The organism is Streptomyces luteireticuli, from assembly GCF_041519305.1.
GTDB lineage: Bacteria > Actinomycetota > Actinomycetes > Streptomycetales > Streptomycetaceae > Streptomyces > Streptomyces luteireticuli.
Window position 1 is genome coordinate 5,282,020 of record NZ_CP167927.1, and the last position, 57,671, is coordinate 5,339,690.

General features: G+C 69.1%; 43 protein-coding genes and 1 pseudogene (2 of these 44 only partly in view). 22 read left to right on the forward strand and 22 right to left on the reverse strand.

Annotated features, from left to right (window positions below):
- Nucleotides 1-518, reverse strand: a pseudogene (locus AB8735_RS23800) (SPFH domain-containing protein); it reaches 409 nt to the left of the window's first position.
- 220 nt (nt 519-738) lie between these two features.
- On the opposite strand from AB8735_RS23800, the gene AB8735_RS23805 reads away from it, so the two are divergent.
- The 9 genes from AB8735_RS23805 (at nt 739) to AB8735_RS23845 (ending at nt 16,106) form a co-directional block, all read left to right on the forward strand.
- Nucleotides 739-3,054 (forward strand): transglycosylase domain-containing protein, encoded by a 2,316-nt coding sequence (locus AB8735_RS23805; protein WP_372409235.1) that lies wholly within the window; start codon nt 739-741, stop codon nt 3,052-3,054.
- A gap of 1,190 nt (nt 3,055-4,244) precedes the next feature.
- The gene (locus tag AB8735_RS23810; protein ID WP_372409237.1) at nt 4,245-4,787 is read left to right on the forward strand and encodes a hypothetical protein; all 543 of its coding nucleotides are present in this window, start codon (nt 4,245-4,247) and stop codon (nt 4,785-4,787) included.
- A gap of 206 nt (nt 4,788-4,993) precedes the next feature.
- On the forward strand, nt 4,994-5,539 hold the full coding sequence (locus AB8735_RS23815) for a hypothetical protein (RefSeq protein ID WP_372409238.1): 546 nt from the start codon (nt 4,994-4,996) through the stop codon (nt 5,537-5,539).
- Between the two features lie 386 nt (nt 5,540-5,925).
- Nucleotides 5,926-8,124, forward strand: coding sequence for a glycoside hydrolase domain-containing protein (locus AB8735_RS23820; protein ID WP_372409240.1), 2,199 nt, complete (start codon nt 5,926-5,928; stop codon nt 8,122-8,124).
- Nucleotides 8,125-8,186: 62 nt separating this feature from the next.
- Complete coding sequence (locus AB8735_RS23825) at nt 8,187-8,477, forward strand: hypothetical protein (protein ID WP_372409241.1); 291 nt, start codon at nt 8,187-8,189, stop codon at nt 8,475-8,477.
- 46 nt (nt 8,478-8,523) lie between these two features.
- Complete coding sequence (locus tag AB8735_RS23830; protein WP_372409242.1) at nt 8,524-9,186, forward strand: hypothetical protein; 663 nt, start codon at nt 8,524-8,526, stop codon at nt 9,184-9,186.
- 954 nt (nt 9,187-10,140) lie between these two features.
- Nucleotides 10,141-10,455 (forward strand): hypothetical protein, encoded by a 315-nt coding sequence (locus tag AB8735_RS23835; RefSeq protein WP_372409244.1) that lies wholly within the window; start codon nt 10,141-10,143, stop codon nt 10,453-10,455.
- A gap of 380 nt (nt 10,456-10,835) precedes the next feature.
- Entirely contained in the window at nt 10,836-15,203 is a 4,368-nt protein-coding gene (locus tag AB8735_RS23840) for a hypothetical protein (protein ID WP_372409245.1), read from the forward strand.
- A gap of 444 nt (nt 15,204-15,647) precedes the next feature.
- On the forward strand, nt 15,648-16,106 hold the full coding sequence (locus AB8735_RS23845; RefSeq protein WP_372409247.1) for a DUF2690 domain-containing protein: 459 nt from the start codon (nt 15,648-15,650) through the stop codon (nt 16,104-16,106).
- Between the two features lie 71 nt (nt 16,107-16,177).
- Here AB8735_RS23845 and AB8735_RS23850 read toward each other — a convergent pair whose 3' ends face one another.
- The 8 genes from AB8735_RS23850 to AB8735_RS23885 all read right to left on the reverse strand — a co-directional run bounded on the left by AB8735_RS23850 (nt 16,178) and on the right by AB8735_RS23885 (nt 28,443).
- Entirely contained in the window at nt 16,178-16,492 is a 315-nt protein-coding gene (locus AB8735_RS23850) for a hypothetical protein (RefSeq protein ID WP_372409249.1), read from the reverse strand.
- A gap of 90 nt (nt 16,493-16,582) precedes the next feature.
- Nucleotides 16,583-20,644 (reverse strand): SGNH/GDSL hydrolase family protein, encoded by a 4,062-nt coding sequence (locus AB8735_RS23855; protein ID WP_372409252.1) that lies wholly within the window; start codon nt 20,642-20,644, stop codon nt 16,583-16,585.
- 250 nt (nt 20,645-20,894) lie between these two features.
- Nucleotides 20,895-21,458: a hypothetical protein gene (locus AB8735_RS23860; protein WP_344020336.1), complete on the reverse strand. Its 564-nt coding sequence runs from the start codon at nt 21,456-21,458 to the stop codon at nt 20,895-20,897.
- 171 nt (nt 21,459-21,629) lie between these two features.
- Nucleotides 21,630-23,090 carry a catalase gene (locus AB8735_RS23865; RefSeq protein ID WP_372409255.1) on the reverse strand — a complete coding sequence of 487 codons (1,461 nt, stop codon included), beginning with the start codon at nt 23,088-23,090 and terminating at the stop codon, nt 21,630-21,632.
- 148 nt (nt 23,091-23,238) lie between these two features.
- Nucleotides 23,239-25,257, reverse strand: coding sequence for a SpoIIE family protein phosphatase (locus tag AB8735_RS23870; RefSeq protein WP_372409258.1), 2,019 nt, complete (start codon nt 25,255-25,257; stop codon nt 23,239-23,241).
- A 64-nt stretch (nt 25,258-25,321) separates the two neighbouring features.
- Nucleotides 25,322-26,002 (reverse strand): methyltransferase domain-containing protein, encoded by a 681-nt coding sequence (locus tag AB8735_RS23875; protein ID WP_344020330.1) that lies wholly within the window; start codon nt 26,000-26,002, stop codon nt 25,322-25,324.
- Nucleotides 26,003-26,225: 223 nt separating this feature from the next.
- Nucleotides 26,226-26,918: a DUF402 domain-containing protein gene (locus AB8735_RS23880; protein ID WP_344020328.1), complete on the reverse strand. Its 693-nt coding sequence runs from the start codon at nt 26,916-26,918 to the stop codon at nt 26,226-26,228.
- Nucleotides 26,919-27,045: 127 nt separating this feature from the next.
- Nucleotides 27,046-28,443 carry a class II fumarate hydratase gene (locus AB8735_RS23885; protein ID WP_372409261.1) on the reverse strand — a complete coding sequence of 466 codons (1,398 nt, stop codon included), beginning with the start codon at nt 28,441-28,443 and terminating at the stop codon, nt 27,046-27,048.
- Between the two features lie 174 nt (nt 28,444-28,617).
- On the opposite strand from AB8735_RS23885, the gene AB8735_RS23890 reads away from it, so the two are divergent.
- A complete protein-coding gene (locus tag AB8735_RS23890) occupies nt 28,618-30,066 on the forward strand; it encodes a ricin-type beta-trefoil lectin domain protein (protein ID WP_372409264.1) in 1,449 nt (482 codons plus the stop codon).
- 482 nt (nt 30,067-30,548) lie between these two features.
- Here AB8735_RS23890 and AB8735_RS23895 read toward each other — a convergent pair whose 3' ends face one another.
- Nucleotides 30,549-32,213 (reverse strand): fumarate hydratase, encoded by a 1,665-nt coding sequence (locus tag AB8735_RS23895; protein ID WP_344020322.1) that lies wholly within the window; start codon nt 32,211-32,213, stop codon nt 30,549-30,551.
- Nucleotides 32,214-32,354: 141 nt separating this feature from the next.
- On the opposite strand from AB8735_RS23895, the gene AB8735_RS23900 reads away from it, so the two are divergent.
- Together AB8735_RS23900 and AB8735_RS23905 are read left to right on the forward strand one after the other, a co-directional pair.
- Nucleotides 32,355-33,014, forward strand: coding sequence for a DUF1707 domain-containing protein (locus tag AB8735_RS23900; protein WP_372409267.1), 660 nt, complete (start codon nt 32,355-32,357; stop codon nt 33,012-33,014).
- 239 nt (nt 33,015-33,253) lie between these two features.
- The gene (locus AB8735_RS23905) at nt 33,254-33,559 is read left to right on the forward strand and encodes a WhiB family transcriptional regulator (protein WP_198535530.1); all 306 of its coding nucleotides are present in this window, start codon (nt 33,254-33,256) and stop codon (nt 33,557-33,559) included.
- Between the two features lie 139 nt (nt 33,560-33,698).
- Here the strand turns inward: AB8735_RS23905 and glpX are convergent, their stop codons facing one another.
- Complete coding sequence (glpX, locus tag AB8735_RS23910; RefSeq protein WP_344020320.1) at nt 33,699-34,730, reverse strand: class II fructose-bisphosphatase; 1,032 nt, start codon at nt 34,728-34,730, stop codon at nt 33,699-33,701.
- Between the two features lie 242 nt (nt 34,731-34,972).
- Between glpX and AB8735_RS23915 the strand changes: the two genes are divergently transcribed.
- The gene (locus AB8735_RS23915; protein ID WP_344020317.1) at nt 34,973-35,482 is read left to right on the forward strand and encodes a DUF4245 domain-containing protein; all 510 of its coding nucleotides are present in this window, start codon (nt 34,973-34,975) and stop codon (nt 35,480-35,482) included.
- A gap of 37 nt (nt 35,483-35,519) precedes the next feature.
- Here AB8735_RS23915 and AB8735_RS23920 read toward each other — a convergent pair whose 3' ends face one another.
- The 4 genes from AB8735_RS23920 to AB8735_RS23935 form a co-directional block, all read right to left on the reverse strand.
- Nucleotides 35,520-36,113, reverse strand: coding sequence for a malonic semialdehyde reductase (locus AB8735_RS23920; protein WP_372409271.1), 594 nt, complete (start codon nt 36,111-36,113; stop codon nt 35,520-35,522).
- A gap of 142 nt (nt 36,114-36,255) precedes the next feature.
- Nucleotides 36,256-36,483 carry an exodeoxyribonuclease VII small subunit gene (locus AB8735_RS23925; RefSeq protein WP_344020313.1) on the reverse strand — a complete coding sequence of 76 codons (228 nt, stop codon included), beginning with the start codon at nt 36,481-36,483 and terminating at the stop codon, nt 36,256-36,258.
- Between the two features lie 22 nt (nt 36,484-36,505).
- Nucleotides 36,506-37,744 carry an exodeoxyribonuclease VII large subunit gene (gene xseA, locus AB8735_RS23930; RefSeq protein ID WP_372409274.1) on the reverse strand — a complete coding sequence of 413 codons (1,239 nt, stop codon included), beginning with the start codon at nt 37,742-37,744 and terminating at the stop codon, nt 36,506-36,508.
- A gap of 29 nt (nt 37,745-37,773) precedes the next feature.
- Nucleotides 37,774-39,129, reverse strand: coding sequence for an APC family permease (locus AB8735_RS23935; RefSeq protein WP_372409276.1), 1,356 nt, complete (start codon nt 39,127-39,129; stop codon nt 37,774-37,776).
- Between the two features lie 108 nt (nt 39,130-39,237).
- Here AB8735_RS23935 and AB8735_RS23940 point away from each other — a divergent pair, with 108 nt between their 5' ends.
- Complete coding sequence (locus tag AB8735_RS23940) at nt 39,238-40,236, forward strand: 4-hydroxy-3-methylbut-2-enyl diphosphate reductase (protein WP_344020307.1); 999 nt, start codon at nt 39,238-39,240, stop codon at nt 40,234-40,236.
- Nucleotides 40,237-40,286: 50 nt separating this feature from the next.
- Nucleotides 40,287-41,051 carry a polyphosphate--glucose phosphotransferase gene (gene ppgK / locus AB8735_RS23945; protein WP_344020304.1) on the forward strand — a complete coding sequence of 255 codons (765 nt, stop codon included), beginning with the start codon at nt 40,287-40,289 and terminating at the stop codon, nt 41,049-41,051.
- On the opposite strand, the gene AB8735_RS23950 is transcribed toward ppgK, so the two are convergent.
- Nucleotides 40,948-41,562 carry a DUF6542 domain-containing protein gene (locus AB8735_RS23950; protein WP_344020302.1) on the reverse strand — a complete coding sequence of 205 codons (615 nt, stop codon included), beginning with the start codon at nt 41,560-41,562 and terminating at the stop codon, nt 40,948-40,950. The two genes, ppgK and AB8735_RS23950, sit on opposite strands and share 104 nt — an antisense overlap.
- Nucleotides 41,563-41,713: 151 nt before the next feature.
- Between AB8735_RS23950 and ychF the strand changes: the two genes are divergently transcribed.
- The gene (gene ychF, locus AB8735_RS23955; RefSeq protein WP_372409282.1) at nt 41,714-42,802 is read left to right on the forward strand and encodes a redox-regulated ATPase YchF; all 1,089 of its coding nucleotides are present in this window, start codon (nt 41,714-41,716) and stop codon (nt 42,800-42,802) included.
- Between the two features lie 133 nt (nt 42,803-42,935).
- Here ychF and AB8735_RS23960 read toward each other — a convergent pair whose 3' ends face one another.
- Together AB8735_RS23960 and AB8735_RS23965 are read right to left on the reverse strand one after the other, a co-directional pair.
- Complete coding sequence (locus AB8735_RS23960; RefSeq protein WP_171153185.1) at nt 42,936-43,199, reverse strand: type II toxin-antitoxin system RelE/ParE family toxin; 264 nt, start codon at nt 43,197-43,199, stop codon at nt 42,936-42,938.
- Nucleotides 43,192-43,461, reverse strand: coding sequence for a type II toxin-antitoxin system Phd/YefM family antitoxin (locus AB8735_RS23965; RefSeq protein WP_007266282.1), 270 nt, complete (start codon nt 43,459-43,461; stop codon nt 43,192-43,194). The genes AB8735_RS23960 and AB8735_RS23965 overlap by 8 nt, the downstream gene beginning before the upstream one ends.
- Nucleotides 43,462-44,169: 708 nt before the next feature.
- On the opposite strand from AB8735_RS23965, the gene AB8735_RS23970 reads away from it, so the two are divergent.
- Nucleotides 44,170-45,165: a helix-turn-helix domain-containing protein gene (locus AB8735_RS23970; RefSeq protein ID WP_372409285.1), complete on the forward strand. Its 996-nt coding sequence runs from the start codon at nt 44,170-44,172 to the stop codon at nt 45,163-45,165.
- A gap of 227 nt (nt 45,166-45,392) precedes the next feature.
- Here the strand turns inward: AB8735_RS23970 and AB8735_RS23975 are convergent, their stop codons facing one another.
- Entirely contained in the window at nt 45,393-46,796 is a 1,404-nt protein-coding gene (locus AB8735_RS23975) for a M1 family metallopeptidase (protein WP_372409288.1), read from the reverse strand.
- 225 nt (nt 46,797-47,021) lie between these two features.
- Here AB8735_RS23975 and AB8735_RS23980 point away from each other — a divergent pair, with 225 nt between their 5' ends.
- From AB8735_RS23980 to AB8735_RS24000, 5 genes are all read left to right on the forward strand, one after another.
- A complete protein-coding gene (locus AB8735_RS23980) occupies nt 47,022-47,774 on the forward strand; it encodes a GntR family transcriptional regulator (RefSeq protein WP_372409290.1) in 753 nt (250 codons plus the stop codon).
- A 280-nt stretch (nt 47,775-48,054) separates the two neighbouring features.
- On the forward strand, nt 48,055-49,692 hold the full coding sequence (locus AB8735_RS23985) for an APC family permease (RefSeq protein ID WP_344020294.1): 1,638 nt from the start codon (nt 48,055-48,057) through the stop codon (nt 49,690-49,692).
- A 131-nt stretch (nt 49,693-49,823) separates the two neighbouring features.
- Complete coding sequence (locus AB8735_RS23990) at nt 49,824-50,000, forward strand: SPOR domain-containing protein (protein WP_344020292.1); 177 nt, start codon at nt 49,824-49,826, stop codon at nt 49,998-50,000.
- A 138-nt stretch (nt 50,001-50,138) separates the two neighbouring features.
- Entirely contained in the window at nt 50,139-50,573 is a 435-nt protein-coding gene (locus tag AB8735_RS23995) for an ATP-binding protein (protein WP_372409293.1), read from the forward strand.
- Nucleotides 50,574-50,743: 170 nt separating this feature from the next.
- Entirely contained in the window at nt 50,744-53,239 is a 2,496-nt protein-coding gene (locus AB8735_RS24000; RefSeq protein WP_372411904.1) for a SpoIIE family protein phosphatase, read from the forward strand.
- 119 nt (nt 53,240-53,358) lie between these two features.
- Here the strand turns inward: AB8735_RS24000 and AB8735_RS24005 are convergent, their stop codons facing one another.
- The 3 genes in view from AB8735_RS24005 to AB8735_RS24015 are tightly spaced (at most 54 nt apart) and all read right to left on the reverse strand, a layout consistent with a single transcriptional unit that may run on beyond the window.
- The gene (locus AB8735_RS24005; protein ID WP_372409295.1) at nt 53,359-55,329 is read right to left on the reverse strand and encodes a TPM domain-containing protein; all 1,971 of its coding nucleotides are present in this window, start codon (nt 55,327-55,329) and stop codon (nt 53,359-53,361) included.
- Nucleotides 55,330-55,383: 54 nt separating this feature from the next.
- Nucleotides 55,384-56,175, reverse strand: a complete 792-nt coding sequence (locus tag AB8735_RS24010) for a succinate dehydrogenase/fumarate reductase iron-sulfur subunit (protein WP_344020286.1) — start codon at nt 56,173-56,175, stop codon at nt 55,384-55,386.
- A protein-coding gene (locus AB8735_RS24015) for a fumarate reductase/succinate dehydrogenase flavoprotein subunit (protein ID WP_372409297.1) crosses the window boundary here: on the reverse strand, nt 56,172-57,671 show its 3' portion. Its footprint extends 438 nt past the window's final position; the window shows 1,500 of its 1,938 coding nt (coding positions 439-1,938); its start codon lies off the right edge, out of view; its stop codon occupies nt 56,172-56,174. Before AB8735_RS24015 ends, AB8735_RS24010 begins: the two co-directional genes overlap by 4 nt.

Sequence of the window (57,671 nt, forward strand, 5' to 3'; positions counted from 1 at the left end):
ACGGCCGCCTCGGTCTGGACGGCGACGAACTCCTGGAAGTCCTCCACCGCGAACACCGCCTGCGCCGTGTCGTCGACCTGCCAGACGACGACCGCGGCCAGCTCGATCGGGTTGCCGTAGGCGTCGTTCACCTTCATCACGGCCGTCTCGTGGTTGCGCACCCGGGTGGAGACGCCCTTGCGGCTGGTGAACGGGTTGACCCAGCGCAGCCCTTCGGTGCGGATCGTGCCGCGGTAGCGGCCGAAGAGCTGGACGACCTTGGCCTCGCCGGGCGAGATGGTGTTCAGCCCCGACATCGCGATGACGGAGGCGAGGCCGACGAGGACACCACCGGCGATGAGCGCGGCGGCGGCCCCGGGCTGCCCGCTCTTGGCGCACCGGATGCCGAACGCGACGAGCCCGATGCCGATCAGCAGCCCTATGAGCCCCAGCAGTAGCGCCAGCCCGCCGCCGATGTCCTTCGCGGGAACCTCGCGGATGGGTGGCTTGCGGGTCGTGTTGTCGGACGTCGCGGTCATGGGCTCCCCCTGGGTTGATGATCAAGGAAGGTGGTCTATCAAACTGCTATCACTTTACCGCCCTGTACGGTTTCCCGCATCGCGCCGCACCCGGGTTCCGCCCCCCGGGGGTGCTATATGTCACGTGCGCCAAACCCTTGATCGATGGGCCTTTGGTCACACTTGCGGTGTTAGCTTCGTGAGCTGGGTTGGGGGCGGACAGACTGGAGCTACGGGAGAGATGGGCCGAGCGGAAGAACGACGGGCGCAGAAGAGGGGCGGCAGTGCCCCCCGCAGCGCCAGAGGCAAGAAGCCCAAGAAGGCCGGTATACGTCGGTTCTTCACCTGGAAGAAGCTGCTCGCCTACTTCTTCGGGCTCATAGCGCTGGGTGTTGGAGCCTTCGTAGCGCTGTACATGTACGTGGACGTCCCCAAGGACGGGAAGTACGCGGCCAGGGCGCAAGCCACCGTCTACAAGCTCGATGACGGCACGGTCATCAAGCGGGACGGCGCCTTCAACCGCGAAGAAGTTCCGTTCCAGAAGATCCCGAAGACCGTCCAGAACGCGGTCGTCGCGGCCGAGAACAAGGACTTCTGGGACGACTCCGGCGTCGACCTCCAGGGCACCGCGCGAGGCATCCTCAACACGGTGATGGGCCGGGGCAAACAGGGTGGTTCGACGATCACCCAGCAGTACGTGAAGAACTACTACCTGGACCAGCGCCAGACCGTCAGCCGCAAGGTGACGGAGCTGATCATCTCGCTGAAGCTCAAGAACGAGAAGTCCAAGGAAGACATCCTCGCGGGCTACCTCAACACCAGCTACTTCGGCCGCAACGCCTATGGCATCCAGGCCGCTTCGCACGCGTACTTCAACAAGGACGTCGACAAGCTGTCGACCCAGGAAGCCGCCTACCTCGCCGCGCTGCTCCAGGCGCCCAGCCAGTACGACGTGGTGACGGGCACGGACACCGGCAAGCGGATGGCGAAGGAGCGTTGGGCCTACGTCCTCGACAAGGAGGTCGAGAAGGGCTGGCTGACCAAGGCCGAGCGCACCAAGATGAGCTTCCCCAAGGTGGGCAAGGTCAAGCCCGATACGTCGTTCAAGAAGCAGTACGGCTACTTCTACGATCTGGCCAAGGTCCAGGCGGAGGAGGCCATCAAGCAGTCCGGTGGCAACATCGGTGCCGGTGGCTACACCATCACCCTCAGCATCGACGCCAAGCGTCAGGCCGCTCTGGAGAAGGCGGTTGACGACCAGCTGTGGAGCAAGCTCGACCCGAGCGTCCGCAAGATCGACAAGGCCGTCCAGCCAGGTGCCGTCTCGGTGGACCCGAAGACCGGCAAGATCGTTGCCATGTACGGCGGCAAGAAGTATCTGGAGCACCAGATCAACAACGCCAGCCGGGAGGACTACACACCGGGCTCGACGTTCAAGCCGTTCATCTACGCGTCCGCCCTGGCGAACGGGGCGAAGACCCAGGACGGCAAGCCGATCAACGCCAACACCATCTACAACGGTGACAACGAGCATGTGATCCAGGGCCCGGGGGCCGACGGTTACGCCCCTGAGAACGAGGACCAGCACAGCTACGGGCCGGTCACCGTCGAGGTCGGCATGGAGAAGTCGATCAACCCCGTCTTCGCGCAGATGGCAGTGGACGTCGGGCTGGAGAAGGTCAAGGACACCGCCGTCGGGCTCGGAATGAACCCCAAGGTGAAGGACTTCGTCACCAAGCCGGCGATGGCGCTCGGCGCCATGGGGCAGAGCCCGCTGCACATGGCCGGCGCCTACGCCACGTTGAACAACCACGGCCAGAAGGTCGAACCCAGCATCATCAAGTCCATCAGCCGGGGTGGCAGCGACATCAGCCTGCCGAAGTCGTCCGGCGGCGAGAAGGTCATCAGCCGGGACGCCGCGGACGGTGTGACCGCCGTTCTCAAGAGCGTCGTCGAGAGCGACGACGGTACGGCCAACAAGTTCCGGAGTGACCGCTACCAGGTTGCCGGTAAGACCGGTACGGCCGAGAAGGACCGTGCGGCCTGGTTCACCGCCTACACGCCGGACCTCACGACGGTGGTCGCGGTGTACGGCGAAGGGGACGGCGGCAAGCAGGAGCCGTTGTACGGCGCCGGTGGCCTGCCCCGCGTCAACGGCAGTGGCTACCCGGCCGAGATCTGGGCCGCGTACACCGACGCCGCCCTCGGCGACGACGCCACCGCCAAGTTCGACCTGGAGACGGACAACGGCGCTGCCACGCAGGCCCCGCCGCCGCCCACCACCACGGCGCCCCCGGTGACCCAGGCCCCGACGACGCCGCCGGCGACCCCCTCCAAGCCGCCGACGACGCCCCCGGCGACCACCAAGCCGCCGACGACCAAGGCACCGGAGACGACGCCTCCGACGCATCACACGAAGCCGCCCAAGCCCCCGAAGCCGCCGACGGACCCGCCCACCGGCAACACGGGCAAGCCCAACCCGCCGGGCGACAACGGCGGTCCGGGCGGGGACGACGGACTCCACCTCAACGGGCTGAGTCCGAGCCCGTCGTCATAGCGGGACGCAGAGGAACGAAGCGGCCGCCGCACTCCACGAGGAGTGCGGCGGCCGCTTGCATGCCCACAGTTCAGCGTCGTGCTTCTGTGCCGGGGCCCATCGCGCAATGCGCGAAACGATCGAGGACGCACCGCTTCGCCCAGCAGCCCAACTGCTTGGTCATTGCCAGGGCGGTTGGGGCGTTGTGGACTGCGTCGGAGCAGCGCTTCCTCCCGCGCCAATGGGACCACGATGCTGTCAGTTACCGGTTCGCCGCCCGGAGTCGACGGCCAACTCTGCTGCTCCGATATGGTGTTGGGATTTGGCGAGGCAGGAAACGCCCTTTTCGACCGGGTGTTGTGCGTGCGTGGGCCACGGACGGCGAATACCTCGACCTCGCCGAACTGCCCAGCGAACGGCCTTCACCTCCTATCCCGAGTTGGCCGGACAGCTGCTCGCCCGTGCAGGCCTGGACTGCCATGCTCGCTGGGCCGCTGTTGACGAAGTCTGCAGCTGCACTGCCGCACGCCGCGTCCGCCGGCACCGCAGCACTGGCGAACTGCCTTACTGCCACTGTCGGTCTGCTCGGCCCGTGATCGTGACTGCCCCGGTGGCTGACCACCCATCAGTGCATTGAAGAGAGTTCCCGGACCGCCCCAAAGGCGTCGCCGACCTCGAGCCGGTGCAGGTCACCTGCTGGAAGGCCTGCATGTGCTGGAGTCCGGTCGTCTGCACTCTCCTCGCGGTCACCACAGCCACTATCGGCATCCCCGACCCACTACAACGCGCCGTCGGTCTCACTGACCTCCGTGAAACCCTCTGCTTACTGGGGCGCACCGTTGTCCTCCCTGTGCACCCACTCCGTCCACCTGCTTCACCTGACGACGCCACTGTCGACACCGCGTCCTACGGACGTCGGCAATGGAACAACGCCACCGCAGAGGTTGTGACGTGACCGCATCTCAATCGCGAACTGCAGCTGTCGGGCCTGCATCACGTTGACAAACCTGCGTAAGGGAATGGTAAATTCCGTGCAACGCAGAAACGATCAAGAGACCGCGATGCGTGCTTGTTCCGGGGGGCTGGTGCAATTGCCAGGCGACGCTTGATCATTGTCTGTGGTCATGCGTCAGGTCGTTGGGGCGACCTGTCTTCACTCCACTGTGAAACCGGACAGCATTCGTCCGTCGTGAGCATCAGGGGATAGTGGAATGTTGAAGTTTTCCAGGCTTTCCGCCGTGGGGGCTGCAGTTGCGTTCGGCCTGCTCGGTGTTGTCGCCCCGCAGGCACAAGCGGCCGACTTGAAAGGTGAGTTGAGCGGAAAAATCAGCAGCCGGGCCGACAAGGTCACCCGTGACATCGCGGCGAAGAGCCCGGCCGCAGTGGCGGCTGGGGCTAATCTGTGCGGTGCGAACTACAAGTTGAACCATGCCGAGCGGCTTCCCGATGCCAGCCGCCTGGGCACGCTTTTCACCTACCAGGCTCCGCTCCCGAAGGGAGGTCGCTACAACGACATTCCCACCTGTGCGATCTTTGATAACAACTCGGGTACGGCCATGTATATGAAGCTCAAGCTGTGCTCGAACTACACCGCCGTGCCGTGCTCTGTGGATGAGGGGACTTTCACCAAGTACGCTGGCCCAGTTTATCAGAAGAAGGGGGGGTGCGGCTACGTTTACGCCATCATGAAGCGGTCCGCAAGTGCTTCAACGGCGATTATTGACCGCAAGCTCTCGGCCACTGCATGCGATTAGTTCTCCTACCCGGCGGAGTCTCGTCCCAAGGGGTGGCCGCAGTGGGTTGACGTGAGCCGGCTCTTGATCTGCAGGGATTTCTTGGTTGGGTGTCGCTGTCCAAACCGGACATGTGACTTACCTGACCGTCAATTTGATCGTCGCCGTCGCAGATCTTCTTTTATGGGGAGAATCGTCGGCATTGTTATGAGTTTGGGGTGGAATTCATGGCGCGTATGAGCCGTGCCTGTGCTGTCGTGCTCGCAGGGATTGGGCTCACGGGCGGGATGCTGACGGCGTCCCCGGCTGTGGCGGCCGAGACGGTGAAGTGTGCTGATGGTGGGGTGAATTCCAAGGAGTTCACACTTCCGGGAAAGAAGCCGGCCACCGCAGTACATGCCGGGGTATGTACCAAGGTTGCGGCCGGCAAGGTTCGTGCCAGTGTCGGACTCACCTGGCAGATCCTGGATGACCAGGTCCTGGACAAGGGCAAGAGATGGGATTCCTTTACGGTCCAGGTCCGCCTCAAGGCGCGTCCCGCGAAGAATGGTGCGGACACGGTCGTGGTGCAGAAGTCCTGTGATTTGACCGCGAAGTTGAATGCAAACTGGACGAATGCCGTTGAGGAAGATGCGACCTGCGAGGTTCCCGCACAGGCGATGAAGTCTGGGCAGTGGTACTCCGCGGACGCGACGGTCATTTTCGACGTCACCGGGGACGCGAAGGGCCCTGCTAAGTGGGAGATGGTCGGCTCGCCGTTCACCGCCGTGTGAGCTGAGACGTTTTGAGGTCCATACGCGGTCCTGAGTCCGAGGACTGCTTGGCGGGCCGCAGCAGAAGAAGCTGGGAGTCGGCAGGGCAGTCGGGGGCAGCGGACTGAGGAGATACAGCGTCTGCTGAACTGCTGCCATCGCACCGCTGTCATCTGCTTGGCCGGCACGGTCTTCGCCGGGATGCAGAACGGATGAATGGCACTCAGGCCGGCTGCCGTACGGGCTGCTGACTCCCCACCAAAGCCGTCCTCCACCTTATTGAGCCAGGAACGACGTCCCCGTCGTCTCCACCGAACTCGGCAGCATGATCTCAGTAGTAGATCACCGGGTGGTCGTTGGTGTGCCACTCCAGTGGGCGCACACATATTCTTGCAGGAAGGTCTCGTATGTCTGGTGACGAGCTGGTTCGTAGAGCCCAGCGGTTCATCAACAGCACCTATAACAATGGCGCAAGTCTTGGTATATCCAAGCTGGAGGAGAACGGCCGAACCGGCTGGACCACGATGTACGCCCTGACTCGTGCGCTCCAGTACGAGATGGGCATCAAATCCCTGTCGAACTCCTTCGGTCCGACCACGCTCTCAGCGCTTCAGTCGAAGTACGCCAAGCTGGATGAGTCGAACGCTCCGTCGGCGATCTTCTGCCGTATCCTTCAGTCCGCCCTGTACTGCAAGGGGTATGACGGTGGCGATATCGACGGCAAGTACAACTCTCGCGTCAAGGCCGCTGTCGAGAAGCTGAAGCGGGATATGGGCGTTGACGGGGTTTACCCCGGCAGCTCTCTTGAACCGAAGGTTGTCAAAGGCCTGTTCAACATGGACGCCTATGTCACCGTCAACGGCGGTTCGGACGCGATTCGTTCGATCCAGCAGTGGCTGAACGGCCGGTACATCAAACGCCAGGACTTCTTCGTCATCCCCTGCGACGGTCACCATTCCCGTGATGTGGCGAAGTCGATGCTGTTCGCGATCCAGTACGAACTGGGCATGGCCGATGGCAGCGCAAACGGCATATTCGGGCCCGGCACACAGTCCGGACTGAAGTCCCACCCGGTTGCAGTCGGCACCACCGGAACGTGGCCGCTGCTGTTCACGGCAGCGATGATCCTCAACAAGCGGAACGTTCCTTTCGGGAACTTCACTGCCACGGTGAAGAGCGCCGTGGAGACGTTCCAGTCGTTCATGAAGCTTCCGGTCACCGGGATCGGTGACTTCCAGACCTGGTCTTCGCTGCTCGTCTCCTACGGAGACCAGTCCCGCAAGGGCACGGCGTGCGACGGGGTCACCAAGATCACGCCGGAACGTGCCCAGACGCTGAAGAGCGCCGGCTACAAGTACATCGGTCGGTATCTGTACAGCCCGCCCAACACAAGCCCGGAGGAGAAGCAGATCCAGCCCGGCGAGCTTGCCACCATCAAGGAGTACGGGCTGCGCTGCTTTCCGATCTACCAGACGTGGAGCCGGTCAGCAGATTATTTCAGCTACGGGCAGGGGTCCCTTGACGCGTTCAAAGCGATCGAGTGGGCCAAATACCACGGATTCAAGTCCGGGACGATCATCTACTTCGCGGTCGACTACGATGCGATGGACGGCGAGGTCACGGAGTATATTGTCCCGCACTTCCGCGGGATCATGCGTACGGTCGGGGAGAACTCCGGCTATGGAGTCGGCATTTACGGACCACGCAACGTGTGCCAGCGTGTCGCGGACGCCGGGTATGCAGCGACGAGTTTTGTTTCCGACATGTCGAGCGGCTTCTCGGGCAACCTCGGTTATCCGATGCCGACGAACTGGGCGTTCGACCAGATAGTCACGATCAAGATTGGCTCGGGTGCCGGGGCGATCGAGATCGACAACAACATTGCCTCGGGCCGTGACACCGGTCAGGGCGACTTCGATGCCGGGTCCTACACCAATGACCTGGACGTGGAGTTGGACAAGTTCAAGCACCGTAACGCGATGCTGAAGGATGTCCAGAACTATCTGACGTCGATCGGGGTTCCGGAAACCGGTGGTGATGGCTGGACGGACGACGACTGGGCCACTGTGGGCGGTATCTCCACCACCAAGGCATTCGACCAGGTCCTGAGCATGGACTGGCTGTTCACGTCGCTGGCGCGGCAGCTCAAACTCCGGAAGGCCCTGATCCAGGCTCCGGTCCTCTGGGAGCTGCGAAAGTGGAACGTGTTGGATTTCGTCGCCGACAAGGAGGTCAAGAGGGGGGCAAGGGATGACAGCAGCACCGGATGGGGCCAGATCTTTGCATGGGTGACCATCGAGGCCCGCAATTACTGCATCAGTCAGGGCATCATCAACGGAACGCCTCTGACCAAGAGTGACCTGCGGGACGTGTGGAACAACCTTCAGGACCCGAACTACAACATCCGGTCGGTCGCCTGCCTGACGGTTTACAACGCGCATCAGCTCGGGATCGCCAAACCGAGCCTGACCACCAGCCCGGCCGATACGCAGGCTCTGCTGGCCCGGTACAACGGGACCGGAAAGGATGCGCAGCAGTACGGGCGTGAGCTGATCGGCTTGTACAACGTGCTCGAGAACTACAACAAGCTCTCGCGCAGCAAGTGACACCACCGGGTGTGAGCGTGAACAACGGGCACAGGCGGAAGTGGTTTCCGATCGCCGTAGGCGTGAACGTGCTGCTGGGGATCCCCGGGATCGTGCCGGTCTGGCTGCTGTGGTATTTCGCCAAGAACTGGCCGCTCGCGGCCATCGGCTGGACCGGGCACGAGCCGACGGAGAATGACGGCTGGGAGCCCTGGCTGCTGGTCGGGGTGCCGCCGCTGGTGTTGTTCGTCTGGGTGTGGTGGCTTGCCAACCGTCCCCTGCAGCGCAGAACAGCACTGGCCCCTCGGCTGTACTGGCCGCTGAGCGCGCTGGTGACCCTTGTTCCCTGGCTCACGCTCGTAATCGGTCTATGAGAAACGGATTGAAGGCGTGCAAAGCCAGATAACAAGGCGAGCCGTGGTGAGGAGCGCCACCGCGATCGGTATCGCGGCCACGGTGGGGTCCCTGATGCCGGGCACGGCCTCGGCTGCATCGAAAAAGGCACCGAAGAAGGCACCGAAGAAGCTTCCGACGTCCGCCAACGGATGGCCGATCGAGAAGAAAACAAACGATGTCTCGACGGTGTGGACGCGTCCTGTTGCCGGTACGGGACTCATGGTGGATGTTCGGATCGGTGATGTCGAGGCAATCCTCGTCCATGTGATCCGCCGCTTCCACTACGAGATCGAGGAAATCCAGCGGGTCGACCTGGCCGGCTGGCGTGAGATCGGCAAGCTCCATAAGAGCTTGCCCGAGTCGAACCTTGCTTCCGGAACTGCAGTGCAGATCCGGCCGGGCGCCAGTGCGAAGGGCGGTCTCTTTCCGCCGCAGGAGCTGGTGTTGCGAGACGTCCTTGCTGACTGTGGGGGCGTCGTGCGCTGGGGAGGGGACGACAGCAACGTCAATGAGTCGCTGTTCTACATCAGTACTGGCCCGGACGACGAGCGGGTGAGGCAGGTCGCCGACAAGATTCGGGGATGGGACGCGACACCTGGTGAAGGCGCCGGTGCGGAGGTAAATGTTCTGTCCCCGTCCCGTCGTAGTCGTGCGGACAGCCTGGCCCGCATCCAGCGTTCGGCCTGACCGACGGAAAGCCGACTGAGGTCTTCGGGGGAAGCCCGGGTTGGATGATGGTCCTCGCCCCAGGAGTGAGAGGAAGAGGGCCATCATCTGTTTCCGGGGGGAGGAAGAGATGACGCCGAACCCGGTCGAGGTTCTCGTGCAGTTCCTGTGCTCAAGACTGCCTCCAGGGTGGCCGTCGTCTCGGCTGCCGCTGTAGTCCTCGGCTTGATTCCGCTCGCCGGTACGTCCTACGCGGCCGGCTGCTCCAATGCCGGCTGCGACAACCTGGGCCCCAAGGCGACCGGTTGTGAGGCGGATGCCGTCGGTCACGGTACCGTGGACAACAACGACCGTATTGCAGAGCTCCGTTGGTCGCACAAACGCCAGGCCGTCTGGGTTCGCGTGACGAGTAAGCTCCGTGATCCTGCTTGGTACGGCTCGTATGCGACGATCGAGAAGTACGACAACAAGAGCGGGAAGCTGGTTCGCGCGCTGAGGGTCAACGTTCCGAAGAGATCGGGTCAGTCGGACTGGTCCAACATGCTCGGTGGCGACTACCCCTACCGTGTGTGTGAAGATCGACTCCGAGAACCCTGCCTATGCGATGAAGTACACCAATAAGTGGTAACGGATCAGCGTTTCTGCGGAACTGTATGAAGTAGGCCCCTGTTCCCGTGCGGGAACAGGGGCTTTGTGCCTTCCAAGGGGTGTGGAGAGCGCAGGCCACCGATCCGCGTGACCCGACAGGCCGAAGTGCCCGAAGATGCCTGCGAATCCGTCAGCAACGCACACACGGAAGTCCGATCTGCCGGGTGGCCATGGCGGTCCGGAGGGGAGCGGCGGGCTCCACCTCGATGGCGTAGCAGTCCTTTCGTTCACGAGGAAGGGACGATAGGGCGGGAGGGGCCTTTTCTGATGAGATTTGTTCCGGCCTAGGTGCTTTGGGCCCCTGGACAGGGTCCTTACCTGGCCTCTATGTTGATCGACATCGCCGAGTGGCTTCGTTTCCAGGGAGCCCCGTCGGCGATTTTTCGAGTTCAGGGGTGGGGATCCATGGCGGGCTTGATTCGTGTTGGTGTTGTCGTGTCCGGGGGGACCGGGCTTGTGGGTGGGATGCCGGCGGCGTCCCCGGCCGTGACGGGTGAAACGGTGAAGTGCGCCGATGTGCGTGTGAACTCCGGGGAGTTCACGCTTCCGGCCGAGAAGCCGCCCACCGCGATGCGTGGCGAGGTACGTACCCGTATGTCCGGCCGAAAGGCCCGGACGGCGGTCTCCTTCGCCGGCGTCTGACCGGACTTCTTTTCCTGCCGTCTTCGTGACGGTCCTGCGGTGTGAGCAACAGGCTGTAGAACGCGCCTTGTTGTCGCTTCGGTGACCCTTTTTCGCGCCGTGCTTCTTTGCGTTGTGCATTCCAACTCCCGCCTTGCGCAGCCCCCTTATCTGCTGCTTACGATGAGCAAGATCATTTCAAGGGCGCCTCATGGCGCGCTCATCATCCGCACAGACGTCACAGGGGGGCGCGGTTCACCGCGCGACGTTCAGCGCCATCCCTCTCTGTCGCCTGCCAATGCACAGAGAAAGAAAAAGAGTTGAAACCGTTCAGACCGGCCCGTGCCGGGATCGCGGGCCTTGCGGCTGCCGCTGTCCTGGCGGGGCTGATACAGGGCAGTGTGGCGTATGCCGTACCGGATGCCCCGCAGGTCAATCCCAAGTCGACCGACATACCCGCCGGTTCGGGGCGCGTCGCCGATCCCGACAAGCATCTCGGGAAGGGCTGGGACGCCTCGAAGGACCGGGCCGTCACCGCCGCCGCCGACTCCGCCGGACTGCGTATCCTCGCCGCGGAGTCGGGGCAGGCCTATGCGTGGAAGACGGCCGCCGTTCTCAACGAGCCGGGAATGCCTGCCGATTCGTGGATCGGTAATCAGTGCGTCATGGATGATTCCCATGTCGCCGCCGTGTACGCCCCGCGTGCGTTCACGAACAAGCCCGATCTGATGCAGGGCGGCGCGTTCACGGCGATCGTGAACACCACGACGGGTGAGGTGACGAAGCTGCCGTTCACCGGCACGCTCGCCTACTTCGACCCCACCTGCAACACCACCACGCACACCGCCGCCTTCACCCAGTACCGCGACATGAACGACGCGTCGCAGGTGAAGACGCAGGTGATCACCGTGGACACAGCCGGTAGAACGGTCGTGAAGACGGGGGAGCTGCGCGGGCAGGTGTCGGCGGCGGCGCCGGTGAAGGGCGGTGTGGTCGCCGGGCTCGGCCGTGATCTCGTCCGGATCGACGGGGAGGGGAGGACGCGCCGGCTCGCCAAGGGGGACAGCATTCCCTTCGACATCCGTCCCATGGACGGCGACCGGGTCGGCTTCGTGGACCGCAAGGGTGCGAAGACGGCGCAGGCGAAGGTGTACAGCGGTCACGGTGAGCCGCGCACGGTGGCCACCGGACGCCTCGGTGACCTCGGCCTCGTGTCCGGTGCGCAGGGCCGTGTCTTCCTCACCGGCCGCCCCAAGGACGTGAAGGTGGAGGGGAGCGGGATCACGAAGGTCGACGCGCCGGCCGACACCGACGTATCGTCCCTCGGCCGTCTCGCCGTCGACCCCGTGCTCACTCCTGGTGTCCGCGCCGGGCTGACCCGCATCAAGGGCGGCGGGAAGGGCTTCGACAAGGCGAACGAGCCCGAGGCGGGCGTGCGTTCCCGCTCCGGGAAGGCGCCGGGGGTGGCGGACGGCGACACCACGCTGACCGTCACCTCGACCGCCACGCCGACGGGGGACAAGGTCGAGCAGCGGGTGACCTCGCCGCAGCCGCGCCTGAAGCAGGGGCTCTCGCCCGCGCTGACCGGTGGCACCCAGCCGCGTACGCTGGCCCGCGCGTCCGCGAAGGCGTCCGGGCCCGTCGACGCGCCCGACTCCCACGACCCCATCGACACCGACCGCTGGTGTTCCGTCTCCCGCAACGACATGGGCGTCCAGGCGTTGCAGCCGACGCCGAACCAGGTCGAGTGGGCGGTGGACATGGCCGTCCGCGGTGAGCTGCGCGGCAAGTGGCTCCGCCAGGGCGGCTACCGCGACCAGGCCGGGCTGGGTGCGATCGATCCGCAGGGGATGTTCCCCCTCCCGTCGCTGAACGGGGGCGGCCGGATCCCCGCCAACGTGCTCCTGGGCATCCTGGCCCAGGAGTCCAACCTGTGGCAGGCCGAATCCGGCTCGATCCCCGGCCAGATGGGCAACCCGCTGGCCGCCGTGGACGGTTACTACGGGCACAGCGCCAAGGACACCCTCCTCGGCTACTGGCGCATCAAGTGGGACAAGTCCGACTGCGGCTACGGCGTGGGCCAGGTCACGGACGGCATGCGCCTGGCGGGGCACGAGAAGACGGACAAGACGACGGGGCAGAAGACCGAGACGAGTCTCGACCCGAAGCTGCAGAAGATCATCGCGATCGACTACGCCACCAACATCGCCGCCTCCATGAAGATCCTCGCCGACAAGTGGAACGAGGTCCACACGGACGGGCAGCGGATCACGGTCAACAACGACGACTCGTCCCGCGTGGAGAACTGGTTCACCGCCGTCTGGAACTACAACCTCGGCTTCAACCCCAGGTCGGAGGCCGGGAAGAACGGCGGCCACTGGGGTCTGGGCTGGTACAACAACCCGGCGAACCCGATGTACAAGAAGGGCGCCTGGGACCACCCGTTCATGGACACGTCCCTCAGCAGGGAAAACATCGTCGACGCGGCCCATCCGCAGAACTGGCCGTACGAGGAGAAGGTGATGGGCTGGGCCGCCTGGTCCATCGACACCGGCTTCTCCTACGACACGGACGGCAAGCAGGGCTGGAAGGGCGAGTCCGGGTACTCCACCGCGGGCTTCCAGCCCGCCTGGTGGCTCAGTGCCGAGAGCCGTTCCCGCGTCAGCCCCCCGCTGGACACCTTCTGTAACAAGAACAACGGCTGTAACGCGGGCAGCCCGATCGACTGCCCCGACGAGGCGTGCTACCGGCAGTTCTGGTGGACCCAGGAGAACGCCACCTGGAAGTCGGACTGCAAGGACTCGTGCGGCAACGAGAAGATCAAGTACGCCACCCTGCGCGCCGAGCCCGGCCGTGGGTACCGGCTGAAGAACGGTGAGCCGGTGTGCGGTGGCGCCCCGGACGGCTCCGACGTCGTCGCCTCGATCCCGGCCGGTACGGAGACGTGGTCGAGCTGCGGGAAGGCGTCGTCGACGGGCAAGTTCGAGTTCACCTTCCATCCCGACTGGGACAAGCAGTACGAGGCCAAGGCCGATCTGCATTCGATCGGCGGCGGCCATGGCGGCCACTTCTGGTACACCCACACCCGGAACGACGACCACCTCGGCGGCGACGGCAACCGGATGACCATCGAGGGCGAGTGGACGGCGGGCAAGTCGTACGACCTCGCCGCCGTCTACGCGTTCGTCCCCGACACCGGGGCCCAGACCAGGCACGCCAAGTACGTCATCGACGGCGCGGTCGGCGGCCCGTACGAGCGGGTCGTGGACCAGAACGCGAACAACGGCAAGTGGGTGCCGCTGGGCGCCTACAAGTTCACCTCCACGCCCAAGGTGAAGCTGACGAACTACACGAAGGACGGCAACGCCGACCAGGACGTCGCCTGGAACTCCGTGGCGTTCAAGCCGATCAAGGGCAAGTTCGTCCAGCGCTCCCTGACCGCCGCCGCGATCTTCGACCCGAACCAGGAGCTGAACTCCAACTCCCCGGTGACGTCGCTCGAGACGCCCGTGCGGTCGATGAAGTCGCTCTACGAGTGGGGCCTGGGACTCGCCGAGCGGGCCCCGCTGTGGAACAACAACGGCAACGGGGTCGAGGCCCACGGTCTGACCTACGAGGCGCGCTGCAAGGACGCGAAGGCCGTGGGCGAGTGCACGGGCCAGAAGACGTATGACGAGGCCGAGAAGTGGGCCAAGGACATCAAGGCCGGCGGCATGACGCCGCGCGCCGACGGCTCCGCCCCGGACATGTCGATCCCGGTGTGGATGGCCATGGCCAACCGGCGCCCCGACCCGTCCAAGCCCGCCTCCGAGGCGTACAAGGACCCGAACAGCTACAAGATCAAGTCCGATGTGAGCGTGACCTTCGTGGTCGGCGAGGACGGGAAGATCGTCGACGGCAGCGTGGCGTCGGACTACCGCGCCCGGGTCGGCAACGCCCACCTGCCCTACTTCGTCACGAAGATCATGAAGGCGATCGAGGCGGACTACGGCATCCCCGCGCCGGACATCGACTACACCACGCAGGACGCGCTGGAGTACGGCGACTTCAAGATCTCCCACCCCTACGAGGACGGGGACACCCCGGGTCAGGCGTACTTCCCGCACTTCCGCGCCGCACGTATCGACGACTCCAAGCAGTGCGTGGACTTCCGCGCCATCGGTGGCGGCGTGCACGGCTACCGTGCCATGGTCGCCCACAAGTCGATCAACGACAACGTCAAGAAGTGGGTCGACGCGATCAACTCCAACACGGAGACCAACTACGCGGTGAAGAACTTCGCCGGGGACGTCTACTCGCTGTTCTTCAAGAACAGCGGTTCGTGGAACAACAACATGTGGGGTTCCATGATCGGTAACGCGCCTCCGATCTGGCAGGACATCTCCGCGGCCTTCTGCGCCGACGGGTCCGTCAAGCCGACGCACTACCTGAAGAACGACGACGCGCACCCGTCCAACGGCATCGTCTACCAGTCGTACATGCCCGACCTCTACCTGTACGTCGACGACCGCATGACCGACAATCTGGGTCGCTCGTCCAACCAGCGGATCAGTGGCGGTGACTGGAGGAACTTCTCCAACTTCCCCGCCACCGCGCCCAATGGCAATGCGTACGCCTGGTGCGGCGTGGGCTCGCGGGGCAACGGAGGCAACCCGTGGGGCGTGGACGCCCCGGTTCCGGTCTTCGGTGACGAGCCCGGGAACCGGCCCGGCAAGGTGGTGCACTGCGACGAGCCGGAAAAGGAGTTCGACGTCAACCTCACCCAGTAACCGGGAGAATCGACGGGTGATGTGACATCGCCCCGGGGGAGGGGGGCCGAGGCGTACCTGCCGGCCCTCCTCCCCTCTTTATGCGTCAAGGGAGAATCCCCTCATGGGTTTCCTTTATGTAGCCTTTCTCGCTTTCTTCCTCTACCTGGCGTTCGCGACTCTGTTGTGCAGGAAGGTCGCGCGCAGGACCACGGCGAGGATGGGCTGGGTCATGGCCTTCCTGCTCATCGTCCTTCCCGTTGCCCTGCTGGTCATCGGGGGGATGATCGATGCCGGGCGGGCCGGGTCCTGAGTGGCGCCGCCATGGGCGCGAGGTGGTGGGGCCTTTTCCGGTGGAGACGGTTCCGTATTTCTGGACAAGTGGCTTACCAGCCCCATATGTTGATCGACATCGTCGGTCGCATTTATGCCGCACTTCACCGAGAATGTACGTAAGGAATTTCCATGCTCAAGATTGCTTCTCGCGTCGCCGCTGTTTCGGCCGCGACCGTCGTGATGGGGCTGATCCCGCTCGCCGGCACGTCCTACGCGGCGGGCTGCCTCGGCACCAGCTGCGACAACCAGGGCCCCAAGGGCACCGGTTGCGAGGGTGACGCGGTCGGTCGCGGCTCCGTCGACAACAACGGCCGGGTCGCGGAGCTGCGTTGGTCGCCCAAGTGCCAGGCCGCCTGGGTGCGCACGACGCAGAAGGCCACCCCTTCCTGGTACAGCTCCTACGCGACGATCGAGAAGTACGAAGGCAACAAGCTGGTGCGCTCGCTCAGCGTCAACACCCCCCAGACCTACAACTCCTCGGACTGGTCGAACATGCTCGGCGGCAACATCTACACCTACCGGGCGTGTGTGGGCTTCACCAAGGACAGCGGTGCGCCGTACGGCGTGCAGTGCACCAACAAGTGGTGAGCGGCGCGCTGTCGTAGCGGTCGGATGATCCGGTGCCCCTGTTCCCGGGAGGGAATAGGGGCACCGGTGCGTCAGGCGCCGCCCCGGGTCGCCCCGTAGAGCGCCCAGCACCACAGGGCGCCGGCGCACAGGAGTTGCACCGAACCGCTGACGGCGAACCGGGCGCGCCGCAGCGGCCAGGCCGACAGCGCGGCGAGGGCGCCCAGAACGACGAGTGTGATCACCGGGACCGCGTTGTCGACGTGGTTGTCCTCGGCGCTCGTGAAGACGTCGTATCCGGCTTCGGTCATCACCGTCAGCAGGGTGAAGAGCGTGACGATCGCGTCCAGGACGATCAGGCCGACCGCTGTGGCGGCGTCGGCGGCCGGTTCGCGTCTGCGGTCCACTGGTTCTCCTCGAGGATGGGTGAAAAGGGCGCGGGGCCCCGGGCATCCGTGCCCAGGGCCCCGCGCTCGGGTGGTGATTGTCCTCTGCGGTTACTTCTTGCCGGAGAGGGTGGCCTCCAGGGAGTCCGCGTAGAGGCGGGCGCCGGCCGGCTTGGGGTGGAAGGACTGCATCGACGGGGCGGTCCCGCCGAGCCACCAGGGGCCTTCGTTGTCGGCCTGGGCGTGTCCGCTCAGCACGATGCCGTGCACCGACTCGGGATCTCCGCAGATCGCCTTTCCGGCGAACTTGTCGCGCGGGTCGGAGAAGACGGCGTTCGCCCGGTACTGGGAGTTGGCGTCGTCCACGGCACCCTGCATCTCGGACGCGAGGGTGTTCGCCAGCTCATTGAGCCAAGTGCCCTCGACCTCCTCCATGTTCATGACGCACGAGCCCTTGTTCTCCAGGAGCCTGGGGTAGCCCATGAGAACGATCCTGGCGTTCGGCGCCCTGTCGTGGATCATCTTGAGGGCGGCGGCGATCCGCGGCCGGATCTGGTCGTGGAGCCACTTCGGCGCCCACTGGTTCAGCGGTCCCGTGCTGCCGCCGGGGTCCGCGCCGCCGTCCGGGTCGATGTTGTCGAGGTCGTTCGCCTGGCAGTTGAGCAGCGTCGGCATCACGCACTTCTTGACGATGTCCGTGAACCGGGCGTCGTTGCCGCCGATCGACATGGTCACCAGGGTGGTGTTCTGGTCCAGGTAGCCCTGCTTGAGCTGGGCCAGTTCGCTGTTCTGGTTCCTGCTCACGATGTTGAAGAGGCGGGCGCCGGAGCAGGCCGTGAAGTGGTAGTCCATGTTCGGGTCCCACGCGTCGGCGAGTTCACCGGTGGACTTGCTGTTGCCCGGCAGGGTCGCCTGACGCGACCAGGCGAGCTTGGAGCGGTGGCAGGCGTCCTTCGCCGACTTCTGCTGCTTGTCGTAGAAGTCGGACTCGGGGTAGTAGTCCTTGCCGCCGGGCGCGGTCGCGCCCTCGCCGGAGGAGTACGAGTCGCCCATCGCGACGACCATGTCCTTCGGCTTGCCCGGGAGCGGCTGGAAGGCCACGGAGTCCCAGGCGATGTCCTCGTCGCCGGTGCCGTCCTCGGTGTCGTTGTCGAGGCTGACGGTCGGCGTGCCGGTGAAGTTGAACACGCCCAGGTCGAGCCACTTGTTCTCCATCACCCGCTGCGGGTGCACCCGGGTCGGGCTCTTGGAGTCCGTACCGCCGACCGCGTAGGCGGCCTGACGGGTGTGGGCGCCGTGGTCCGGGATGTGCGTGAAGACGCGCATCCAGCCGCGCTTGGACGAGTTCAGGGTCCAGGTGCCCTTGAGGTAGGTCTTGGCCCCGTCCGCGGTGTTGATCTTCGAGCGGGTGTGGGCGAACCAGAAGTGGTTGCCGTTGCCCGCGCCGATCTGGTGCAGGTCCATCTTCGACGACTCGCTCGCGAAGTCGAAGCCGAAGGTGCCCTGCGAGGAGACGCCTCCGGGGCACCGGCCGGACGAGCCCGCCGGCGTCATGCCGTTGGGCAGGTCGTCGACGATCATCGAGCCGGCCGGGAGACCGGTGTTGCAGCGCGGCGGGTAGGACTCCGCGTCCGGCTGCTCAGGGTAGGTGTCGTCGAAGCGGTGGACCGGGTTGCCGCAGACCTTGTTGCCGCAGTCCTTCCACTTCGCGGGCTTGGTGTACCAGCACTTGAGGTACAGCGGGTTCTTGGAGTCCGGGTCGCCGGGCAGGGTGCAGGGACCCTTGCCGGTCTCGTTGGACATGCCCGAGGAGATCTTCGACGGGTCGCAGTCGTTGGACCCGTCGCAGAAGAGCGAGAACGGAGGCTTGGACTTGGTCCGCTCCATCGGGTTCGTCCACCAGGCGGCCCGGTAGCCGGGCTGGAAGTCGCCGGGCTTGAACATCGCGGAGATCGGACGGGCGGCCCAGCCGATCACCTTCTCCTCGTACGGCCAGTCCTGCGGGTGCGAGGCCTGGGAGTAGTCGTCACCACCGGTCGCGGACTCCAGGAACATCCCGCGGTTGATCTTCCACAGCGGGTTGGCCGGGTTGTTGGTCCAGCCCACGCCCCACTTGCCGGAGTTCTGGCCGGCCGTGTTCTGCGGGTGGTAGCCGGTGTTGTACGTCCAGAGGGCGTAGAACCAGTTCTCGATGGACTTCGGGTTCCCGTCGTTGATGACCATCCCGTCCTTGCGGGTCAGGTTCCACTTATCGACGAGGATGTTGACGCCGGCGGCGATGTTGGCCGCGTAGTCCAGGGCCACGGCCTCCTGCTGCACCGGGGACTTGGGCTGCTCGATCTTGTTGCCGTGGTCGTCCGTGCGCTCCTTGCCGGCGAGCCGCATGCCGTCGGTGACCTGGGTGACACCGTAACCGCAGTCGGACTCCTTCCAGTTGATCGCCCACGGGTCGCCCTGCTTCCCGTTGGAGGCGTACTTGACGCCGTAGAAGCTGCCGATCAGCGGATTGCCGGTGACGCCCGGGACGACGGTGCGGGCGGCCTGCCACATGTTGGACTCCTGCGCGGTGACGCCGAGCATCACCTGCGCGGGGACGTGCCAGTCCTCGCCCGAGCCGCCGTCCAGCGAGGTGAGGGGGAACAGGGACTGGGGCGAGTACGCCGCCATGCCCATGTTCTTCCAGTTCGCCGGGCGGCTGGCGCCCTTGTTGAGCTTGCCGACGACCGCCTGGTCGACGGCCCACTCGATCTGCCGCGGAGTGGGCTGGAACGCCTGCTTCCTGGCGTCGCCGCGGGGCACGGCGCAGTAGCGGTCGTCGGAGACGCCGTCGGCCACGGCGGACCGGCGGGCGGGGCCCGCGGCCGCCTTCAGCACGGGGCTGATCGCGTGGCCGGCCCGGGCGTTGCGGTCGCCGCCGATCCGGTCGCCGCCGGGCTGGGCGTCCAGAGTGACTGTCTTCCGGGTGCCGAGCGCGGTCAGCGTGGTGCGCGTGGTGCGCTCGGTGAGCGCCTCCTCGGGGCGGATCCGGGTGTCCTTGCCGTCCGCCCAGCGGGAGGTGAGCGCGGCCCGGCCGTGGGTCGAGACCCGTGCGTCCTTGTCGAGGCCGCCGGGGTTGTGCAGCACCTTGGCGGCGCCGGCCTCGGTGGTGGCCTTGCCGGTCACATAGACCTGGCCGCCCGCGGTGGCGGTGAGGTCGAACGCGGAGAGCCTGCCCCGGGCCAGGTCGGCGGGCTTGCGCCGGGCGTCCGGCCGGTCCAGGTCGCCCGCGCCGACGCGGGAGACCCTGGCGGTGTCCCCGGGGGAGCCCGCCGTGGCGGCGGCCGTCCTGCGGGGCTGCATGTCGGGCTGGATGAAGGTCACGCCGCCGTCGGCGTCCGCGCGGAGCTGGAACGGCAGGGACTTCGTCGTCGCGACCGGACGGACCGTGCCGCCCTCGACCTTGACGATCTGGTTGGCGCGTGCGGCCGCGATGCCGCCCTTGACCGGGACGGCCGAAGTGAGCTGTCCCGCCAGGGTGTTGTCGGTGGAGACCTTGCCGTCGACCGCATTGACGGAGACCAGGCGGGTCCGCGCGACCTTGGACTTCTCGTCGCTCAGCGCGGTGAAGACGGCGTTGTCGCCCTTGCCGCAGCCGGGGGAGAAGTAGCCGAGCGTGGCCTGGAACGGGAGCTTGGTGACCTTCCCGTCGGCCAGGCTGACGACCGCGGTGAAGGCACCGTGGGTCATCAGGTCCGGCTTGTTGGTGAAGGTGCGCGGGGCGTAGGCGACGGCCGCGTACTTCCCGGACTCGGTCAGACAGGCGTTGCCGATCCAGGTGTCGGTGTCGAACCCGGTCTCGGACAGCGACGCGGCGGTCTTCCAGGCGTAGCCGTTCTTCTCGTCGGCGACGAGGAGGTGGAAGCCGGTGCCGTCACCGGAGGTGGTGAAGGCCCGGTCGGCGGAGGACTTGTAGTCCTTGCCGAGGACCTCGGTGCGCTGCTTGGCGGGGACGGCGGACGGCTTGTCGCCGTCCTTGCCCGTGCCCGGTCCGACGGGTGCGGACCAGCCGTCGGCACTGCCCGGCGGCGGTGCCGTCAGGGCCAGTGCCTGGGTCGTGCCGATGCCGGCGGACAGGGCCATGGTCACGGCCGCTGTCACCGGTATGCGCGCACTCCACAGGAGATTGCGTTTCAACAGGGTGTTCCTTTATGCGGGTTGAGCTCATGCCGAATCGTTCCGGCATGCAGACCGCCCCCGCTGCCACGCGAAAGGGCGCGCCAGCGGGGGCGGAGACTGGGGTGGAGGAAGCCGGGGAGCGCCTGAGCGCTCCGCTGGACATTCCGTGACGGGTCGTCGATCGGCTGCGGCGCCGTCGTGGCCGGTCGCGCAGTTCCTCGCGCCCCTCCGGGCGCTGCCGAACCGCAGCGGACCTTGCCCGATCCGCTTAGTTGCAGGAACCCACGCCACGGACGGCGTCGATGACCACGCGGCCGCCCATCTTCATGTAGGAGTACACCGTGCCGCAGTAGCCGCGGTTCTGGTAGACCGGGCCGGCGTAGGTGCCGAAGGTGCCGAAGTCCTCGCGGGCCGCGTCGTCGGTGTAGTTGGACTTGAGGCGGATGCCCATCGACTGCTTGGCGCCCGTCTCGTTGGCCAGGACGGCGCAGATCGGCTTGTCGTCGTAGCTCGGGCCGGTGCTCTGGCCGTTGGTCCAGAGGTAGAGCGTGGCGTAGCGCTGGTTGGGGTTGGGCATGCGCTCCGCGTAGACGGAGACGTTGTAGCCCGCGCCGCACACGTTCGCGCCGGCCGCGGCGGCCTTCAGGTTGGCCTTGACCAGGGACTTCGTCTTCGCGGTCGCCTTGGCGGAGAAGTGGATGTCACCGGCCGACACGGAGGCGGGCTTCGGGGCCGGGTTGCTGGTTCCGGCGAGGGCGGTCTGCGGCGCGGCCAGGCCGAAGACGGTCAGTGCGGCGGCGACGGCGGCAACCCGGAACGACTTTTTGGACATGGTGAAACAATCCCCCGTTGATCAGTGCATGTCAGCGGAGAACATGATCGTTTCCGCTGGTCGGCAGGAACTTACCAGGGGTTTATGCCGCCGTTCCTGTGGATTGGGTCACAAGCGCCTGCCCCCTGTTTCCCGTCGGGAAAAGGGGGCAGGAGCAGGCGTCGTCCCGGCTCAGCCGCCGTTCACCCGCGTCGCGATCCGGTCCCCGGTCTCCTTGTCGATGTTGCGCCAGTACTGCAGGGCCCGGTCGAGGACCGGGCGGCTGACGCCGTTGAGGAGGTGGCCGGAGACGTTGGAGACGAGGCGGTCGCGGGCGGCGTCGTCGAGGACCTTGCGGACCATCGTGCCCGCCTGGCCCCAGTCGTCGTCCTCGCGGTGCAGCCTCGACGCCTCGCGGACCATGTCACCGGAGGCGGACCAGCCGGCGATGTCGCCGAACTGGGGGGAAGCGGCGGGGCCGCCGTAGGAGTTGGGGGCGTACGGGCGGGCCGTGTTGGCCGGCTCGTAGCGCATCGGGCCGTCCTTGGCATAGGAGTTGACCACCGAGTGCGGCCGATTGGGCGGCAGCTGGGTGTAGTTGGGGCCGATGCGGTAGCGGTGGGTGTCCGGGTAGGAGAAGAGACGGCCGATGAGCATCTTGTCCGGGGACGGGCCGATGCCGGGAACCAGGTTCGACGGCTCGAAGGCGGCCTGCTCGATGTGGACGAAGAAGTCCTCGGGGTTGCGGTCGAGGGTCATCTTCCCGACCTCGTGCAGCGGGTAGTCGGCGTGCGGCCAGACCTTCGTCAGGTCGAAGGGGTTGAAGCGGTAGTCGGCCGCGTCGGTGAAGGGCATGATCTGGACCTTGAGGGTCCACGACGGGGCGTTGCCGCTGTCGATGGCCTGCCAGAGGTCCTTGCGGTGGACGTCCGGGTCCTCGCCGGCCAGGCGGTCCGCGTCCTCCTGGGTGAGGAAGTCGATGCCCTGGTCGGTGATGAAGTGGTACTTCACCCAGAACCTCTCGCCACCCGCGTTGACCCACATGAACGTGTGCGAGCTGTAGCCGTTCATGTTGCGCCAGGTCTTCGGGATGCCGCGGTCGCCCATCAGCCAGGTGACCATGTGGGCGGACTCGGGGGACAGTGTCCAGAAGTCCCACTGCATGTCGTTGTCGCGCAGGCCGTTGTCCGGGCGGCGCTTCTGGGAGCGGATGAAGTCCTGGAACTTCTGCGGGTCGCGGACGAAGAAGACCGGGGTGTTGTTGCCGACGAGGTCGTAATTACCGTGTTCCGTATAGAACTTGACGGCGAAGCCCCGCGGGTCGCGCCAGGTGTCCGGGGAGCCCTGCTCGCCGGCCACCGTGGAGAAGCGGACGAGCACCTCGGTGCTCTTCCCCGGCTGGAAGAGCGCCGCCTTCGTGAACTGGCTGACGTCGTTGGTCACCCGGAAGGTGCCGTACGCGCCGCCGCCCTTGGCGTGCACCACCCGCTCCGGGACCCGCTCCCGGTTGAACTGGGCCATCTTCTCGATGAGGTAGTGGTCCTGGAGGAGGATGGGGCCGCTGTCGCCGATGGTGAGCGAGTGCTCGTCGCTCTCCACGGGGATGCCCACGTTGTCGGTGGTGTACGGAGTCTGCTGCGCCGAGTCGGTCATGGGACGCCTCCCGGGAACGGGTGATGGTGAGGGCGTCGTCCGAGCCGCCCTCCACATCGGCCAAGTGAACTCCGTCGACAGCGCGTCGGCAACAGGGCCTTGGACTCCGTCCAGGATTTCACCCGGTACCGCCGAACGGGGCGATCCGTCACCCCGAGTGACCGCGCGGGGGCAGGGCGAGCTCGAACCACACCACCTTTCCCGTGCTCAGCCGGGTGGCGCCCCACCGCCGGGCCAGCTTGTTGACCAGGTACAACCCACGGCCGCCCTCGTCCGAGGGCCGCGCCTGGCGCAGCCGGGGAAGCTGGGGGACATCGTCGCCGACCTCGCAGCGCAGCACGTTCGTCCGCAGGAGACGGAGCGTGATCGGGCGCTCCGCGTACCGCACCGCGTTGGTGATCACCTCGCTGACCAGCAGTTCGACGGCGTCGCTCAGCTCGCCCAGCTCCCAGCGGTCCAGCGCGCGCCGGGCCAGCCGGCGGGCCTGCCGGGCCGTCTGGGGGCGCGGATCCAGGAACCAGTACGCGACGTCGCTCGGCGCTATGCCCTCGAAGCGCGCGGCGAGCAGCGCGATGTCGTCGTCCCGGTCGCCCGGGCCCAGCATGCCCAGCACCTCGTCGCACAGCGGCTCCAGCGGCGGCGGGTTGGGGCCGGTGAGGCGCGCGGTGTCGATCAGCCGCTCGCGCAGCTGCTCTATCCCGGTCCACACGTCCCGGATCCGCGACTCGACGAGGCCGTCCGTGTAGAGGAGCAGCGTCGCACCGGCCGGTGCGTCCAGCTCCACGGCCTCGAAGTCCACCCCGCCCACGCCGATCGGCGCCCCGGGCGGCACCCGGAGCACCTCGGCGCGGCCGCCGCGGTGCAGCATGATCGGCGGCGGATGGCCGGCGTTGGCGATCACGATGCGGTGCGAGACCGGGTCGTAGACCGCGTAGAGGCAGGTCGCCATCCGGTCCGAGCCCAGCCGCTGCGCCTGCTCGTCCAGATGGTGCAGGACCTCCTGCGGCGGCAGGTCCAGCCCGGCCAGGGTCTGCGCGGTCGTGCGCAGCTGGCCCATGATCGCGGCGGACGTCATGGAGTGGCCCATCACGTCGCCGACGACCAGCGCGATGCGGTTGCCGGGCAGCGGGATCGCGTCGTACCAGTCGCCGCCGACCCGGGCGGTCTCGGCGGCCGGCAGATAGCGGCTGGCCAGCCGGACGCCGGTGGGCTGGGGGAGCGAGTCGGGGAGCATGGTGCGCTGGAGCTCGTCGGCGATGTAGACCTCGCGGCCGTAGAGGACCGCCTTGTCCACGCCGAGCGCGGTGTGCGTCGCCAGCTGCGCCGCGACCAGCAGGTCGTCGCCCTCGAAGGCCGGCCGGTCGGGCCGGCGTATGAACACCGCGGCGCCGATGACCCGGCGCCGGCCGCGCAGCGGGGCGAGGATCGTCCGCCGCTGCTGGGGTACGGGCCGGTCCGCGCCCAGCAGTTCGGGCAGGGCCGCCCGCGCGGCCGAGGAGTCCCCGAAGACCGGCCGGACACCCCGCAGCACCTCCGCGAGCGGCCCGCCTATGCGCACCTCGCAGCGCTCGGCCGCGGCGTCCGCCAGCTCCAGGCCGAGGCCGGGTCCGTCGGCGGGCGCCGGGGCGCCGGGCAGCGAGGCCAGGGATTCGGCTCCCCAGGCGGTCTCGGGGGTGCCGAGGCCCCGCGCGTACTCCGGCAGCCGGTCGGTGCGGCGCAGCCGCAGCACGACCGGGCCGACCGGGCGTTCGTCGCCGACCGGCAGCGGGTCGCGCAGATAGACGAGGATGGCGTCGGCGAAGGTCGGCACGGTGGCCCGGCACAGGCCCAGCACGATCTCGTCCAGGTCGATGCCGCGGGCGATCCGGCGGGTGGCCGCGCCGACGAAGCGCAGCCGCTCCCCGCCCGTGCCGCCCGCCGGTTTGGGGCCGTCGGCCGGCGGATGGGCACGGCCCACGCCGCCCTCCCCGTCGGGCGGGTCGGCGGGTCCGTCGACGCCGCCGCTCATGGCGGGCCGCACGGTATGCGCCCCGCGCGCCAGCGGCAGGGCCTCGTCGGGCTCGTCGCCGGTGCGGGGGCGCGGCGGGGCGGCCGGCGAGGGGGTGGGCCGGGTGGGCCGGACTGCGGCATTCCGCTGTCCTCCGTGGGAGTCGGTCTGCTCCGTCACGCGTGGGGTTCCATCCGTCGGGGCCGTAAGCCCGGTCGCACAGGGCGCACCGTGATCACCCTGATCAGGCGGCGCGTCGCAGATTGAGGAAGAGCTGGATCTCGGGCGGTACGTCCGTGCTCAGCGGGGCGTACGCCAGCGTGCTCTCGCCGGCGATCTCGAAGCCCGCCGCGCGGACGACCTCCCGCAACTCGTCGCGCAGATAACCCGATACCCGGATCGTGTTGCCGAGGAACGGTATCGCATAGTCGTCCACGTCCGCCTCCACCATCGAGAGCGCCATCAGGCCCCCCGGTCTCAGCAGCCCGTGCAGCATCCGCAGCGCGTGCGGGATCTCCGGGCGGGGCAGCATCAGCAGGGCGAAGAACGCGGCGATGCCGTCGAAGGTGCCCAGCCGGCCGTCGCGCAGCTCCGCCAGGTCCGCGAGGTGGAAGTCGGCCTCCGGCACATGGCCGCGGGCCAGCTCCAGCATCCCCGCGGAGAGGTCGACGCCCACGACCGCGTGTCCGGCGTCCACCAGCTGACGGGCGGTCGGCAGGCCGGTGCCGCAGCCGATGTCCAGCACCCGCGAACCCGCCGGCAGCGCCCCGGCCAGCCAGGCGCCGGAGGCGATCTGGCCGTCCTTGTGCGGGAAGGCCTCGTCGTACCGGTCGCCGATGGCGTCGAACGCCTCGGCCTGGCCGTTGCGGTCCAGGCCCGTCGGGGCGTAACCGTCATAGGCCCGCTGCTCGTCGTCACCGCTCACGGATGCGCCCCTTCTGCCTTCTCGCCCGATGGTTCCGCTTCATTTTTCCGACGTCATTTTTTCCGACGTCAATTTTCCTGACGTCATTTTTCTGACGCTTCGTCATATCCCCTGCGGCCCGGGTGCGTCCATGCCCCGCCGCGCCGCAGTGCCACGGTGCACGATCCTACGGTCGCCCCGCGGGGCGACGGCAAGCGCTTCCGGCCGTCGCGCCCGCCGGGGCTCACGCCCGCTGCGGTGCCGGGCCGCACCCCCAGTCGTCGGGGAGCGCCGGCACCGGCCACGCCGGGTCGGGCCGCCACCGCTCCCAGCCGGAGGTGAACGGTGCGCCCCAGGACTCGATGTGCTCGACCGCCGCGCGCCCGGCGGCCCGTACCTCCTCGGCCCGAGCGGCTGTCATCAGCCCCACGCGCTGCGCCTGGGCGAACTCGTCCTCGTCCTTCCACTCCCAACGCCGGTCCGGATAGACGGCGATGTCCAGGAAGTGGTCCTCGGAATCGACCCCGCCGGCCCAGCGCGCGAGCGGTTCCTCAAGATTCACGTACCAGTTGCGGAACCTCCAGTCGAGGTCCCAGAAGAGCCAGACCGACCACGGCTCGCCGGGGCGCGCCAGTTTGAGGACGCCCGTACCGGTCCAGGCGCCGACGGCGGTGGTGCGCGGCTTGGTGTAACGGGTGGCGAGGGGCTCCTGGTACGGAGGTGTGCCGTCGGCGAGGACGGGGCGTACGCAGTGGGTGCCCGAGGCGAGCCAGACGGCGAGCAGCCCGGGGTCGTCCTGGACGACGGTCACGGGGCGGCAGATGTGGACGCGGTCGGTGGCGTTGGCGCGGTAGCGCCAGAGGATCTGGTCGCCGGGGGCCCAGTGCCCGGGGCCGCCGCCGTTCGCCGGGGGTTCCGCTTCCACTTGCGCTGTCATGCGCAGATCTTAGGGGGAGGGGGGTGGGGTGTGCCGTGATGTATACCGCATGGGTATGCGGGGGATTGGGGGCCGGGGGCGGAGCCCCGCCCTCCGGGCAGAGGGCCGGGCCGGAGCGGAACGCGCCCTACGGCCGCGTCATCCGCAGCACATCCAACGCCTCGTCGAGCTGCTCGACCGTCAGCAGCCCCCGCTCCACATAACCGGACTCGATCACCACCGCCCGGATCGTCTTCCGCTCCGCCAGCGCCCGCTTCGCCACCTTCGCCGCCTCCTCGTAACCGATGTACCGGTTCAGCGGCGTGACGACGGACGGCGAGGACTCCGCGTACTCCCGCGCCCGTTCCACGTTCGCGGTGATGCCGTCGACCGTCCGGTCGGCCAGCAGCCGCGCCGCGTTGCCGAGCAGCCGCACCGACTCCAGAAGGTTTTTCGCCATCACGGGCAGCATGACGTTGAGTTCGAAGTTGCCGGCCGCGCCCGCCGTGGCGACGGTCGCGTCGTTGCCGACGACCTGCGCGGCCACCATCAGCACCGCCTCCGGGACGACCGGGTTCACCTTGCCCGGCATGATGGACGAACCCGGCTGGAGATCGGGGAGGTTGATCTCGGCCAGACCCGTCCGCGGTCCGGACGCCATCCACCGCAGATCGTTGGAGATCTTCGTCAGGCCGATGGCGATCGTCCGCAGCTGGCCGCTCGTCTCGACCAGCCCGTCCCGCGCGCCCTGCGCCTCGAAGTGGTCACGGGCCTCGGTCAGCGGCAGGCCCGTCGCGCGGGCGATCTCGGCGATGACCGCCGCGGAGAAGCCGGGCGGGGTGTTGATGCCGGTGCCCACCGCCGTTCCGCCGAGCGGGAGTTCGGCGAGCCGGGGGAGCGAGGACCGCAGCCGCTCGACGCCGTACCGGACCTGGGCCGCGTAGCCGCCGAACTCCTGGCCGAGGGTGACGGGAGTGGCGTCCATCAGATGCGTCCGCCCCGACTTGACGACCTCGGCGAACTCCTCGGCCTTGCGCTCCAGTGCGGCGGCGAGGTGTTCCAGCGCCGGGATCAGCTCACCGGTGACGGCGGCCGTGGCGGCGATGTGGATGGACGAGGGGAAGACGTCGTTCGACGACTGGCTGGCGTTGACATGGTCGTTGGGGTGGACGGCACGGCCCAGCCGCTCGCCGGCCAGGGTGGCGACGACCTCGTTGGTGTTCATGTTGGACGACGTGCCGGAGCCGGTCTGGAAGACGTCGACGGGGAAGTGGTCGTCCCAGCGGCCCTCCGCGACCTCGTCGGCCGCCTCGGCGATGGCCCGCGCCATGTCCGCGTCGATCACGCCGAGTTCGGCGTTGACCTTGGCGGCGGCCGCCTTGATCCGGGCCAGGGCCGCGATGTGCGAGCGCTCCAGCCGCTGCCCGCTGACCGGGAAGTTCTCCACGGCCCGCTGGGTCTGGGCCCGCCACTTGGCGTGGGCGGGCACCCGGACCTCGCCCATCGAGTCGTGCTCGGTCCGGTACTGATCGCTGTCGGTCGTCATCACTTACCTCCTGACAGGAACAGCGTTTGTCTCGTTCCACCTGTTCCCAAAGGCCACTACCAGCCAGTAAATACCGCGGGTAACAAAAGAAATCGGGGAGGCTCCATGACACGCAGACCCACCCTGCGCTGTTCGCTTGCCGCCTTGACGGCTTTCGCAGCCGTTTTTGGAGGAATGGCCGCAAATATCCCGTCCGCCCATGCGGAAACGCGCTCCGGCGCCTCGTCCCCCCTCTCCCCCGAACTGGAGAAGATCCGGGCCGCGGAGGCGGTGAAGCTCTACGGCGACGCGGCCGAGCGGCCGCTCGCGGAGCGCAAGAGCGCGCTGGTCTCGCTGGGCGACAGCGAGATATCCGGCGAGGGCGTCGGCACCTACGAACCGGGCACCGCCGGTCCCTCCAACTGGTGCCACCGCTCGCCCGACTCCGCCATCCACCGCACGTCGGTCCCCGCCGACGTCACCTACAACGTCGCCTGCTCCGGCGCCGACACGGGAAACATCCGCATCGGCGGCACCAAGCAGTACGCGGACGAACTGGTGCAGAGCGACAATCTGGCGATCAAGGCCCGCAACACCCGGGTCAAGCTGGTCCTGCTGGTCGCGGGGGCCAACGACGACCTCCAGTTCGGTCCGGTGATCACCGACTGCGTCACCCGCTACCTCACCCTCCAGGGCGCCTGTCAGCCCAAGTACGAACCGGGCTGGCAGGCGCGTGTCGACGGCCTGGTGCCGAAGGTGAAGCGGACCGTCGCGGACCTGCGCGCCGTGATGTCCGGCGCGGGGTACGCCGACGGCGACTACAAGCTCGTCGTCATGGGCTACCCGAGCCCGCTCGGGGACGACTTCGAGGACAACCCCGACTACCCCGGCAAGCTGCCGGGCGGCTGCGTCGGCTACACCTCCGACGCGACCTGGGCCCGCAACGGGGCCGTGCCGGCGTTCGAGCGCGGAATGCGGAAGGCGGCGCTGGAGTCGGGCGCGTACTTCCTCGACAACTCCCGCCTCTTCCACGGGCACGAGGTCTGTATGGAGAACACCTGGGTGCGCGGGCTGTGGCTCGACCTGTCGAACCCCGTCCCGCCGGACGCCAACTCCGTCCGGCAGTCCTTCCACCCCAACGCGCGCGGGCACGCGGCGTTCGCGTCCTGCCTGAGCCGGTTCTACGCGTCCGGCTACCGCGAGGCGGGCTGCGCGGACCCGGCGAGCACGGACAATCCGGTGCTGTACGAGGGTTCGTGGGACGAGGCGTACCGGCCGTTGAAGAACGCCGCCAGTGGTGCGTGCGTGGACGCGTACGGCGCCGTGACGCGGAACGGCACGGAGGTCGGCGGATGGCCGTGCACGGGGAACCGCAACCAGGAGTGGTGGTACGACGGCGAACGCGGCTCGCTGCACACGGCGTTGACGCACGACCGGTGCGTGGACGTGCCGGAGGGCAAGTACGCCGCGGGGGCGGCGGTGGTGCTGTGGAACTGCCACGGCGGTGACAACCAGCGCTTCGCGCGGTCCGGCGGTACGTATCGGCCTGCGGCGGCGCCGCAGTTGTGCCTGACGCTGTCGGGGGCGAAGGAGCCGGTGCGGTTGCAGAAGTGCGACGGCTCGGCGGGGCAGCGTTTCGCGTAGGTGTTCTTCCCCCGACCCCGCCCTTTCACCGTTTCTTCCGGGGCTCCGCCCCGGGGCCCGGTACCGCGGCTCCGCCGCGGTGGGGCGGGGGCTCCGCCCCCTGCGCCCGGCGGGGGCTGCGCCCCCTGCACCCCTGCTTCCGGGGCTCCGCCCCTGGCCCCCTCCGGGGAGCTTGAGGACAGCGCCCGCAGGGCGCTTCGGGGGCCAGGGGCGCAGCCCCGGTCAGGACCCAACGGGCGCAACCGAGCAGGGGCCCGGCAGGCGCAACCGAGCAAGGGCTCCGCGGGCGCAACCCGAGCGGGGGCCAGGGGGCGCAGCCCCCGGTGGGGCGCAGGGGCGAAGCCCCGCCACCCGCGCGACAGCGCGGAACCGCCCCCACCGCGCGAAGCGCGGCCCCCGCGCGCGGCAGCGCGCAGGGGGGTCGCGCAGGGGCGGCAGCCCCTGCGAAAACGGATTAGGGCGGGGCGGGGAGCAAACCCCCCTTACTTACCCGACCGCACCGGAATGTTCATAAACGTCGGCACCGGCGCCGGATCCGTGAAGAAGTCGTTCCCCTTGTCGTCCACGACGACGAACGCCGGGAAGTCCTCGACCTCGATCTTCCAGACCGCCTCCATGCCCAGCTCCTCGTACTCCAGGACCTCCACCTTCTTGATGCAGTCCTGGGCCAGGCGCGCCGCCGGGCCGCCGATCGAGCCGAGGTAGAAGCCGCCGTGGGCGGCGCACGCGTCGGTGACCTGCTTGCTGCGGTTGCCCTTCGCCAGCATCACCTTGGAGCCGCCCGCCGCCTGGAACTGCTCGACGTAGGAGTCCATGCGGCCGGCCGTCGTCGGGCCGAAGGAGCCGGACGCGTAGCCCTCGGGGGTCTTGGCGGGGCCGGCGTAGTAGACCGGGTGGTCGCGCAGGTACTGCGGCATGCCCTCGCCCGCGTCCAGCCGCTCCTTGATCTTCGCGTGCGCGATGTCGCGGGCGACGACCAGCGGGCCGGTCAGCGAAAGCCGGGTCTTCACCGGGTACTTCGTCAGCTCGGCGAGGATCTCGTCCATGGGACGGTTGAGGTCGATGCGCACCACGTCGTCGTCGCCGAGGTGCTCGTCCGTCGTCTCGGGGAGGAAGCGCGCGGGGTCCGTCTCCAGCTGCTCCAGGAAGACGCCCTCCGCCGTGATCTTCGCGACGGCCTGGCGGTCGGCGGAACAGGAGACCGCGATGGCCACCGGGCAGGACGCCCCGTGCCGCGGCAGGCGGACCACGCGCACGTCGTGGCAGAAGTACTTGCCGCCGAACTGGGCGCCGATGCCGATCTTCTGGGTGAGCTCGAAGACCTTCTCCTCCAGCTCCTTGTCACGGAAGCCGTGACCGAGCGGGGAGCCCTCCTCCGGCAGCTCGTCGAGATAGTGCGCGGAGGCGTACTTGGCGGTCTTCAGCGCGAACTCGGCCGAGGTGCCGCCGACGACGATCGCCAGGTGGTACGGCGGGCAGGCGGCCGTGCCCAGCGAACGGATCTTCTCCTCCAGGAACTTCATCATGGAGCCCTCGTTGAGGACCGCCTTCGTCTCCTGGTAGAGGAAGGACTTGTTGGCGGAGCCGCCGCCCTTGGCCATGAAGAGGAACTTGTAGGCGCCGCCGTCGGTCGCGTACAGCTCGATCTGCGCGGGCAGGTTGGAGCCGGTGTTCTTCTCCTCCCACATGGTCAGCGGGGCCATCTGCGAGTAGCGCAGGTTGAGCTTGGTGTACGCGTCGAAGATGCCGCGGGAGAGGGCCTCGTCGTCGCCGCCCTCGGTAAGGACGTTCTGGCCGCGCTTGCCCATCACGATCGCCGTGCCGGTGTCCTGGCACATCGGCAGCACGCCGGCGGCCGCGATGTTGGCGTTCTTGAGCAGGTCGAGGGCGACGAACTTGTCGTTGCCCGAGGCCTCGGGGTCGTCGACGATCCGGCGCAGCTGCGCGAGGTGGGCCGGGCGCAGATAGTGCTGGATGTCGTGGATCGCCTCCTCGGCGAGCTTGCGCAGCGCCTCGGGCTCGACCTTGAGGAAGGTGCGGCCGTCCGCCTCGAAGGTGCTCACGCCCTCCGAGGTGACCAGGCGGTACGGCGTCCTGTCCTCGCCCAGGGGCAGAAGATCGGTATGGGCAAACTCGGGCCGAGACATCGCGGCGATCCCTCACTACTCACTCTGCGGGTGGTATGCGTCCCCAGCGTAGGCGCCGCCGGGCGTGATCGGCTGGTGAGGCAAGCCTCACTTGGAACGGATGGCTATCGCGATCTATCGCGTTTCGCCTATCCTGGGCCCGTGGACGAGTCAGCGCTGGAGAAGCGACAGGTATCCCTGACCAAGACGGCCGAGGCCGAGCCCGCGCTCCGGGCCTCCGACGCGGACCGCGACCGGATCGCGGACATCCTGCGCGAGGCACTGGCCGAGGGCCGGCTCACCGCGGACGAGCACGCGGACCGGGTGGACGCGGTCTACCGGGCCCGCACGGTGGCCGAACTGGAGCCGCTGGTGCGCGACCTGCCGGTGGCGGCGCGCCCGGACGCGGCCGACGCGTACGCGCCCCCGCGCCCGCCGGGCGCCGCCGCCCGGCCCGCGGAGAATCTCGTCGCGGTCTTCGGCGGCGCGACCCGCAAGGGCCGCTGGCGCGCGGGCGGCCGGCTCAACGCGTTCGCCCTCTTCGGCGGAGTGGAGATCGACCTCACCGAGGCGCTCTTCGAGGAGCGGCAGATCGTCATCAGCACCTGGGCGCTGTTCGGCGGCGTCGACATCAAGGTGCCCGAGAACATCTCGCTGCGCTCCACCGGCACCGGCGTCTTCGGCGGCTTCGACGTGGACTCCTACGAGTCGGCCGACCCGGAGGCGCCCTCGGTGCTGATCACCGGCTGCGCGGTGTTCGGCGGCGTCGCGGCGAAGGCCAAGCGCGGCAAGCGGGTCAAGGACCTGCGCGCGGCCCGGTAGCGGGGCCGCCGCCGGACGGTGGTGACGGACGGTGTTCCAGTCGTGGCAACGGTGTGAATAAGAGCGCGCACAGCGGGTAAAGCTTGGTGCATCGTCTCTCGTACGGCTGCGGGTGCGAATGGCCGTGCAGGGTGAGACGGGCAAGGGTGACTCAACCGGCCGAGCAAAGCCGTCGTCAGGAGTGGACCGTGCTGCTACCGCATCAGCCCCTGCAGGAAGCCGCCGTACCGCCCGCGCGCATGTCCGCGCGGGACCAGGCAGGCCCCTGGCACTCGGAGGCGGTCTGCCGCCGGGATGAAGCAGGGCTGTTCTTCGCACCGTCAAAGGAACCCACGGCCGCCCGCCTCTCCCGGGAGGAGGCGGCCAAACGCGTCTGCGCCCGCTGCCCCGTGATGGTCGAGTGCCGCGAGCACGCCCTGCTCCAGCCGGAGCCGTACGGCGTGTGGGGCGGGCTCACCGCCGCCGAGCGCCGCGTCGTCCTCGCCCGTCGGCGGCGCCGCGAGGCGGAGCTCCAGCGGGCCACCCGCGTGGCCGCGGCGGGCTGAGTCCTCGGTCCCTGCCTTTCTTCGCTTCACGGGGGCGCCGTCCGGCCGTCGGCCGGGGGGCGCGGGGCCGAGTCCCGCTGGAAACGATGAAAGGAAGGGACCGGGGCGTACGCCCCGGCCGGTGTCCCAACCGGGTTGTTCAGCTGGGCCGTTCGAAGTCGATCGTGCTGTAGGCGCGGAGCTTCGACAGCCGGTGCTCGGAGTCGATCTGCCGGATCGTCCCCGACTTCGACCGCATGACCAGCGACTGGGTCGTGGCCGTCGCGGACCGGTAGCGCACGCCGCGCAGCAGCTCGCCGTCGGTGATGCCGGTGGCGACGAAGAACACGTTCTCCCCGCTGACCAGGTCGTCCGTGTGCAGGACGCGGTCCAGGTCGTGCCCGGCGTCCAGGGCCCGCTGACGCTCCTCGTCGTCCTTGGGCCACAGCTTGGCCTGGATGGTGCCGCCGAGGCACTTCATCGCACAGGCGGCGATGATGCCCTCGGGCGTGCCGCCGACGCCCAGCAGCAGGTCGATGCCGGTGCCCTCGCGGGCGGCCATGATGGCGCCGGCCACGTCGCCGTCGGAGATGAACTTGATCCGGGCGCCCGCCTCGCGGATCTCCTTGACCAGTCCGCTGTGGCGGGGGCGGTCCAGGACGACGACCGTGACGTCCTCGACGGCGGAGCGCTTCGCCTTGGCGATGCGGCGGATGTTCACGGCGACGGGCGCGGTGATGTCGACGAAGTCGGCGGCCTCGGGGCCGGTGACGAGCTTGTCCATGTAGAAGACCGCGGACGGGTCGAACATCGAGCCGCGGTCGGCGACCGCCATCACGGAGACGGCGTTGGCCATGCCCTTGGCCGTCAGCGTCGTGCCGTCCACCGGGTCCACGGCCACGTCGCACTCCGGGCCGGTCCCGTCGCCGACGCGCTCGCCGTTGTAGAGCATCGGGGCGTTGTCCTTCTCGCCCTCGCCGATGACGACCACACCGTTCATCGAGACGGTGTGGATCAGCGCACGCATGGCGCGCACGGCGGCGCCGTCCGCGCCGTTCTTGTCGCCGCGGCCCACCCAGCGGCCCGAGGCCATGGCGCCCGCCTCGGTCACCCGGACCAGCTCCAGGGCGAGGTTGCGGTCCGGTGCCTCCGGACTGACCTCGAGCTGGGAGGGCAGATGATGATCGGTCATCGGGGCGCACCTTTCTGTACGGCGTCGGCCGTGGGGTCCCCCCGTCCCGGTGGGCCAGGGGGGTGAGGGTGCTGATGACTTTATCCGCTGATTTCGAGAATGAGCAGGGCGCCCCACGCATGAGCGCCGTCAAGGCCCCGTCGGGACCCGTGGCCGGTTCCCGACCCCCTCCGGCGTCGAGATCCACATCGGTATGGGGGACGATGGGGGGCGTGGCTGGCAGGAACGGTAAGAATCAGACGGTGCGGAACCTACTGCTGTCGTTGGCGGTGGTGGTTCCGGTGGCGGGGTCGGGTTGGTTCTTCCTCCCGCACGGCAGCGGTGGCGACCATGTGAAGACGGTGGAGTACCGCGTCGCGACGGACTCCGCCCGGCGGGACGCGCCCTATCCGCTGGTCGCGCCCGAGGGGCTCGGCAAGGACTGGCGGGCGACCTCGGTCTGGTACAAGGTGACCGAACGCGAGGGAAAGTACTGGCACTTGGGCTTCGTCGACCCCGACACCGAGTACGTCCAGATCGAGCAGAGCGACCGGACGGGACGGGATTTCGTCGACTCCTCGACCCAGGAGGCGCGGAAGACCGGCCGCACCGAGAAGATCGGTGACGTCGTCTGGCAGCGCTACGAGGGCGAGAAGTACAACGCCCTGGTGCGCGAGGAGCGCGGGGTGACGACGGTGGTCGCCGGGACGGCGTCCGACCGGCGGCTCACGGAGATGGCCGCGGCTCTGAAGACGGGCAAGCAGAAGGGCTGACCCCGGGTGCCGGGATCAGCCCTTCCGGGGCGTGCGGTCAGACGACCGAGACGACCTCGTCGTAGGCCAGGCGCGGGGAGCGGGGGCGGTAGGCCTCCGTACCCGGCTTGCCGATGTTGACGACCATCAGCGGGGTGTGGTCGCCGTCCAGGAACTCCTTCTGGATGCCCGCGGCGTCGAAGCCGGTCATCGGGCCGGCGGCCAGGCCGAGGGCCCGGACGCCCAGGATGAAGTAGCCCGCCTGGAGCGAGGCGTTGAGCGCGGCCGAGCGCTCACGGACCGGGCGCTCGCTGAAGAACGCGTCCTTGGCCTGCGGGAAGGCCGGGAACAGCTGCGGGAGCTCCTCGTGGAACTCGTTGTCCGCGGCGAGGACCGCGACCAGCGGCGCGGTGCGCGTCTTGGCCTGGTTCCCCTCGGACATGTGCGCGACGAGGCGCTCGCGGGCCTCCTCGGTGCGGACGAGGACGATCCGCATCGGCGACTGGTTGAACGCGGTGGGGGCGAACTTGATGAGGTCGTAGAGAGCCTGCATCTGCTCGTCGGACACCGGCTCGTCGGCGAAGGCGTTGGCCGTGTGGGCCTCGCGGAAGAGGAGGTCCTGCGCGGCGGCGTCGAGGGCGAGAGAGGACATGGGGGGTGACCTTCTTCGTATTGCGGGGTGGTGCGGTGGTTCGGGGCCGGCCGATGTCCACCGTACTGCAAGGTATGTGAAGCTTCAACTGAACAAGCTTCAACCAAATTCCCGGCGAAGTGTCTCCCGGGTCACAGTCCCGTCAGTCCTCCTGCCCGCTCTCGGCCAGCGCCGCGTCCAGCCGTGCCCGCGCCCCCTCCAGCCAGCGCCGGCACACCTTCGCCAGCTCCTCGCCGCGCTCCCACAGCGCCAGCGACTCCTCCAGCGTCTGGCCGCCCGTCTCCAGCCGGCGGACGACCTCGATCAGCTCGTCCCGCGCCTGCTCGTAGCCGAGGGCCTGCGTCTGCTCCTCGTCGGTGTTGTTCGCCATGACGCCCAGCGTAGGGCCTGGTCTATGCCACGCCGCCGGCCGCGGCCCCGCCCTCGCTCACGGCCCGCACCGTGAACCCGCCCTCCGCGACCCGCGCCCGCAGCTCCTCGTCCGCGCCGACCTCGGCGGGGGAGCGGACCACCGAGCCGTCCGCGTGCTGGAGCACCGCGTAGCCGCGGCGCAGCGTCGCCGCCGGGGACAGGCCCACCACGCGGGCGTGGGTGTGCGTCAGCTCGGAGTCGGCCCGGTCCAGCAGATGGCCGAACGTCCGCCTCCCGCGCGCCAGCAGCGCGTCGACCTGCTCCGCCCGCTCCTCGACCATCCGCTGCGGACGCTCGAAGCACGGCCGCGCCCGCACCGCCGCCAGCCCCCGCTCCTCGCGGTCCAGCAGCGCGGTGACGGCCCGCAGCCCGCGGTCGCGGAGCTGGCCGACGCGGGTGAGCTCCTCGCCGACGTCCGGCACGACGCGCTTGGCCGCGTCGGTAGGGGTGGACGCGCGCAGGTCGGCGACCAGGTCCAGCAGGGGGGAGTCGGGCTCGTGGCCGATCGCCGACACCACGGGGGTGCGGCAGGCCGCCACGGCCCGGACGAGCTGTTCGTCCGAGAACGGCAGCAGGTCCTCGACGCTGCCGCCGCCCCGGGCCACGACGATCACGTCCACCCCGGCGTGCGCGTCCAGCTCCTGGACCGCCTCCACCACGGCCGGCACCGCGTGCACGCCCTGGACGGGGACGTTGCGCACCTCGAAGCGGACGGCGGGCCAGCGGTTCCGGGCGTTCTCCAGCACGTCGCGCTCGGCGGCCGAGGCACGGCCGCAGACGAGGCCGATCAGCTGCGGCAGGAACGGCAGTGGCCGCTTGCGGTCGGCCGCGAACAGGCCCTCCGCCGCGAGCTCCTTCTTCAGCCGCTCCAGCCGCGCCAGCAGCTCGCCGACGCCCACCGGCCGGATCTCCGCCGCCCGCAGCGAGAGCGAGCCGCGCGGGGCGTACCACTCGGGCTTGGCGTGCACGACGACCCGGGCGCCCTCCGAGACGACGTCGGCGACCTGGTCGAAGACGGCGCGGTAGCAGGTGACGGAGAGGGAGATGTCGTGCGACGGGTCGCGCAGGGTCAGGAAGACGACTCCGGCACCGGGGCGCCGGGAGAGCTGGGTGATCTGGCCCTCGACCCAGACGGTGCCGAGCCGGTCGATCCAGCCGCCGATGAGCCGGGACACCTGGCCGACGGGGAGGGGGGCCTCGGGGGTGGTGGAGAGAGCCATGGGTCGAGGGTAGTGGGGGTGGGGCATCCTCACCGAGCCCCGCGCGTCACCGCCCCCTGCACCGCCAGGACCACCAACCCCACCCCCAGCCACACCGCCCCCACCACCTGCGCCGCCCCCGCCGCCTTCGCGATCACCGCGACGACCACGGCCAGGCCGAGGAGCGGCACCAGGACGTGCCGCACCAGATCGGCACCCCGCCAGGCCCGCCGCCGCACCGCGAACCACCCGAAGACCGACAGATGCAGCAGCCCGAACGCCACCAGCGCCCCTACGTCCACCACCGACACCAGCCGGTCCAGCCCGTCGTCGCGCCGGGCCGCCCAGACCGCCGCCGCCAGGGTGACCACCGCCGCGCCCAGCAGGGCGGGTCGGGGCACGCCCGAGCCGCGGTCCACCTTCGCCAGCAGCCCCGGCAGCCGCCGGTCGCGGGCCATCGCGAAGAGCAGGCGCCCGGCCGCCGCCTGCCCGGCCAGCGCCGCGAACGCCGCGCCGCCCGCCTTGCTCGCCGCCACCAGGTCGTGCAGCCACCGGCCGCCGGCCGCGTCCACCGTGTCGTAGAACGCCGTCCCCTGCTCCGCAGGCTTCGCGGCGAGCTCCGCCGCGGACACCGGCGTCAGCAGCGCCGCCAGATACGTCTGGAGAACGAACAGCACCCCCGCCACCACCAGACACGTCAGTACCGCGCGCGCCACCCGCCCCGGCCCTCCCGCCGACTCCTCCGCGAACGCGGCGATCGCGTCGAATCCCAGATAGGACAGCACCGCCACGGACACCGCGGTGAGCACCGCGCCTGTCGAGAAGCCCCCCTGGCCGGTGAACGGCTCCAGCCAGCCGCGCCGCGGCCCGTCCGCCACCAGCGCGTACACCGCCACGGCCACGAAGACCAGCAGCACCGCGACCTCCACCGCCAGCACCACGAAGCCGGCCAGCGCCGCGACCCGGACACCCGACAGGTTCAGCGCGGTGGTCACCACGACGGCGGCCGCGGTCCACACCCACTGGTGCACCGACGGCACGAGCGCGTGCATCGCGATGCCCGAGAAGAGGTACGCCACCGCGGGGATCAGCAGGTAGTCGAGCATCGCCATCCACCCGGCGACGAACCCCGCGCCCTCGCCGAGCCCCACGCGCGCGTAGGTGTAGACCGAGCCCGCCTGCGGGGCGACCCGCACCATCAGCGCGTAGGCGTACGCGGTGAACCCCATGGCCACCGTGGCCACCACGTACACCAGTGCCACCGCGCCGTGCGCCTTGGCGACGAGCGTGCCGAACACGCCGACCGGCGCCATCGGGGCGATGAACAGCAGCCCGTAGACGACCAGGTCCCGGAAGGTCAGGGCGCGGCGGAGGCGGCCGTCGCCGCCGGCGGGTGGTGCGGACATACGGGCCCCTCCCGGGTGCGTCTGCTGCGCTGCCCGGCCAGTATTCGGCCCCGGAGGCCCCGGACCGGGGCGGGGAGCCGGGACGCGCCGCAGACGTCGGCCCGTACGATGGACCGCATGACTGCAACCAGCGCTCGAAAGGTCCTGCTCGCCGCCCCCCGTGGCTACTGCGCGGGCGTGGACCGTGCCGTGATCGCCGTCGAGAAGGCCCTGGAGCAGTACGGCGCGCCGGTGTATGTGCGCCACGAGATCGTCCACAACAAATACGTGGTCAAGACCCTGGAGAAGAAGGGCGCGATCTTCGTCGAGGAGACCGCGGAGGTGCCCGAGGGCAACATCGTGATCTTCTCCGCGCACGGCGTGGCCCCCGTGGTCCACGAGGAGGCCAGGCGCGGCAGGCTGGCGACGATCGACGCGACGTGCCCGCTGGTGACGAAGGTCCACAAGGAGGCCGTCCGCTTCGCCAAGGAGGACTACGACATCCTCCTGATCGGCCACGAGGGCCACGAGGAGGTCATCGGCACCTCCGGCGAGGCCCCCGAGCACATCCAGCTCGTCGACGGCCCCTCGGACGTCGCGAACGTCGAGGTCCGCGACCCGGACAAGGTCGTCTGGCTGTCCCAGACCACCCTCTCCGTCGACGAGACGATGGAGACCGTCGGCGCGCTGCAGAACAAGTTCCCCAACCTGCTCTCCCCGCCGTCGGACGACATCTGCTACGCCACGCAGAACCGGCAGACCGCGGTCAAGCAGATGGGCGCCGAGGCCGACCTGGTCATCGTCGTCGGCTCGAAGAACTCCTCCAACTCGGTGCGCCTGGTCGAGGTCGCCCTCGGCGCCGGCGCCAAGGACGCCCACCTCGTGGACTACGCCGAGGAGATCGACGAGGCCTGGCTGGAGGGCGTGAACACCGTCGGCGTCACCTCCGGTGCCTCCGTCCCCGAGATCCTCGTCGAGGGCGTCCTGGAGTGGCTCGCCGCCCGCGGCTACGAGGACGTCGAGACCGTCAAGGCCGCCGAGGAGTCCATCACCTTCTCCCTCCCCAAGGAACTCCGCCGCGACCTGCGCGCGGAGGCCGCCGCCGCGGTCGACTCCGCCGAGGGCTGAGCGACGCCGCCGAGGGGTGAGCCCGGCCTTCCGCCCGTAGCGTGGTCGCCATGGACGCATTCGGTGTGGACATCGGCGGATCCGGGATCAAGGGCGCCCCGGTCGACCTGACGGGCGGTTCGCTCGCGGAGGAGCGCCACAAGGTGCTCACCCCGCAGCCGGCGACCCCGGACGCGGTCGCGGACCGGGTCAAGGAGGTCGTGGACCACTTCGGATGGTCCGGCCGCCCGGTCGGGGCCACCTTCCCGGGCGTCGTCGTGGGCGGCACCACCCGTACGGCCGCCAATGTCGACAAGGGCTGGATCGGGATCGACGCCGCCGGGCTGATCGGCGAGCGGATCGGTGCCCCGGTGACCCTGCTCAACGACGCGGACGCGGCGGGGGTCGCCGAGATGACCTTCGGCGCCGGCCGGGGCCGCACCGGCACGGTCATCGTGCTCACCTTCGGCACGGGCATCGGCAGCGCCGTCTTCACCGGCGGCCGGCTCGTCCCCAACACCGAGCTGGGACACCTGGAGCTGAGCGGCCACGACGCGGAGACACGGGCGTCCTCACGGGCCAAGGAGGACGGGGAGCTGAGCTGGGCGCGCTGGGCGCGCCGGGTGCAGAAGTACCTGCGGCACGTGGAGGGGCTCTTCTCGCCGGAGCTCTTCGTCATCGGCGGGGGCGTCAGCCGCAAGGCGGACAAGTTCCTGCCGCTGATCGAGGGGGTCAGCGCCGAGATCGTGCCTGCTCTGCTGGAGAACAACGCGGGGATCGTGGGGGCCGCGATGGCCGCCTCCGCTGCTGGGCGCGGGCCAGCCGGCGGTGCCTGACCACGGCGATCCGGCGGACGAACGTGATCAGGACCGCCAGCAGGGTGCCCGCGTACAGCCAGGCGGCCTGCAGGGACAGAAAGCTGACCAGGCCCATCGCCCGCCCCGCGAGCCCGCCGGCCCCGCCGACGACCGGGAGCGCGCCCACGGCGAAGGCGATGGGCACGGCCACGGGCGCGGCCACCAGCTCGGCGGGGCGCACGGACAGGGCGCAGACCGCGCAGCAGAGGACGAAGAGCACCCCGTAGAGGGGTGGCGAGCCATGGGCGAGCAGGGCGTCCAGCTCTCCGGCCCCCAGCATCGCCAGGGTGGTGAGCAGGCCGTTGCCCAGCCCTGTCAGCCTCAGGTCCTGGGTCCGCCGCAGCGCCCGTGCCACGGGATGCGGGGGGCGTCCGGTGCGGGCCCGGCCGGCCGGTGGCCTGCCGCCCTGCCCCACGGGGGCGGCCGGGCGGGGCACCGGGGCCGCGCGGCGGACCTTGTTCTGGGAGATGCGTGCGCCGGGTTGCTCCACCCGACCAAACTAGGTCGAGAGGCGGCGGGAATCCGGCGTTGGACACGCCCTTCACACCGTCTCGGCCGTTCGTTCGAGCGGTGTCGGCGGGCTCCGCCCGGAGCCCCGTAAACTGGTTGACCGCCCCGCTCTCACTACAGGAAGTCGTCACGTGTCGCTCACGATCGGAATCGTCGGTCTGCCCAACGTCGGCAAGTCGACCCTGTTCAACGCTCTGACCAAGAACGACGTGCTGGCGGCCAACTACCCGTTCGCCACCATCGAGCCCAACGTCGGCGTCGTCGGCGTCCCCGACGCCCGGCTGACGAAGCTCGCCGAGATCTTCGGCTCGCAGCGCATCCTGCCCGCCACCGTGGACTTCGTGGACATCGCGGGCATCGTCCGCGGCGCCTCCGAGGGCGAGGGCCTGGGCAACAAGTTCCTGGCGAACATCCGTGAGTCCGATGCGATCTGCCAGGTCATCCGGGCCTTCAAGGACGAGAACGTCGTCCACGTGGACGGCAAGGTCTCGCCCAAGGACGACATCGAGACCATCAACACCGAGCTGATCCTCGCGGACCTCCAGACCATCGAGAAGGTCCTGCCGCGCCTCCAGAGGGAGTCGCGCATCAAGAAGGACGTGGCCCCCAAGGTCGCCGCCGTCGAGGCCGCCAAGGAGATCCTGGAGAAGGGCGAGACCCTCTTCTCCGCGGGCATCCTCCAGGGCAGCGAGAAGGCCGAGCTCCTGCACGACCTGCACCTGCTCACCACCAAGCCCTTCCTCTACGTCTTCAACGTCGACGAGGACGAGCTGACCGACGAGGCCTTCAAGGACGAGCAGCGCGCCCTGGTCGCCCCGGCCGAGGCCATCTTCCTCAACGCCAAGCTGGAGGCCGACCTCGCCGAGCTGGACGAGGAGGACGCCATGGAGCTCCTCCAGTCCGTCGGCGCCGAGGAGCCCGGCCTGGCCACCCTCGCCCGCGTCGGCTTCGACACCCTGGGCCTCCAGACCTATCTGACGGCCGGTCCCAAGGAGGCCCGCGCCTGGACCATCAAGAAGGGCGCCACGGCCCCCGAGGCGGCCGGTGTGATCCACACCGACTTCCAGAAGGGCTTCATCAAGGCCGAGGTCATCTCCTTCGAGGACCTGGTCGCCACCGGCTCGGTCGCCGAGGCCCGCTCCGCGGGCAAGGCCCGCATGGAGGGCAAGGACTACGTGATGGTGGACGGGGACGTCGTGGAGTTCCGCTTCAATGTGTAGTCGCGTGCATACTGCACGTTAGGCGTTGAGTCAAACGCGCAAGTCAGAAGGGGTCGGGCTCTGTCGAGCCCGAGCCCTTCGTCGTCACCGTGCTGGATGGGTGCTGGATATTCTGACGTGTGGTCAGCAGCAATCAGGTGTCGTAAACGGTGGACCGGTGGCCCACGTGAACGACCCAGACCACCAGTTCCCCGTTGTCGATCGTGTAGACGACGCGGTAGTCGCCGACCCGCAGTCGGCGGCGATCTGGCTGGGACACGAGTGCGGTGGTGTTGAAGCCGAGCGGATCGCTTTCCAGTTCGGTCAGTTTGGCCAGGATGCGCAACGCCATGTCGCGAGGGATCTTCCGAAGTTCGGCCTGCGCCTCGGGGCGGAAGACGGTTCGGTACTCACTCACTGCGCGCCAGCGTCTCCCTCATGATGTCCTCGATCGGGATGCCGGGTGCGGGGTTTGCCATGCGCTCGTCGATGATCCGATTGATTTCGCGCTCTTCCCACTCCTGGTACTTGCGCAGCACCTCGATGGAGACGACTGCGGCGACTTCCTTGCCGCGGCGCGTGATCACCGTGGGTACGTCGTCGCGGTCCGCGCGCTCCACGACCTCCGCCAGGTGGGCGCGCACGTCGCGGATGGACTCTATGGGCAGCGGCTGCGTCATGCGCTCAAGCGTACCGAGTGTCCCATGTGTACACAACGGTGGTCGGCGTGGAGTGGCCCCCTTTGTCGTGGCTGCGCGTGCTGGATGTGCTGGATGAACCCGCACCGTACTGGATCGGTGCTGGACAAGGGCTCCGAAAACCGCGTTTTCGCAGGTCGGAGCTCTGTGCTGAACGTTCCGCTTCAACGTGTAGCGGGTGACATGCGGCTGCTACTTCGCTGATCCGGCAAACATGCAGATCGGAAGGGGTCCGACTCTTCGGGGTCGGGCCCCTGGTTTTTCCGTGCCGGGGTGATGGCAGGAAATCTCACGTCGTCACCCCTACACGCTGGGCTCGTGTTGGGACATGGCGAGCACGCTGCCCTGTCATCTGGGCGTCCGCGTGGGTTCTCGCCCGTCTTACCCGCTGGGCCTACGCACGCAGTCCCATACCCGGCGCGGCAGCGGGTGCGTGAACTTGACTGGCCCCTCGCGGACAGAAATGAACGCGATGCCGCGGGCGCACAGTCGCCCAAAACGCACGTTGTAACAACGAGGCTGGTGACGTGGGCACCGAGCAGCCCTGGTGGGTCCACAGTGAACCCCACAATGGCTGAGTTTCCCAGCATTCTTCACGCGATTGAGTGACTCTCTCAGATAAGAGCCTTTGAATCTTCCCGGATCGTCGTACTTTGTTATGGACGAGCCGTGAAGATTGGAGCACGAGTCATGGCAGATATCTTCGATCGTATCGAATGGAATGTTCGCGAGATCTTCGGAGAAGCACCGGTTTGTGTGCATGTGGGAGATGTTAATGAATGTGATATAAAGCGCCATCCCACTTATGCGAAGTTCCGCGCAGAGGCGATCTCGGCGGGAGTCCGGTCAGCTCCGAGTTCCCGCTTGTGGGAGTCCATGATTGCAATGGGCAGGCTGTGTGACCTGGATGGTGACGATACATGGAGATTAGTCATCCTCGACTGCATCGTTCCGTGCTTCCGTTCGCTGTCCGCGAGGATCTCCCGTGACTTCCGAGTCGACCGTGAAGAAATGCGGTCGGCCATGGTGGCAACCGCATTGGATGTATGGGCCGGCACTGCCATGGGTGTTCCGCCGCGCCATGTCAGGGATCGAATGGTGAAGGCGGCCTTCGAGATGGCCTTCCGATACGGGAACGCTGCCTCGTCGGAGTACTCGATGGAAGACGCTGAGATATTTATCCAGCCGGAAATGTACACCCAAGGCTCCGAGCTGAGGGCGTCATCGATCATTGATATCAACAGTATTCGTGACGCAGGGGTCGCAGAACAGATCAGGGGTGAGCGACTCGGGGCGCTGCTTCAGAGGCTGGGTTGCTTTGACGCCGTGCGAGAATTTCACGATGGACTTCGTGCCGGTTGCCGTTCGGGTTCAGTCAGTCAAGCGGTGCGGGCCTCGAAGCTGTCACGATCTCAGATTTCCAATCCGAACCTTTACTACTATGCCTCGGACCTCTACCCTTCGTTCATCGGGCTCCGGGAAGCCGCGGACGTGATGGAAATATCTGATTCAGCCGCACATCGACTCATCAGGGCAGGGCAGTTCCCTTTCCCTGTGGCTAGAGTGGGGCGGAGCTACAAGGTATCCGTCAAAGCCCTCATGCACTTCAAGGATATTCCGGATGTCATCGTCCATGTCGACGACATTGAGAATGGTGCCCTCCATGCGAGCGGTGGCGTTCGGTAGTGACCAATTCTGCCGTCAATCTAACGCTGCGGAAGGTCTGGATATTCAAGCATCAGGTGTTGGCCGAGGGGCGCTAGAATGTAGACGATCAAGGGCCGAGTAAAAGTGACTACGAGCGTCTCGGCCGAATGAGCACCGCATCCTTCATAGTGAGGTGGGGGAGTCGCATCCGACGTCCGCCGTGAGTCGAAGGGGCCGCGCCTGATGGCGCGGCCCCTTCCGCGTTCCTACGGCTTTCCCTGCCGGTACAGCCACGTGTCGAACAGCGACTTCAGGTTCTTGCCCGAGACCTTCTCGCACAGGGAAGTGAAGTCCTCGGTGCGGACGTTGGCGTGGCGGTGTTCCGTGGCCCAGGTGCGGAGGATGGTGAAGAAGTCTGAGTTGCCGACCGTTTCGCGGAGGCGGTGGAGGGCCATCGCGCCGCGGTAGTAGACGGGGTCGTCGGAGATATGGGCGGCGGACGGGGGGTTCGCGGGTGGGAACGACCAGATCTTGTCGTGGCGGTCGAGGGCGTTGTACTCGTCGAAGGACCGGGCCGCGCTGACGCCGTCGTGCTGCTCCTCCCAGAGCCACTCGCCGTAGGTCGCGAAACCCTCGTTGAGCCACATGTCCCGCCAGGTGCGCGGGGTGACGGAGTCGCCGAACCACTGGTGGGTGATCTCGTGGACGAGGGAGAGCTCGTCGGGGGCGTGGGTGAAGAAGGGGCGGGTCTGGGTCTCCAGGGCGTACTTGGTGAGGGGGCCGGAGCCGACGGTGGCGCCGGTGGAGGAGAAGGGGTACGGGCCGAAGAGCCGGGCGCCCCAGTCGGTCATGGCGGCGACCTGGGCGGGCACCTTCGCCGCGTGGGCGGCCTGGGCGGTGTGGAGGGCGACGGTCTGGGGGACCGTGCGGCCGCCGCCCCGCTCCAGACGGAACTTCCCGATGGCGACGGTGGCCAGATAACTGGCCATGGGTTCGGCGGTGTGCCAGGCGAAGACGGTCCGGCCGCCGGAGGTCTCCTGTTTGCTGAGTTCGCCATTGGAAACTGCGGTGAGGCCTTCGGGGACGCTGACCGACAGGTCGTACGCCGCCTTGTCGGAGGGGTGGTGGTTGCCGGGGAACCAGGTCATGGACCCGTTGGGCTCGCCGAGGGCGACCGCGCCGTCGGGGGAGGGGAGCCAGCCCTCCTTGGCGCCGTCGGGGTCCGTGATGGTGAGAGGAGTGCCCCGGTAGGAGATGACGGTGGTGAAGGGGGCGTCCGCGGCGAGCGGGTGCGGCGGGGTCAGCCGCAGTTCGTCGCCCCGCCGGGAGACCGCGGCGGGGGTGCCGTCGACGGTCGCCCCCGTCACGTCCATCCCGTGGAAGTCGAGGCTGAAGGAGGACAGCGCCCGGTCGGTGCGGGCGTCGATCTCGGCCCTGCCGGTGAGGGCGTTGCCCTTCGGCTCCCAGGACAGGGCGATGGCGTAGTGCCGCACGTCGTAGCCGCCGTTGCCCATGGTGGGGAAGAGCGGGTCGCCGACGCCCTTGGCGCCCGCCACCGGGGGCTGCTCGGCGGTGCGGACGGTCGTTCCGGCGGGTGCGCAGGCCGCGCTCGGGGCCAGCAGGAGAGCGGGGACGAGGAGGGCGGGGACGAGGGGGGAGGGGCGGCGCACGGGCGACTCCTTGGCGATCACCGGACCCCCGGTGCATCGTCGCAGATGTGCCCACGGAGAGTGCGGATTGCACGTGCCCGTGGGCGTCGCTCCCGAGTCGCTCCGGGCGCCGCCCACTCGCCCCTGAGCTGCAATTCACCACATCTGGTGATTCCTTGGCCTTGAGTTGCGGATCGCGACGCTGGGTTGCCAAGCTGTTGCGGACCGTCAACCTTGGGAGTGGACGTGGCTTTCGGTGACCAGCCCGCATATCTTCGCGTCGCCGGAGATCTCCGCCAGAAGATCGTCGCCGGGGAGTTGCCGCCGCACACCCGGCTCCCCTCCCAGGCGCGCATCCGCGAGCAGTACGGCGTCTCCGACACCGTCGCCCTGGAGGCCCGCAAGGTGCTGATGGCCGAGGGCCTGGTGGAGGGCCGTTCCGGCTCCGGCACCTATGTGCGGGAGCGCCCCGAGCGCCGCCTCGTGGTGCGCACCGGATATCGCTCGGCGGGCGAGTCCACCCCGTTCCGCCAGGAGCAGGCCGACCCGAGGGTCAAGGGCACCTGGGAGTCGCGCAGCGAGCAGGCCGCGGCGACGGCCGCCGTCGCGGAGCGGCTGAGGATCTCCGCCGGCGACAAGGTGATGCGCACCGACTATCTCTTCCGCTGCACCGGCGAGCCCGCCATGCTCTCCACCTCCTGGGAGCCGCTCGCCCTGACCGGCCGGACGCCGGTGATGCTCCCCGAGGAGGGCCCGCTCGCCGGGCGCGGGGTGGTGGAGCGGATGGCCGCGATCGACCTGGTCGTGGACAACGTCACGGAGGAGGTCAGCGTCCGCCCCGGGCTCGCCCAGGAGACGCTCGCCCTGGGCGGGGTGCCGGGTCACTGGGTGCTGGTGGTGTCCCGGACGTACTTCGCGGGCGGCTGCCCGGTCGAGACGGCGGACGTGGTGATGCTCGCCGAGCGGCACCGGGTCGCCTATCACCTGCCGGTGAAGTAGCCATGGCGTCCGGATGAACGGGTGTGACGGCGGCGTGAACTGACTCGTGAGTCAGGAGTGAAGCCCGAAAGCAGCCCTTACAGTCCATCCCTACCCGAGGGTAGGAACTGTACGGTATGCCCGCCTTCGCCCCGCTATGGTGACCCCTTTTCTCGTGTTGCAAAACTCACATAGCCCCAGGTCAGGGGCTTTTGGCGGAACCAACTCGGCCAAATCGCTCGTACGATGGCGCGGTTTGTGTCTGCCATGAAGGAGTAGAAAGCAAAGGAGGACCGGGGCGTTGAGTACCGAACAGGGGTCTCACTCCAATTACCGCCGGACTCTCGGTCCGGTGGCCCTGACGGCCGTCGGCCTCGGGTCGATCATTGGCTCGGGCTGGCTCTTCGGCGCCCAGCGGGCCGCCGGCATCGCCGGCCCTGCGGCGATCCTCGCGTGGGTCATCGGCGCCGTCGTCGCCCTGACCATCGCGCTGACCTACAGCGAGCTGGGGGCGATGTTCCCCAAGGCCGGCGGCATGGTCCGCTACGGCCAGTACTCGCACGGCTCGCTGTCCGGCTATCTCGCCGCCTGGGCCAACTGGATCGCGATCGTCTCGGTCATCCCGGGTGAGGCGACCGCTTCCGTCCAGTACATGAGCTCCTGGAAGTGGCAGTGGGCCAAGGACCTCTTCGACGGCAAGGAGCTCACCGGCACCGGTGTGGCCCTCGCCAGCGTCCTGCTGGTCTTCTACTTCTTCCTCAACTGGTTCGCGATCACCCTGTTCGCCAAGACCAACAACGCGATCACCGTCTTCAAGGTCGTCGTCCCGGTCCTGACCGCGGGCGCCCTGATGTGGTCGCACTTCGACACCCACAACATCGAGGTGTCCGGCGGCTTCGCGCCCAACGGCTGGAGCGCGGTGTTCACGGCGGTGGCCACCTCCGGCATCGTCTGGGCCTACAACGGCTTCCAGTCCCCGCTGAACATGGCCGGTGAGGCCCGCAACCCGGGCAAGTCGCTGCCCAAGGCCGTCATCGGCTCCATCCTGATCGCGCTGGTCATCTACATCGCGCTGCAGGTCGCCTTCCTGATGGCCGTCCCGTCCGCGGACCTCTCCGACGGCTGGAGCGCCCTCACCTACAAGTCCCCGCTGGCCGACCTGGCCATCGCCTGGGGCCTGAACTGGCTGGCGATCGTCCTCTACGCGGACGCCTTCATCTCGCCCTCCGGCACCGGCATGATCTACGCCGCGACCACCTCGCGCATGATCCACGGCGTCCAGGAGAACGGCCACCTGCCGGGCATCTTCGGCAAGGTCGACCCCAAGACCGGCGTTCCGCGCCCGGCCCTGCTGCTCAACCTGGTCGTCGCGTTCCTCTTCCTCGCGGTCTTCCGCGGCTGGGGCTCGCTCGCCGAGATCGTCTCGGTCGCGACCGTCATCTCGTACATCACCGGCCCCGTCGCCGTGATGTCGCTGCGCCGCATCGCCCCGGACCTCAAGCGCCCGGTCAAGCTGCGCGCCATGCCGGTCATCGCCCCGATCGCGATGATCTTCGGCTCGCTCGTCCTCTACTGGGGCAAGTGGCCGCTCACCGGCAAGGTCATCCTGATCATGGCGGCCGGTCTGCCGATCTGGGCCTGGTACGAGCTGCGCAAGCCGTGGGCCGAGCTCAAGCCGCACCTCAAGGCCGGCATCTGGATGGTGGCGTACCTGGTGGTCATGGCGTTCGTCTCGTGGGCCGGCGGCACCGAGTTCGGCGGCAAGGGCTACCTGGCCGAGGGCTGGGACCTGCTGGTCGTCGCCGTGATCGGTCTGGCCTTCTACTTCTGGGGCGTGAACAGCGCCTGGCGCAACCCGACGCTGGTCGCCACCGAGAAGGAGATCGCGGCCCTGGAGGCCGACGAGGAGCCCGAGCCGGAGCCGGCCAAGGCGAAGTAAACCGCGCGGGTGGCCGAATGCGTACCTCTTCGTGAAAACCCGTATCCGCTGCGTAAAGGTCGGGCGTACGCTCGGGCATATGCGGACTGCGGTTTCTTCACGAGAGGTGCCACGGCGGAGGGGCAGGAGCGATGGGTGACAACGAACCGCTTCTGCCCTGGCTCGTGATCCGCCAGGACGACAACGGCAATCGCTACCGTGTGGGCCGGTACGCCACCAGAACCGAAGCGGAACGGGTGGCGGACCGGCTCGACGCGTCCGGCCATCAGCAGCTCTACACGGTCGAGCGGGTGCGGATGGCATCCTGACCCCGGCCCGTCCCCGCTCCTGATCCCCGCCGTCCGCCGACTGCGGGCACCGGCGATACGCCAACCCCCATACCGGGTATGTGCTGATTATTAGCCCCAAGCCGGGCAATCCGGCGGGTTCGCGCAGCGGTCTGGGAAGTGGTCGGCGTGAGCGACAGCGCACTGGCATCGACGCCGGGATTCGCCGAATGGAGCTTCCCCGCCGAGGCCGGTGCGGTGCGCACCGCCCGCACCCTCGTCCGGGACACCCTGCGAGAGTGGGGACTCGACGCCGTCACCGATGTGACGGTCCTGCTCGTCAGCGAGCTCGTCACCAACTCCCTGCGGCACGCCACCGGCCCCATCGGCGTACGGATGTACCCCCGCGCCGGACATGTGCTCCAGGTCGAGGTCTCCGACCCGCTCCCCGACCCGCCCCGCGAACGCGCCGCCGCCAGTGACGACGAGGGCGGCCGCGGACTCCAGCTCGTCGCCCTGGCCTCCCGCCGCTGGGGCACCCGGCCCGGCGTCAACGGCAAGACGGTCTGGTTCGAACTGAGCTTGCCACCCCGCGAACCAGGGGAGGACACATAGCGGGTTGAGACCGTGCTGTGATCGTGAAGTCCGTGTTCCGAGGGGCTCCGGTGCTGGATACTCGGCCTTCTGATGCCGGTGCGAGCACATGAGCCGGAGGGGACGGGCACGTGAGCGAAAAGCCAGCGGGTGCTGCGGCGGGCAGCCCGGAGGGTACGGACACCACCTCGATGTGGCAGAACAGCCCGCCCGGCTCCCTCTACGACTACATTCGCGTGGCGTCCTTCTCCCTGGGGCCCGACGGCCGGATCGAGCAGTGGAGCGAGCGGGCCGCCGAGCTCTTCGGGATAACTCCGGGCCAGGCATTGGGCAGGGATCCCCAGGACGTGTTCGCCACCCCGCAGCAGGGGGTCCTCTTTTCGGGGGACGCGCTGCCCGGCCACGACCTTGACGGCCGGGCCTGGACGGGACTCGTCCCCTATCAGCGCGACGAACGGCAGCAGGGGCTGGCCGAGATCTATGTGATGCCCAGTCGCAACGAACGCGGGGAGCGCGCCGCGCTCTGCGTGGCCGTCGACGTGCGGGCACTCCAGGGAATAGAGACCGATATCGCGGCCTCCGAAGCCGTTTTCGGCCAATCTCCCCTCGGATTCTTCTTCTTCGGCACGGACCTGCGGCTGCTCCGCGTCAACGAGAGCTTCGCCCAGGCCCTCGGCCGTCCCGTCGCCTGGCACCGCGGCCGCACCCCGCACGACTTCCTGCCGCGCTCCGAGGCCGAGCGGCTGACCGCCGCCCTGCGCCAGGTCCTGGACAGCGGACGGCCGGTGGCCGACCTCCAGCTCGTCGGGCCGGTGCCCGGACAGGCCGAGCGGCGCCGCTGGTCCGTCTCGCTCTACCGGCTGCACGGCGGCAGCGGACGGCCCATCGGCGTGGCCGCCATCGCCACCGACGTCACCGGCCGCCGCCGCGCCGAGCGCGAGGCCGCGGGCGTCCGGCGCAACCTGGCGCTGCTCAACGAGGCGAGCGCCCGCATCGGCACCTCCCTCGACCTGGAGACCACCGCGCGCGAACTGCTGGACGTGGCCGTGCCGCAGTTCTGCGACCTCGCCTCCGTCGACCTCTACCAGGGGCTCCTGGTCGGCGACGAGGCGCCGCCCGGCCTCGCCGACGGCAGCGCCGAGCTGCGCCGGGTCGCCTTCGCCAGCGCGGTCTCCGGGGCGCCGGTGGCCCCCGACACGTCCGCCGACTCCTTGGGCGAGAAGGCCGTCCAGGTCGGCGAGGTGCACCGGTACGCCTTCCACTCCCCGTGCGCCGGCGCCCTGCGCACGGCCCAGCCGCAGGCCGTTCCCGGGGCGTCCGGGCAGTCCACCCTGGCCGTGCCGATGGTCGCCCGCGACACGGTCGTCGGGCTGGTGCAGTTCACCCGGACCCGGGGCAGCGAGCCGTTCGGCGAGCGCGACCGGGCCGTCGCGGTCGAGCTGGCCTCGCGGGCCGCGGTCTGCATCGACAACGCGCGCCTGTACCGGCGCGAGCACGAGCGCGCCCTGATCCTCCAGCGCAGCCTGCTGCCCCCCGTCGACCCCGAGGCCGCCGGGCTGGAGATCGCCTGCCGCTATCTGCCGGGCAACGCCGCGACCGAGGTGGGCGGCGACTGGTTCGACGTCATCGAGCTCCCCGGCCACCGCACGGCCCTCGTCGTCGGCGACGTGATGGGCCGCGGGCTGCGGGCCGCCGTGGCCATGGGCGAACTGCGCACCGCCGTACGGACCCTGGCCATGCTCGACATGGAACCGGCCGAGGTGCTCTCCGCACTGGACGAGATCGCCCATGGGCTCGGCCGGCCCGGCGGCAAGCAGTCCGCCTCGCGCGGCGTGCGGGGCAGCGTGCGCCCGGCCGACCTCTCCGAGGTCTACCTCGCGACGTGCGTCTACGCCGTCTACGACCCCGTCACCCGCCGGTGCACCGTCGCCAACGCCGGTCATCTGCCGCCCGTCCTGGTGGAGGAGGGGCGGCCCGCCCGGCTGCTGGAGGTGCAGCCCGGCATGCCGCTCGGCGTCGGCGGCGAGCTCTTCGAGGAGACGGTGCTCGAACTGCCGGACGGGGCGCTGCTCGCCCTCTACACCGACGGCCTGGTCGAGTCCCGCGACCACCCGCTGGACGAGGGCCTCCAGGCCTTCCAGGACGCGCTCACGGATCCGGCGCGCCCGCTGGAGGACGTCTGCGACCACGTCCTCTCCGCCCTGGACACCCACCACGGCGAGGACGACATCGCCCTGCTGATGGCCCGGCTGCGCGGGCTCCCGCCGGGGCACGTCGGCGACTGGACGCTCCCGCCCGAGCCGCGCTCGGTCGCCCGCGCCCGCGAGCTGGCCCGCGAACTGCTCCCGCAGTGGGGGCTGGAGGCGCTGGTGGACACCACCGAGCTGCTGGTGAGCGAGCTCGTGACGAACGCGTTGCGGTACGGCGAGGGCGACATCCGGCTGCGGCTGCTGCTGGACCGGACGCTGGTCTGCGAGGTCTGGGACGGAGGGTCCGTGCAGCCCCGGCGGCGGCGGGCGCGGGACACGGACGAGGGCGGGCGGGGGCTGCAGTTGGTGGGGCTGCTGAGTGCGGCGTGGGGGAGCCGGAGGATTCCGGACGGGAAGACGGTGTGGTTCGAACTGGCGCTGCCGGATGGGGAGTCGGGGGCGCCCGATGCGGTGGAGGCTCTGATGAGCCTCTATTGAGGGGGGTGTTGTTGCCCCTGGCCCGCCCTTTCACCGTTTCTTCCGGGGAGACCCCGGACCCCATTCGCCCTTCGGGCGAAGTCCTCAAGCGCCGGACGGGCTGATTCCGTGCCCGGGGCTCAATCCTCCCGGGCCGCCAGGCGCCCCCGCGTCGCCCCGCCCCCGAACGTCGCCGGCAGCAGACCCGCCAGCACGATGCCGCCCAGCAACGCACCCCCCAGCGCCCGGCCGGGCGGCTCCGCCGCGTCGTACGCGCCCACGTCCCGCGCCGCCAGCCGCCGCGCCGTCCGGGCCAACTCCCCGGCGCGCTCCGCGTCCGCCTCCGCGGACGGCGGGAGCGAGCCGTCCGGCGGGCGGGCCAGGGACAGGAGGCGTTCGGCCTCGGCCAGCCGGGTGCGGGCCCGGCTGCCCACCGCGCCGCGGTGGGTGGTGACGAAGTCCCGCGCCCCGGCCACCTCCCCCCGCGCGGCGAGCACCGCGCGCCCGGCCCGGGCCCGGGCCCGGGCGGAGCGCGCGGGGTCGGTGTCCGGGCCGGTTCCGTCCAGCGCGGCCGCCGCCTCGTCGATCCGCCGCAGGACCGCCCGCGGATCGATCCGTTCGCAGGCCGCCTCCCGCCGGGCGGCGTCCAGCAGCCGGGCGCCGGGGCCGGCGGGGGCCTCGGCGGCCGCCGCCTCGGCGTCCACCAGCGCGGAGGCCATCCGCCGCGCCGCGCCGCCCAGTTCGTACGCGTGCCGCAGCGCGGCCGTCGCCAGGGTGCGGGCCTGGGACAGCGCGCCCTCGGCCGCGCGGACCGAGACCGCGGCCCGCTCCGGCTCGCCCTCCGCGAGCGCGGTGTGCGCCTCGGCGAAGGCGGCCTCGGCGAAGGCCAGCCGGTCGCGGGCCTCCGCGGGGTACCCGTCGGCGGGGGCCAGCGCCGCGGGTGTGCAGCGGCCGGCGACCGACGCGAGCGCGTACTGCGCGGTGTCGATGCGCGGTGCCAGGGACCGTGCGGCGGCCTCGGCGCGGTCGAGCACCAGCGCCGCCTGCGCGGTGAGGTCGCGCAGCCGGTCGAAGGCCGCCGCCTCGGCGTCCAGCCGCCGGTTGGCGCTGGTGCAGCGGGAGCAGATCTCGTCGAGGGCGTGCCGGCGGAAGTCGTCGTCGCGCACCGGTGCGTCGTCCAGCCGCTGCCGCAGCCGGAACGCGGCGTCGAGCTCCGTCCGGGCGTAGGCCACGGCCTCGGCGAACGGCCGCACCGCGTCCTCGCCGAGCTGGGCCAGGGCGAACGGGAGTTCCTCCGCGCTGGTGCGCACCGCGTCGTCCGTCCCGACGAGGCCGGCCGCCGCCTCCGCGTCCAGCTCGGGCAGCGGGGTGAGCGGCTGTGCCATGCGGGCCAGCCCCGGCGGGGTGGTGGTGGCCACCAGCGGCGGGTCCGGGGGCGGGGGCGCGGGCCGGTGGCGCGCCCGCCGCCCGCGCAGGTACAGGCCGGCCAGGATCAGCAGCGTCCCGCAGGCCACGGGGATCCAGAACCGCCGGTCGCCGGGGAGCAGTCCGCTGCCGCCCGGGTCGGTGCGGCCGGGGACGATGACGGGTGGGCGCACGGGCTGCCCGGCGAGGACGGAGCGGTAGCCGTCGGCGGCGCCGATCGCGGCCCCGGCCCAGTCGTGCTCCTTGAGGGCGGGGCCGATGGCGACCGAGGCGACCTGCGCCAGCTGCTCGGCGCGGAAGCCCGAGTCCTGGGCGGCGGAGACCGCGAACTGCCGCGGGTTGGTGGCGATGGCGAGCAGCACGTCGTGCGGGCCGAGGCCGTTGCGGTCGGCGGTGGCGTCGGCCCAGTCGTGCGCGGCGCGCCCGGAGAAGTCGCGGACGTAGGTGACGTACAGCTGGACGCGCCGGTCGGCCAGCCGGGCGAGGGCGGCCTCGACCTGGGAGCGGCGGCGGCCGAGGGCGCCCACGGTGTCGGTGACGCGGCCGCCGGCCTCCAGGTCGAGCGGGGTCTCGGCGAGGGCGGCGGGCGGCGCGGGGAGCAGCAGTGCGCCGCACAGGACGAAGAGTGCGCCGAGTATGGCCCACCCCGGCGCCCCGGTCCCGTACCGACTCAGAAGCCGCGTCACACTTCGGAGCGTATGACCGGTTTGTCAAAGTCGCTACCCGGAGCACGTGTGGTATTACGCTCCGTGCTCCGATCCGCTTTTCGCGCCCCGACGGAGGATCTTGCTCCCCAGCCACACCAGCGGGTCGTACGAGCGGTCCACGACCCGCTCCTTCAGCGGGATCAGGGCATTGTCGGTGATCTTGATGTGCTCGGGGCAGACCTCCGTGCAGCACTTGGTGATGTTGCAGTAGCCGAGCCCGTGGTCCTCGCGGGCCGCGGCCTTGCGGTCCACGCCCGCCTCGGCGGCCGCGTCCAGCGGGTGCATGTCCAGCTCGGCGACCCGCATCAGGAAGCGCGGCCCGGCGAACGCCGTCTTGTTCTCCTCGTGGTCACGCACCACATGGCAGGTGTCCTGGCACAGGAAGCACTCGATGCACTTGCGGAACTCCTGGACCCGGTCCACGTCCTGCTGCTGCATCCGGTACTCGCCCGGCTCCAGCTCCGCCGGCGGCGCGAACGCGGCCACCTCGCGCGCCTTGGCGTAGTTGAACGAGACATCGGTGACCAGGTCCCGGACGACGGGGAAGGCCCGCATCGGGGTGACCGTGACCGTCTCGGCCGGGTCGAAGACGGACATCCGGGTCATGCACATCAGCCGCGGACGGCCGTTGATCTCCGCGCTGCACGAACCGCACTTGCCCGCCTTGCAGTTCCAGCGGACGGCCAGGTCCGGGGCGGCGGTGGCCTGGAGCCGGTGGATGACGTCGAGGACGACCTCGCCCTCGTTGACGGTGACCTCGTAGTCGTCGAGGCCGCCCCCGTCCGCGTCACCCCGCCACACCTTGAAGTGCGCCTGATAACTCATCGGGTGAGCTCCTCGTCCGTCAGGTACTTCTTCAGCTCGTCCTTCTCGAACAGCTCCAGCAGGTCCGGGCGCATCGGGGGAGCGTCCTGCCGCTCCAGCCGGATGCGGCCGAGCGCCGGGTCCTCGGCGGCCGGCTCCGCGCTGTCGTCGGCCAGCCGGCACACCAGGTTGACCCGCCGCCACCGCCGGTCCATCCCCGGGTGGTCGTCGCGGGTGTGCCCGCCCCGGCTCTCCGCGCGCTCCAGCGCGGCACGCGCCACGCACTCGCTGACCAGCAGCATGTTGCGCAGGTCCAGGGACAGGTGCCAGCCGGGGTTGAACTGCCGGTGCCCCTCGACCGCCGCCCTGCGGGCCCGGGCCCGCAGGGCGGAGAGCCGGTGCAGCGCCTCCTCCATCTCGGGCGCCCTGCGGATGATGCCGACCAGGTCGTTCATCGACTGCTGGAGCTCCTGGTGGAGGGTGTACGGGTTCTCCGCGTCGCCCGTCTCCTCGGCGCCGAACGGACGGAGCGCCTCCGCCTCGGCCGAGGCGATGTCCGTGTCCGACACCTCCGGCCGCCCGTCGGGTCCGAGCTCCGCCGCGTGCCGCGCCGCGTACAGACCCGCGCGCCGCCCGAACACCAGAAGATCGGAGAGGGAGTTGCCGCCGAGCCGGTTGGAACCGTGCAGTCCGCCCGCCACCTCGCCGGCCGCGAACAGGCCCGGCACCCCGACCGCCGCCGCGGTGTCCGGCTCCACCTCGATGCCGCCCATCACATAGTGGCAGGTGGGGCCGACCTCCATCGCCTCGGCGGTGATGTCGACGTCCGCCAGTTCCTTGAACTGGTGGTGCATGGAGGGGAGTTTGCGGCGGATGGCGTCCGCGGGCATCCGGGTCGACACGTCCAGGAACACCCCGCCGTGCGGCGAGCCCCGGCCCGCCTTCACCTCGGCGTTGATCGCCCGGGCGACCTCGTCGCGCGGAAGCAGCTCCGGCGGACGGCGGTTGTGCTCCGGGTCGGTGTACCAGCGGTCGCCCTCGGCCTCCGTCTCGGCGTACTTCTCCTTGAAGACCTCGGGGATGTAGTCGAACATGAACCGCTTGCCGTCGCTGTTGCGCAGCACCCCGCCGTCGCCGCGCACCGACTCGGTGACGAGGATGCCCTTGACGGACGGCGGCCAGACCATGCCCGTGGGATGGAACTGGACGAACTCCATGTTGACCAGCCGGGCCCCGGCCAGCAGCGCCAGCGCGTGCCCGTCGCCGGTGTACTCCCAGGAGTTGGAGGTCACCTTGAAGGACTTGCCGATGCCGCCGGTGGCCAGCACCACCGCCGGCGCCTCCAGGACGAAGAAGCGCCCGGACTCCCGTTCGTAGCCGAAGACGCCGGAGACCCGGCCGCCCGGCCCGGAACGGTTCTTCAGCACCCGGGTGACCGTGCACTCCTGGAAGACCTTCAGCCGGGCCTCGTAGTCCCCGAACTCCCGCTTGTCCTCCTGCTGGAGGGCGACGACCTT

Bases quoted from the DNA above. Each gene is read 5' to 3' on its own strand.
- AB8735_RS23805 (WP_372409235.1), top strand. From the start codon at position 739: ATGGGCCGAGCGGAAGAACGACGGGCGCAGAAGAGGGGCGGCAGTGCC.
- AB8735_RS23810 (WP_372409237.1), top strand. From the start codon at position 4,245: ATGTTGAAGTTTTCCAGGCTTTCCGCCGTGGGGGCTGCAGTTGCGTTC.
- AB8735_RS23815 (WP_372409238.1), top strand. From the start codon at position 4,994: ATGGCGCGTATGAGCCGTGCCTGTGCTGTCGTGCTCGCAGGGATTGGG.
- AB8735_RS23820 (WP_372409240.1), top strand. From the start codon at position 5,926: ATGTCTGGTGACGAGCTGGTTCGTAGAGCCCAGCGGTTCATCAACAGC.
- AB8735_RS23835 (WP_372409244.1), top strand. From the start codon at position 10,141: ATGTTGATCGACATCGCCGAGTGGCTTCGTTTCCAGGGAGCCCCGTCG.
- AB8735_RS23845 (WP_372409247.1), top strand. From the start codon at position 15,648: ATGCTCAAGATTGCTTCTCGCGTCGCCGCTGTTTCGGCCGCGACCGTC.
- AB8735_RS23860 (WP_344020336.1), bottom strand. From the start codon at position 21,458: ATGTCCAAAAAGTCGTTCCGGGTTGCCGCCGTCGCCGCCGCACTGACC.
- AB8735_RS23865 (WP_372409255.1), bottom strand. From the start codon at position 23,090: ATGACCGACTCGGCGCAGCAGACTCCGTACACCACCGACAACGTGGGC.
- AB8735_RS23880 (WP_344020328.1), bottom strand. From the start codon at position 26,918: ATGACAGCGCAAGTGGAAGCGGAACCCCCGGCGAACGGCGGCGGCCCC.
- AB8735_RS23885 (WP_372409261.1), bottom strand. From the start codon at position 28,443: ATGACGACCGACAGCGATCAGTACCGGACCGAGCACGACTCGATGGGC.
- AB8735_RS23890 (WP_372409264.1), top strand. From the start codon at position 28,618: ATGGCCGCAAATATCCCGTCCGCCCATGCGGAAACGCGCTCCGGCGCC.
- AB8735_RS23895 (WP_344020322.1), bottom strand. From the start codon at position 32,213: ATGTCTCGGCCCGAGTTTGCCCATACCGATCTTCTGCCCCTGGGCGAG.
- AB8735_RS23905 (WP_198535530.1), top strand. From the start codon at position 33,254: ATGTCCGCGCGGGACCAGGCAGGCCCCTGGCACTCGGAGGCGGTCTGC.
- glpX (WP_344020320.1), bottom strand. From the start codon at position 34,730: ATGACCGATCATCATCTGCCCTCCCAGCTCGAGGTCAGTCCGGAGGCA.
- AB8735_RS23920 (WP_372409271.1), bottom strand. From the start codon at position 36,113: ATGTCCTCTCTCGCCCTCGACGCCGCCGCGCAGGACCTCCTCTTCCGC.
- AB8735_RS23925 (WP_344020313.1), bottom strand. From the start codon at position 36,483: ATGGCGAACAACACCGACGAGGAGCAGACGCAGGCCCTCGGCTACGAG.
- xseA (WP_372409274.1), bottom strand. From the start codon at position 37,744: ATGGCTCTCTCCACCACCCCCGAGGCCCCCCTCCCCGTCGGCCAGGTG.
- AB8735_RS23935 (WP_372409276.1), bottom strand. From the start codon at position 39,129: ATGTCCGCACCACCCGCCGGCGGCGACGGCCGCCTCCGCCGCGCCCTG.
- AB8735_RS23940 (WP_344020307.1), top strand. From the start codon at position 39,238: ATGGACCGCATGACTGCAACCAGCGCTCGAAAGGTCCTGCTCGCCGCC.
- ppgK (WP_344020304.1), top strand. From the start codon at position 40,287: ATGGACGCATTCGGTGTGGACATCGGCGGATCCGGGATCAAGGGCGCC.
- AB8735_RS23965 (WP_007266282.1), bottom strand. From the start codon at position 43,461: ATGACGCAGCCGCTGCCCATAGAGTCCATCCGCGACGTGCGCGCCCAC.
- AB8735_RS23970 (WP_372409285.1), top strand. From the start codon at position 44,170: ATGGCAGATATCTTCGATCGTATCGAATGGAATGTTCGCGAGATCTTC.
- AB8735_RS23990 (WP_344020292.1), top strand. From the start codon at position 49,824: ATGGGTGACAACGAACCGCTTCTGCCCTGGCTCGTGATCCGCCAGGAC.
- AB8735_RS24000 (WP_372411904.1), top strand. From the start codon at position 50,744: ATGTGGCAGAACAGCCCGCCCGGCTCCCTCTACGACTACATTCGCGTG.
- AB8735_RS24010 (WP_344020286.1), bottom strand. From the start codon at position 56,175: ATGAGTTATCAGGCGCACTTCAAGGTGTGGCGGGGTGACGCGGACGGG.